Here is a 55,476-nt window from a genome sequence, read left to right on the forward strand (position 1 = left end):
GGCTGCCGGACCGCCCCATCGAGGAGCGCGCCGCGCACTACCTGGCCGCCGTACGACGGGAGTTCCCGGAACCCGGGCGCCGGCTGACGCTCGCCGGCTGGTCGTTCGGGGCGTGGACCGCGCTGTCGATGGCCGCGCTCGCCGAGGCCGAGGACCGGCCGGTGACCGCCCTGCATCTCCTCGACCCGCCGCCGCCCGGGGCCGGGCAGCGCCTCGCCGGCTATGACGAGGACCGGATACAGGCCGTGTTCGCCCGCGAGCTGAGCGGAAACGGCACGGGACGGCCGACGGAACCGGAGCACGGCGCAGGACGGCCGACGGACCCAGAACACGGCACGGGACGACCGACGGACCCGGACCCGGTCGACCGGCTCACGGAGTCCGGTCGCGTCTACGCCGAGCGGCTCGCGCGCTGCTGCCGCGCCAACCTGGCGGCCATGGCCGGGCACCGGCTGCCGAGGCTGCGCCGGACGCCCGCCGCCGTATGGCTGGCGGCCCGCCCCGTGACCGAGGCCGCGCTCGCGCCGGATCCGACCGCCCGCGGCGCCTGGGACGCCCACCTCCCGGCGCCGTACCGGCTGCGCCACGTCGACGCCGACCACTACGAGATCGTCGGCGAGCCACACGTCCGGGAGATCGCCGCCGCCCTCACCGAGACCGTGTCCCCGTCCGACGCCCGGCCGCAGCCCGCCGGACGGATCTGAGGAGACCCCCCGTGCAGCATCCGTACACCCGCCTGCCCGCCCGGTCGTTCTGGCGCACCGCGGTCGCCGAGCCCGACCCGGCGGACATCGACGGCCTGTGGACGCCGAAGTTCGCGATCGGCCAGGACGATCCCGTCGTCACCGCCGGATCCTGCTTCGCCGCGCACATCGGCCGGGCCCTCCTGGCCGAGGGCATGCACTGGTACGACGCCGAACTGCCGCCCCCGGGCCTGACGGCGGCCGAGCAGGCGGCGCGCGGATACCGCCGGTTCTCCTTCCGGACCGGCAACATTTACACGGCCGCCGCGCTGCGCCAGTGGGTCGCCTGGGCGCTGGAGGAGGAGACGCCGCCGCAGGAGGTGTGGGAGGAGGACGGAGCCTTCTACGACCCCTACCGGCCGGGCGTGGAACCGGCCGGCCACCGCTCGCCGGAGGACGTGCTGCGGGCCCGCGACGTCACCCTGGACGCGGTCCGCACCGCCCTCGCCGAAGCCGCGGTCCTCGTGTTCACCCTCGGCCTGACCGAGGCCTGGCACGACGCCCGTACCGGAACGGTCCTGCCGGTGTGCCCCGGTACCGTGCGCGGCAGCTACGACCCGGCCCGGCACGTCCTGCACAACCACACGGTGGACCGGGTGCACCGCGACCTCACGGCCGTGCTCGCCATGGCGCGCGGCGTCAACTCCCGGCTGCGCACGGTCCTCACCGTCTCCCCGGTGCCGCTGACGGCGACCGCCACCGGGCGCCACGCGCTGGTCGCCACCACCCACTCCAAGTCGGTGCTGCGCGCGGCGGCCGGCCAGCTCGCCGACGCGTCCGACGGCGTCGACTACTTCCCGTCGTACGAGATCGTCACGGGCTTCCCGTACCGGGCGGCGTTCTACGGCCCGAACCTGCGCACGGTCACCCCGGACGGAGTGGCCTTCGTGATGCGGCACTTCTTCCGGGCCGTCCGGCCCGGGGCCGACGCGGCACCGCCCGCGCCGGTGCCCGCGCCTTCCACCCCCGTCACCGGCGGAGAGGACCACTGGTGTGACGACGCCGTACTCGACTACTACGCCCCCCGTTCCGGCCCGGTTCCTTCTGCTCGGTGACTCCCACGCAGGCTGCGTCGGACGGGCCGCGCACCAGGCGCGGCTGCCCTTCGTGGGCGGCCCGGTCGGCTCGGGCCGGGACTTCCTCGGGCCGTTCGTCGACGACGCCGGCGGTGACCTGGAATTCCGGGACGCGCGAGCGCGGCGACTGGTCCGGGAGTCTCTGGACGCGCTCGGCGTGCCCGGGTTCGCGGGGCTCGGGGTGCCGCTCGTGTGCACGTTCGGGCTGAGCGCGCACACGGTGGCCACCCGGCAGAACTGGGACATCCACCGCGACCGGCACGGCACCGTGCCCGAACGGTTCCTGCGCAGCGGCCTGTTCGGCGACCTGGTCCGGGCGAATGTGCGCGGTGCGCTCGCCTTCTACGACCGTACGGCCGCCCTCGGACTGCGGGTGCTGGCCCTGATGCCGCCGCAGCGTGTCCCCGGCATGTCCGACCCGGGTGTCTTCTTCGCCGCCCAGGACGTCATCGGCGCCGAACTCACGGCACGTGGGGTGGAGCTGCTCGACCTGCGGGCCCGCGTCACCGACGGCGCGGGACACCAGCGGCCGGTCTTCTGCCAGGCCGGCGACACGATCCACGGCAACCTCGCCTTCGGCCGGCTGGTGGTCGCCGAACTCCTCGACCGCGGGCTCTGACCCCGCTCACCGCTCTGCCCTCGTCCGCCCGGCCCCGTCCCGTCCTGTCCCGTCCTGTCCCAAGGAGGTCCCCATGGAGGACTACGCACTGCGCGCCGTGGCGCAGCTCACCACCCGCCCCGCCGAGCCCTACGACACCCTCTCCGTCGCCCCGGTCACCCCGGTGCTGGGCGCCGAGGTCACCGGTCTCGACCTCTCCCGGGAGCTGACGCCGCAGCAGGAGAAGGAGCTCAAGCACGCCTTCCACACGCATCACGTGCTGGTCTTCCGTGACCAGGACCTGACCCCCGAACAGCACAAGCGGTTCGCGGGCGTCTTCGGCGAGCTGCACCCCGTCGCCCTCGCCGCCGAGGGATCCGATCCGTACATCCTTCAGATCAAGGCGGACCGGGACTCCAAGGCCGTCGCCGGCAACGGCTGGCACTCCGACGGCACGGCGGACCCGGAGCCCTCCCTCGGCTCGATGCTGTACATCACCACGACTCCCGAGGACGGCAGCGGCGGCGACACCCTGTTCGCCAACATGCACCTCGCCTACGAGCTGCTCTCCCCCGCCCTGCGCGGCTTCCTCGACGGTCTGACCGCCCTCCACGACGGCGCCAAGCCCTGGACCGACGCCGGACTGACCCCGCCGCCCGAGTACGACGTGCCGCGCACCGAGCAGCCGGTCGTCGTCCGCCATCCGGAGAACGGCCGCAAGCTGCTGTTCGTCAACGCCCCCTACACCTCGCACATCACCCAGCTGTCCCGCGCCGAGAGCGACGCCCTGCTGGGGATGCTGTACGCGCACATCGCCCGTACCCCGCTGCTGCACTGCCGGGTCCGCTGGCAGGAGCGCACGCTGGTGTTCTGGGACAACCGCAGCGTGCAGCACCACGCGGTGTGGGACTACTTCCCGCACACCAGGGAAGGCCGCCGCGTGGCGATCGACGGCACGTCTCTGCATGGCTGACCCGACCGAGGAAAGAGCGCACATGGCCACGGCCACCGCCGCACCGGCGGCCTTCCGCGCCGCGCTGCGGACCCAGGCCGCCGAGCCGCCCGCGGCCGGGGTGCCCGCCTGGCTGTGGCGGCTCGCCACCGCCGTCCACGGGGAACTGGCGCCGCCCGCCGCGGACGCCTGGGCGAACCGGCTGCACGCCCTGCTCGGTACGGCGAGGATCCCCGCCGGGCTGCGGCCCGTGCACGTCTGGCAGGCGGAGACCGTACTGCCGCTGCTGGCGGGCACGGCGGACACGGCCGTGCCCGCCGCCCTGCACCGCGCGGCGGCCCGGGGCGCACCGGCCGACCGGGACACCTGGCGGTCGGCGCTCGGCCCGCTCCTGCTGCGGCTGCACGACGCCGCCTACGACCGTGCCGGCGCCTACGCGGAGGGCCACGCGGGTGCCCGCGACCACGCCCTGGCCAACCGGTACTCCACCGCCGAGGCGGACGCGTACGGCCACGAGTACGCGCGGCTGAGCACCGAGGCGAACGCGCGCGCCTTCGCCGAGGCGCACGCGGCGGCGCTCGGCACGGCGCTCGCGACGGCGTACTCGGCCGACGATCCCGTCGCCTACGCGGCCACCTTCCCCGGGGCGCATCTGAAGGCCGCCCTGCGCGCCACGGCGGCGGCACCGGGCGAAGCCGCCCCGACCCAGCTCCTGGCCGACGGCCTCCTGAGGGCGCTCGCGGCTTGCCCCCCGTGAGGCGGCCGCCGGAGATCCACCCGTCGTGCCCTGTGAGAGGTCCGGCCGAGCGCGGACCGAGGCGAAAGCAGGCGTACGCGGTCGTGCCGTCCTTGCTGACGGCCCTGGCCCGGAAGGGGCCGACCGCACCGGAGACCTGGGAGCCGCCGGCCGCTTCGTCGACGAGCTTCTCGATCGCGGCCCGGTTGTGAAACCCTCGCCGGCCGCCGCGGGCGCCCTGGACGCGGCGTATCCGACGACACCCAGCACCGCCACCCGCAGCAGGGCGACGAACCCTCGCCGTCCGAAGGCCGCACGGCCCCGGTGATCGAGGACCGTTGCCAGGACGAGGGAAGCGTCCGCTTCCGCTTCCCCCTTCACCAGCCCGCCCACGTGACCTTCGTCCGCGCAAGGTCGATACTTCGCTCAGGAGAACTGCGCCGCTCCCGGTCACCGCCCCCGCCCACACCTGACGAACAGTCACACCAAAGTCGGCGTTGATCTACTCTGACCTGTGAAGAAGCAGGTCAGAGGCTAGCCTGGTAACGTCCTTGGAGGATCACATGAAGATGCTGATCAACGTTCCGGAAACCGTGGTGGCGGATGCGCTGCGGGGCATGGCGTCGGCTTTTCCCGACCTCGCCGTGGACGTGGAGAACCGGGTGATCGTACGACGGGACGCCCCCGTCGCCGGGCAGGTCGCGCTGGTCTCGGGCGGCGGTTCCGGGCATGAGCCGCTGCACGGCGGATTCGTGGGGCCCGGGATGCTGTCGGCCGCCTGTCCGGGCGAGGTGTTCACGTCCCCCGTCCCGGACCAGATGGCCCGGGCCGCCGCCGCCGTGGACAGCGGGGCCGGGGTGCTGTTCATCGTGAAGAACTACACCGGTGACGTGCTCAACTTCGACATGGCCGCCGAACTCGCCGAGGACGAGGGCATCCAGGTCGCGAAGGTGCTCGTCAACGACGACGTGGCCGTCACCGACAGTCTGTACACGGCGGGCCGGCGCGGCACCGGCGCCACCCTGTTCGTCGAGAAGATCGCCGGGGCGGCCGCCGCCGAGGGACAGCCGCTGGAGCGGGTGGAGGCCGTCGGGCGCCAGGTGAACGAGAACTCCCGCAGCTTCGGTGTCGCGCTGAGCGCCTGCACCACGCCGGCCAAGGGCTCCCCGACCTTCGATCTGCCGCCCGGCGAACTGGAGTTGGGCATCGGCATCCACGGCGAGCCGGGCCGGGAGCGGCGGGCCATGATGACCTCCGGCGAGATCGCCGACTTCGCGGTCAACGCCGTACTGGAGGACATGCCGCCGCACAACCCGGTCCTCGTCCTGGTCAACGGCATGGGCGCGACCCCGCTCCTCGAGCTGTACGGGTTCAACGCGGAGGTCCAGCGGGTGCTCGCGGAGCGCGGGGTGAGCGTGGCCCGCATCCTGGTCGGCAACTACGTGACCTCCCTGGACATGGCCGGTGCCTCGGTCACGCTCTGCCAGGTCGACGAGGAGCTGCTGCGGCTGTGGGACGCTCCGGTGAAGACACCGGCGCTGCGCTGGGGCATGTGAGCGAGAGACAGCACCGACCCGCGTCCGTACCGCAACGCAACGCAAGGAGATCCCGTGCTAGACGCCGACTTCTTCCGCCGCTGGATGGCGGTGACCGCCGCCTCCGTCGACCGTGAGGCGGAGCGGCTCACCGCCCTTGACTCCCCCATCGGGGACGCCGACCACGGCAGCAACCTCCAGCGCGGTTTCAAGGCCGTGGTGGCCGCGCTGGAGAAGGACGCGCCCGCGACGCCGGGTGCCGTGCTGACGCTCGCCGGGCGTCAGCTGATCTCCACGGTCGGCGGCGCGTCCGGGCCGCTGTACGGCACGCTGCTGCGCGGTACCGGCAAGGCGCTCGGCGACGCGGCCGAGGTCAGTGAGGCCCAGTTCGCCGAGGCGCTGCGGGCCGGGGTGGACAAGGTCATGGCGCTCGGCGGGGCCGCGCCCGGGGACAAGACGATGATCGACGCCCTGGTGCCGGCCGTCGACGCGCTCGGTGACGGTTTCGGGGCGGCCCGGACCGCCGCCGAGCAGGGCGCCGAGGCGACGATCCCGTTGCAGGCCCGCAAGGGCCGGGCGAGCTATCTCGGCGAGCGCAGCATCGGCCACCAGGACCCGGGCGCCACCTCGTCGGCGCTGCTCGTCGCGGGACTCGCGGAGGCGGCCGGTGAGTGAGAACAACCTGGTGGGAATCGTGCTGGTGTCGCACAGCGCGCAGGTCGCGGCGTCCGTCGCGGAGCTGGCCAAGGGGCTGGCGGGCGGCGCCACAACGGTGCCGGTCGCCCCGGCGGGCGGCACCGAGGGCGGCGGGCTCGGCACCAGCGCCGAGCTGATCGCCGCGGCTGCCGCGTCCGTGGACCGGGGCGCCGGGGTCGCCGTCCTCACCGACCTGGGCAGCGCGGTGCTCACCGTGAAGGCGCTGCTCGCCGAGGGCGACGAACTCCCTGCCGGCACCCGCCTGGTGGACGCCCCGTTCGTCGAGGGCGCGGTCGCCGCGGTCGTCACGGCCGGCACCGGGGCCGACCTGGACGCGGTGGCGGCGGCCGCCGCCGAGGCGTACACCTACCGCAAGGTCTGAGGACCCCCGGGGCCGGCCGTCTGGTTTCGTGCCGGCGTCGCCGGGCCTGGGGCCTGTCGCGGAAGCGGCGTCGCCGCCCGAAGGGCGGCCCTTTCACACCAGGCCCTAGCCAAGCCCCTCCGCCACCACCGCGAGGGCCGAGCGCATGGTCGCCGTGAGCTCGGCCTCCGCCGTGGCGGGGTCGGTGGTCTCGTCGGCGACCCGCCAGGCGTAGTGCTCGACGGCCGCGCGCAGGGCCGCGTTGAACATGGCCGCCTGGATGGTGGGCCGCAGGTCGTCGGCGGCCAGCCCGGAGCGCTCGGCGAGGGCGCGGGCGAACGCCGGTTCGGCCTCGTCGTAGGACTGCAGCCACTCCGCCCGCAGGCCCGGTTCGCCGCGGGTCAGCCGGACCAGGGCGCCCATGGTGGCGCGGTCCGGGCCCGCCACCAGCCGGCTGTCCGTCGGTACGGCATCCTCGAAGACCTCCACCAGCGGCCGGCCGGGGCGCCATGCGCGCAGGCAGTCGGCCACGGCCTCGATACCGGCCGCGAACAACGGCCGTACGCAGGCCTCCTTGCTCGGGAAGTAGCGCCACACCGTGCGCGCCGAGACCCCGACCGCCTGCCCGATCTGGTCGCCCGTGGTCGCGGCCACCCCCTGGGTGACGAACAGGTCCACCGCGGCGCGGGCGATCTCCAGCCTGGTCTCGGCCTTGCGCTCCTCGGTCAGCGGCGGGCGTCCCGTGCGTCCCCCTGCGGTCATCTGTCCCTCCGGTGCCGGTGGCTCTCGCACCGGGATTCTCCCCGAGGAACCGGGATGGTGGAAATTCCGGCCCCGACTTCATGTCACTCGAAGACATTAAGTCGTATGGTGTGACCGCACCGGGCGCAGGGCGCCTCGAACCACCTGATGGGAGCACCACATGGCCAGCGGACTCGACGGGCGCGGCGTCATCGTCACCGGCGCGGGATCGGGGATCGGGCGTGCCGCCGCCCTGGCCTTCGCCAGGGAGGGCGCCCGGGTCCTGGTCGCCGACCTGAACGCCGAGGCCGCGGGCGCGGCGGTGGCGGAGATCGAGAAGGCGGGCGGTACGGCCGTGGCCGTCACCGGGGACCTCAGTGAGCAGTCCGTGGTGGACCAGGTGGTCGCGACCGCGGTGGAGCGGTTCGGCGGGGTGGACGTCCTGGTGAACAACGCCGGGATCATGGACCGGATGTCGGCGCTCGCGGACGTCAGCGACACGGAGTGGGAGCGGGTGATACGGGTCAACCTCACCGCGCCGTTCCTGCTCACCCGGGCCGTGCTGCCGCACATGCTGGCGGCGGGCCGCGGCGCGATCGTCAACACCGCCTCCGAGGCCGGTCTGCGCGGCAGCGCGGCGGGCGCCGCCTACACGGCCTCGAAGCACGGGGTCGTCGGCCTGACCAAGAACCTGGCGGTGATGTACCGCAACCAGGGCATCCGGGCCAACGCCATCGCGCCCGGCGGCACCAGGACCGGAATCCAGATCGACCTGGAGGACGGCGCCCACGGGCCCGCCGCGCTCGGCCCTTACTTCGGCAACGTCGGCCAGGTCTCCGAACCCGAGGAGCAGGCGGCCGCGATCGTCTTCCTCGCCTCGGACGCGGCCAGCAACATCAACGGCGCGATCCTGCCGGTCGACAACGGCTGGGCGGCCGTCTGACCCCTACGGCCGGGGGCGGCCCGGCCACCGGTCAGCCGCCCTCGACGAACTCCTCCGCCAGCCGTTCCCCCTCCGCCTCCGCCTCCGCACGGTCCTCGATGGGGTCGACCCCGGAGTCCTTGAAGACGATGTAGGTGACGCCGGAGGGCACCCCGCCCACCAGCGGGTCGGGGTCCACGCCCAGGGCCTTCGCGGTGGCGTAGGAGGCCTCGCCGATGATGTCGCGCGGTCCGGTGTCGCCGACAACGGCGTACTGCACGCGGTCCTTGTAGATCACCGCGGCCACCGTGCCGCCCCGGACGCCGGACGCCCAGTGGTTCCAGCGGCCGCTGGGGGCGGGTACGACGACGTAGGGCAGCTTCTCGGCGTTGAGCTGGCGGCCGTTGGACTGCTGGTAGGCGGTGGCGGCCGAGAACGACGGGTCGGCGCCGCGGTTGCAGTGGGCGGTGGGCCGGCCGTCACAGTCGATGTCGAGGTCCGCCTTCCAGAAGACGGCCCGCGAGGTGCCGCACACGGGGACGGTGGCGGCGGTGTCGGCGTCGGAGCGGTAGCGGCCCTTGGAGACCTGGTCGCAGTCCCGCACCCGGGCCAGCAGGTCGGTGGCGGTGATCCGGTGCCGGGAACCGGGGGCCGCGAACGAGACGGCAGGCGCCGGCAGAGTGGCCGGGGCGAGCAGGGCGGCGCCGGCCGCGGCCAGCGTCAGCGACTGGACACGCACGATGAGGGACCCTTTTCGTGGGGGACATGGAGTCACCGGAACAATCTGGTGCGGGTCGGGCGGCCGAGCCAGCACGTGGGGGCCGTACAGGGCCGTTCGGAGCAACGAAACTGACGCTTCGTGAGAGGTCACCGAGGGCCGGGGCGCTGAGCCGGTGTCAGCCCAGGTCGCCCCGGCCGCCCGTGCCGGCGCGGGATCAGCGACGACAGCGTTCCGCGCCACAGGCGCGAACTTCCCTGTTCTCCGGGTAAGTTCGGCCGCAGTGCCCTCAGCATACGTAACTCTCCCCCGCCGTCTCCAATACGGCCCTCCTGATGCCCGCGTCGCGGGCAGACCATGGTGCCCGATTGGCCTGGACCATTGCCGTGTTGCCGTCCCGGGGAGGCGGAACCGTGCGCCGAGTCGCCGTCGTGGTCCGCGTCTGCTGCTGGTGACGTCCTGGGGCCGGGGGCGGCACCGACGGCGACAGCGGGCGGCCGCCCGGCGCCCCGACGGGGATGACCGCGGCCGCCGGAAGCGCCACCGGTGTGCACGTCATGTGGAACGCGCTGCCGGACGGCACCTGGGGCGGCCGGCCGGTGGAGCGGAGCGTGACGACGGGGACCTGAGCCGCATCCCCAGCCTGCGCCGGACGGAGGAAGAGGTCACCTGGCCGGTCGCCCTCCGGGTGCGGGACGCGCCGCGGCCCCTTTCGCTGAACCTGAGGCAGCACGGGCGTTTCCCCACCCTCGGCGGCGCAAGGGACGTTCCGCCAACCGTGCCGCCGGAGGGCAGACCATGCGCACTACACGACTTCTCCTCCGCTCCGGCCTGACCCTGGCGGCCGCCGCCGCGTTCCCGACCTGGCTCGCCGGACCGTCCGCCGCAATCACGGGCATCTCGGTGAGCACCACCGGCACCACGGTCTCGGTGGTCACGAGCGCCTGCACCCAGAACAACGGCAGCTGGGGCAACGCCTCACTGCTCAACAGCGGTCAGACCGCCTTCGCCCAGGGACGGCAGGTGGCGTTGGCGGGCACCACCGTGAGCCAGTCCGCCGCCTGGTCGGGAGTGTCGCCCGGCACCTACACGGTGGTCGTCGTCTGCTCCAACGGCGGCACGGCGGGCACCCAGTCGGTGATCGTGTCCGGAAGCCCCGCGGCGCCGACGACCTCCTCCACCAAAGCGGACGCGCCCACCCGCGGTGTGATGGGCGGCCTGGGCGGCGCCGCCCGCGACTACGGCCCGCTCACCCTGGGCATCGGCGCCGCGCTGGTCGGCTCGGGCGTCATCGCCACCGGCTGGTACCTGCGCAAGCGCTCGAAGCCGTACCGGCTCTGACTAGGGCAGGCGGGGAAGGTCGCCGAACTCCTCCAGGGCGTCGCTGAGCCACCGCGTCCAGAAGGTCTCCAGGTCGATGCCGGCCCGGAGCACCAGGTGCCGCAGCCGGTCCTCGGGGGCGTCCTTGCCCGGCGGGAAGTCGCGGCGCTCGATCTCCTCGTACTCGGCCAACTGGCGTCGGTGCAGCTCCAGATGGCGGCGCAGGTCGGCTTCGAGGCCTGCGGTGCCGACGACCGCGGCCGCCCGCAGCCGCAGCAGGAGCACGTCCCGCTGTGGCTTGGGGTCCTGGGAGGCGGCGGTCCAGCGGGCCAGTTCGGCGCGGCCCGCGGGCAGGACCTCGTAGCTCTTCCTCTGCCCGCGGGCCGGCTGCTCGGCGGGCAGGGTGCGGATGTAGCCCCCGGCCTCCAGTCTTGCGAGCTCGCGATAGATCTGCTGGTGCGTGGCCGACCAGAAGTACCCGATCGACCGGTCGAACCTGCGGGTCAGCTCAAGCCCCGACGACGGCCTTTCGAGCAGGGCGGTGAGAATCGCGTGCGGGAGTGACATGGGCTCATCCTAGGGACGGCCCCTACAGGGCGGCCGCCAGCTCGGTGCCCTGCTTGATGGCCCGCTTGGCGTCCAGCTCGGCGGCGACGTCGGCGCCCCCGATCAGGTGCGCGCTGCGGCCGGCGGCGACCAGTTCCTCGTACAGGCCGCGGCGCGGTTCCTGCCCGGTGCACAGCACCACGGTGTCGACCTCCAGCACGGTGCTCTCCCCGTCGACGGTGACGTGCAGTCCGGCGTCGTCGATCAGGTCGTACCGCGCGCCCGGGACCATGGTGACGCCCCGGTGCCTGAGTTCGGTGCGGTGGATCCAGCCGGTGGTCTTGCCGAGTCCGGCGCCGACCTTGCCGGTCTTGCGCTGGAACAGGTGGACGGTGCGCGGGGGCGCGGGGCGCTCGGGGGCGGCCAGGCCGCCGGGGCCCTGGTAGTCCATGTCGACGCCCCAGTGCCTGAAGTACGTCGCCGGGTCGTCGCTCGCCTTGTCGCCGCCGTCGGTGAGGTATTCGGCGACGTCGAAGCCGATGCCGCCGGCGCCGAGGATCGCGACCCGGTCGCCGACGGGGGCGTTGTCGCGCAGCACGTCGAGGTAGCCGAGGACGCGGGGGTGGTCGATGCCGGGGATGTCGGGGGTGCGGGGGGTGACGCCGGTGGCGACCACGACCTCGTCGTAACCGGTGACGTCCGCGGGCTCGACGGTCGTGTTCAGGCGTACGTGCACACCGTGGGCGTCGAGCTGGTGGCGGAAGTAGCGCAGGGTCTCGTCGAACTCCTGCTTGCCGGGGACCTTGCGGGCCACGTTCAGCTGGCCGCCGATCTCGTCCGCCGCGTCGAACAGGGTGACCTCGTGGCCGCGTTCGGCGGCGGCGACCGCGCAGGCGAGACCGGCCGGTCCCGCGCCGACCACCGCGACGCGCTTCTTCAGCCGGGTCGGGGCGAGGACCAGCTCGGTCTCGTGGCAGGCGCGGGGGTTGACCAGGCAGGAGGTGATCTTCCCGCTGAAGGTGTGGTCGAGGCAGGCCTGGTTGCAGCCGATGCAGGTGTTGATGGCCTCGGGCGTCCCGGCCTCGGCCTTGGCGACGAAGTCGGGGTCGGCGAGCATCGGGCGGGCCATGGAGACCATGTCCGCGTAGCCCTCGGCGAGCAACTCCTCGGCGAGTTCCGGGGTGTTGATGCGGTTGGTGGTCACCAGCGGCACGGACACCGCGCCCATCAGCTTCTTGGTGACCCAGGTGTAGGCGCCGCGCGGCACGGAGGTGGCGATGGTGGGGATGCGGGCCTCGTGCCAGCCGATGCCGGTGTTGATGATGGTCGCCCCGGCGGCCTCGACGGCCTTGGCCAGGGTGATCACCTCGTCGAGGGAGGAGCCGCCGGGGACCAGGTCCAGCATGGACAGCCGGTAGACGATGATGAAGTCGTCGCCGACGGCCTCGCGCACCCGGCGGACGATCTCCACGGGGAACCGCATCCGGTTCTCGTACGAGCCGCCCCAGCGGTCGGTGCGCCGGTTGGTCGGGGCGGCGATGAACTCGTTGATCAGGTAGCCCTCGGAGCCCATGATCTCGACGCCGTCGTAGCCGGCCCGCCGGGCGAGGCGGGCGGCGCGCGCGTAGTCGTCGACGGTGCGCTCGACGTCGGCCTCGGTCAGCTCCCGGGGCGGGAAGGGGCTGATCGGGGCCTGGAGGGGGCTCGGGGCGACCAGGTCGCGGTGGTAGGCGTACCGGCCGAAGTGCAGGATCTGCATCGCGATCCGGCCGCCTTCGCGGTGCACGGCCTCGGTGACGGTCCGGTGCTGCCCGGCCTCCTCCTCGGTGGTGAGCTTGGCGCCGCCCTCGTACGGGCGGCCCTCGTCGTTGGGCGCGATGCCGCCGGTGACGATGAGGCCGACTCCACCGCGGGCCCGGGCCGCGTAGAACTCCGCCATCCGCTCGAAGCCGCGCTCGGCCTCCTCCAGGCCCACGTGCATGGAGCCCATGAGCACGCGGTTGGGCAGCGTGGTGAAGCCCAGGTCGAGGGGTCGCAGCAAGTGCGGGTAACGGCTCATCGAGGCCTCCGTGCGCGGTGTCGTCACCGTAGTTGTAGAGGACCGCGCACGGATTATGCAACTAGTTGCACAAGGACTCCGGTGTGACGTGTCTCAGATCACCGGTCACCGGCCTTCGAGCAGGACGTGCAGCTCCCGCTCCTGGTCCCCCGAGGCGGAGGACAGGTTGCGCACCGTGAACAGGGAGTCGAGAGTCGAACGGAGCCGGTCGATGGCCCAGTAGCCGCCCTGAGCGTCGGCCTCGACCGAGGCCGAGAGCCGGGGCGGCGGGGTGCACTCGTGGGCGTCGGTGACCTCGAACGTGCCGAGCCACACCATCGGGCGGGTCTCGTGAAGCTGTTGCGGCACGTCCTCGGGGCCCCGGTCGGACTCGAAGCACTGGCACAGCGCGTCGAACACGATCCGGGCGTCCTCCTTGCTGCATCCGCTGATCTCCAGCGAGACGGGTTCCTCGTGCGGTCGCTCACGGACCATCGTGATCGCTCCTCTCATGGCGATGGCGCGGCAGCACGGGTTCCCCCGCAGGCCGCGCCATGCCAACAGATAAGCACCGATCTCCGGGCCCCGCACCACCCGCCGCGGCAGGCGGAGGAGGCTCAGCTCCGGGTGAACTTGTAGGTCTTGCCGTCCGTGAGGACGCAGAAGCCCGGCGACATCACGATGACGCGCAGGGTGCCGGTGCGCCGGTCGTAGTCGATGCCCTCGGCCTCGAAGCTGCCCGAGCAGGAGCTGCGCAGCGGCAGCTGGCGCAGGGCCGTGACATGCCCGGTGACGTCGCCGGTGCCGGGCTGGGCGGACAGGTCGATCTGCAGCAGCGGCTTGGTGTAGCCGAAGAGACTGCCGTCCGGGTCGTCCGAGGAGCACAGCAGCGTGGTGGCGCTGGAGAAGTCGCAGCCCTGCACGTCACGCACGGCGTGGTCCAGGTTGACGACGGACGCGAGCGGGAGGTTCGCGGACGGCGAGGTGTTCTTGTTGGCGCCCGGTGCCGGGAAGACCAGGAAGCGGGTCATCGTGCCGTACTCGCCGGAGAGCATGTACTGGCTGTCGGGCGTGACGGCGGACCAGGAGTTGTTCAGGGCCTCTCCGGGGACGAGCATGTGGACGTACTCCGACCAGGTGCCGTCGGGAGCCTGCACCCGGTACATCTTGGCGGTGCCGGAGTCCGCCTGGTAGGGCTCGACGTAGTAGCCGTCGTAGGACTCGTCGGGGTCGCCGACGTGGTTCCAGCCGCGGACGGAGACGCTGAGCGGAATGGTGCCGATACCGGTGTACCGGTTGGGGCTGTTGGCCGGGATCTCGACCGAGGTCAGCCCCTGGCTCTCGGTGAGTGCGTCGGCGTGGTCGGAGCCGGTCTCGGTCCAGGTGTCGGCGGCGGAGGCCGGGGCGGCGGTCGCGAGGACCAGGGTGGTGGCGAGGGCGACCAGGGCGGTCAGGCCTGCGCGACAACGTTGCCGGGTGGACGCGGGCATGGAAGCCTACTCCTCGGTATCTGGGGGGCGGTACGCGCGTGCGCCGGTCAGTCTTGCGTGGGCGCTATGGGCATGTACAGACCAAAGACGGGTCGGGAAGGTGAACTCGTGCCCCAGCCGCCCCCGTGGCCGCTTGGCCGTACGGATGCCGCCATGGTGAGAGATGGTGGAAAAGTCGGCGGCGGCTTCGGCGGGACAGGTGTGAGCGCGATAGAACAGGGGGAGTCGGCACGGGGGACGACGTGCCGTACGAGAGTTCGAAGGCGGTGCGTGGGATGAGTCCAGCCGAGGCTGCGGTGCCGGGGGGCCAGGAGCCCGTGCGCGGACCCGTGCGGCCGGGCGGGCTGCTGGACGTCCTGAGCGTGGCCTCGGTGGTGCTGGACGCCAAGGGGCGCATCGTGCTGTGGAGCCCGCAGGCCGAGGAGCTGTTCGGCTACTCGGCGCGCGAGGCGCTGGGCCAGTACGCGGCCCGGCTGATGGTGGACGAGCGCCACATCGAACTGGTCGGCAAGCTGTTCGCGGACGTGATGAGCACCGGGCGGAGCTGGGCCGGCGGCTTCCCGATCCGGCACAAGGACGGCACCACCCATGTGGTCGAGTTCCGCAACATGCGGCTCATGGACGACAACGGCGACGTGTTCGCGCTGGGTCTGGCCGCCGACCAGTCCACGGTGCGCCGGCTGGAGCAGGAGGTGGCGCTGTCCGAGCGGATCGTCAAGCAGTCGCCCATCGGGCTGGCCGTCCTCGACGCGGACCTGCGGTACGTGTCGGTCAACCCGGCCCTTGAGCAGATGAACGGTGTCCCGGCCAAGGACCACGTGGGGCGGACGATCCGCGAGGTGCTGCCCTGCGTGAACTACGACGCCCTGGAGTCGGCGTACCTGCGGGTGCTGCGGACCGGCGAACCGGTCATCGACGAGCCCGCGGTGGGGCGTACGCCGGCCGATCCGGACGAGGAGCACATCTGGGCGGTGTCGATCTACCGGCTGGAGGACGCCCTGGACAACGTGCTGGGCGTGGCCACCTCGGTGGTCGACATCACCGAGCCGTACCGGGCCGGGATCGAGGCCGAGAACGCGCGCCGCCGGCTGGCCGTGATCGCCGACGCCTCCACCCGTATCGGCACCACCCTGGACCTGGAGCGCACCGCCCGGGAGCTGGCCGACGTCGCCGTGCCCGAGCTCGCCGACGTGGCCGCCGTGGACCTGCTGGACACGGTGGTCGAGGGCCGGCGCAGCACGCTCGGCCCGGGTGAGCCGGCCATGCTCCGGACACTCGCCGTGCGCGCGGAGCGGGAGCCGGACGCGGTCCAGGCCGTCGACGAGCCGGGCACGGTCGCCCGGTACGCGCCGGACCGGCTGGTCACCCGGTGCGTACGGACCGCAGAGGCTGTCGTCGTCCCGCATGTCACGGACGAGGACCTGACGCGGATCGCCCCCTCCCACGAGGCCGCGGCGGAGCTGGGCCGGGCCGGGGTGCACTCGTATCTGGCCGTGCCGCTGATCGCGCGCGGCGAGGTGCTGGGCGCCCTCGACCTCAGACGCACCCGCAATCCGGCGCCCTTCGACGACGACGATCTGCTGCTGGCCCGGGAGCTCGCGGCGCGGGCGGCCGTGCAGATCGACAACGCCCGCTGGTACCAGAACGCCCGCACCACCGCCCTGACCCTCCAGCGCAGCCTGCTGCCCGCGCATCCCCGGGTCACCCCGGGCCTGGAGGTCGCCTCCCGCTACCAGCCCGCGGGCGCCACCGTGGAGGTGGGCGGCGACTGGTTCGACGTCATCCCACTGGACGACGGGAGAACGGCCCTGGTGGTGGGCGACGTGATGGGCAGCGGCATCAACGCGGCCGCGACGATGGGCCGGCTGCGCACCGCGACGACCACCCTGACCTCGCTCGGTCTCGATCCGGCGGTGCTCCTCGAACACCTGGACAAGACCACCTCGGGCCTCGACCACTCCATCGCGACCTGCGTGTACGCCGTGTACGACCCGCACCTGCGCCGGTGCCGGATCGCCAACGCCGGCCATCTGCCCCCGGCCCGGGTCCGCCCCGGCCGGCCGCCGGAGCTCCTCGACCTGCCGACCGGGGTCCCGCTGGGCGTCGGCGGAGTGCCCTTTTCCACCACGACCGTCGACTTCGAGCCCGGCGACGAGCTGGTGCTGTACACCGACGGTCTGGTCGAGACGCGCACGCACTCCCTGGACGAACGGCTGGACGAGCTGCTGGCCCTGCTCGACGATCCCGCCCGCCCGCTGGAGGAGGCCTGCGACCTGCTGCTGCGGGAGCTGCACCACCCCGACAACCACGACGACGTGGCGCTGCTCATCGCGCGGGCAGGGGAACTGCCGTAGCGGGACGGGCGCCGGCGCCCGGGCGGACTCACGGAACTCACGGGGACTGATCACCCGGGTCGCCTTCCTCGTCGGCACCCGCGGCGACGACGGCGGGCTGACCGCGTCCGGCGCGTTCTCCGGCGACTTCACGGGCATGGGCCGCGGCGGCATGCCCGGCCGCGGCGGCCCCTGACAGCGCCCCGGAGACCGCTCACCGTCCCCCGGCCCTTCGGGCAGCGGGGCCACCGCCCAGACACCGGGTCGCCCCAGCGGGTGACCCGACGGCTCCGGGACGAACCGGACGCCGCCGGCCACGCCGGTGCGGTGTTCACCGGGCAGGGGTGAAACGCTTCCAACGGCCCTCGGAGACGACTTCCAGGGTGCCGTCGGTCACCTTGATGGCCGTGTCGTCGTCGATCGCGTACGCCGGACCCGCGATCTCCGCCGCCCATCGCTCCGCGGCGGCCATGGTGTGCTCCGGCAGGTCCGGATGCCCCAGGTGCGGGAAGATCGAGAAGTCGACCGTCCCGAGCGTGCGGTCGTCCCCGGCGGGCGACTTCCAGTCGACGAACTGCCGCCCGACGCGGGGGGTCAGCACCATGCTCCCGGCACTGAATCCCACGTAGACCGTCTCGGGCAGTTCCGGCAGCAGGCCGGCCAGCCCGGACTCCCGCATCCAGTGGCCCAGGTACAGGGTGTCGCCGCCGTTCACCAGCAGGACGTCGGCCTCTCGGACCCACTGGACCCAGCGTTCGCGGTCGATGCTGGGCAGCGCGGTGAGTTCCAGCACTCCCACGGACTTCCACCCCAGGTCGGCCCCGCGGATGAAACGCCATGGCCCGGCCGGTCCGTAGGAGCTCCCGTACCCCGCGGTGGGGATGCAGAGGGCGTTGGACTCGGCGATCGGTTTGCCGAGGAGGTCGACCAGCGCACCGTGGATGGCCGGGTTGCTGACGCCGGCCGAAGTGAGCAGAAGCCGCATGTTGTCGGTGCCCCCAACTGGCCGTGGAATGAACCTGGTCGGTCGACACGGTACGTCAAGTCCACTCGGTGCTGGCCGGAGCACTCGTCGAGTGCGAGCGTGCCGGGCCCCGTGCAGTGAACGGCCCTGGCCCGCACAGAGGTTGCCCAACGCCCGCAACCAAGACGCCGGTACCGTCGACGGGTTCGGCGGGGCCGGCACGAGCACGGCGCTGCGGGAGTTCCTGAGCGCCGTCGGCGAGGCCGCCGGCGCCCCGGTTTGCGCGGCACCGACGTTCCGCCCGGCCCGCTCGCCCGGTGCGGCGATCGTCCTCGTGTCTTCGCTGCCCGCCATGGAGTGAGAGGACGAGAAGACGTGGACGTGTACGAAGCGGTGGCCAGTCGCAGGGCCGTGCGGGCGTTCAGCGACGAGCCGGTGAGCAGAGCGGTGCTCGATCGCGTGCTGGCGGCGGCGAGGCGGGCTCCGTCGAGTGGCAACCTGCAGCCGTGGCAGGTGTATGCCGTGACCGGCGAGCCCCTGGCCGAACTGAAGCGGCGTGCGACGGCGAGGGCTCTGGCGGGAGACCCGGGTGATGAACGGGAGTACCCGATGTACCCGGCCGAACTGGCCTCACCGTACCCGGACCGTTTCGCCGCCGCGGCCGCCCAGCGCTACGAAGCGCTCGGAATCGCGCGTGACGACCTCGACAGGCCGGTGAAGATCGCCGCCTTGAACTCGCAGGCGTTCGGGGCGCCGGTCGTGCTGTTCTGCTACCTCGACCGGACGATGGGACCAGGGCAGTGGGCGGACGCGGGGATGTACCTGCAGACGGTCATGCTCCTGCTGCGGGCGGAAGGGCTGCACAGCTGCCCGCAGGTGATGTGGACGACGTACCGCCGGACCGTCAGCCAGGCGGTCGGAGCCGGTGACGGACTCGTGCTGCTCTGCGGCGTCGCGGTGGGATTCGAGAAGGAAGACGTGCCGCCTGTGCGTACCGGGCGGGCGGACCTGACGGAAACGGTGAGCTTCGTCGGGGCGTGGGACCGCTGACCGGTGTTCCGCACAGCGGACGGATGGCCGGGGGAACCGTTCGGGCCTGATCACCGACAGAGAACACATGGGTCATCGGTTCACGGCGGATCGGTCGCGCGCCCTTTGAGTTCGGTCAGGTAGCCGGCGATCGCGTCACGGTTGCGGGTGAGGATGTCGATGCGTTCGGTCAGCCTGTCACGTTCGCGTTCGAGCGCCGCCACCGTCTCGGAGGTGACGCCTTCGAAGACGATCGGATCGCGCGGTGATTCCAGGCACGGCAGGATCCCACGGATCGCCTGCGTCGACAGGCCGGCGTCCAGCAGTTCACGGATCTGCTGGACGCGGCCCAGGGCCGTTTCACTGTAGTCGCGGTAGTTGTTGGGCCCACGGGTCGAGGTGATCAAGCCCTTTGCCTCGTAGAACCGCACCTGTCGCGGAGAGGCACCCGCTCGGGCGGCCAACTCGCCGATGCGCATGTCAGCACACTACCGCTTGACCTTGACACCGGCGTCAAGGTTCGACCATGTCGGCATGACCGAACTGAACGGAACCGTCAGCCCGGCGTTCGAACCCGTCCGGGACGCCGTGGAGGAGCAGCGGCGCCGAGGTGGGCCTGTCGCTGGCCGTCGACGTCGACGGCCGGCAGGTGGTGGACCTGTGGGGCGGCCATCGCGACGCGACCCGCATGCGGCCCTGGCAGCGCGACACGATCACCAATGTGTGGTCGATCACGAAAACGGTGGCTCGTCTTCGACGAGCAGTCGGGCGGCACGGACCTCGTCAGCGGACTGCATGTGCGGTGGGGCATCGGATACGCGCTGCCCGACCGGCGCACCCTGCCGTGGATCCCCGACGGCCGCATCGCGTTCTGGGGCGGCTGGGGCGGCTCGATGGCGATCATGGACCTCGACCGTCGCATGACGATCGGCTACGTCATGAACAACATGGGGGCTGACATTCTCGGCTCACAGCGGGCCGCGGTCTACACCACCGCCGTCTACCGGGCCCTCGCCACCGGCAACCCGACCTGACCGGCCCCTCTCGGCGTGGCGAGCGGCCAACCGCCGAGAAGGAAGAACCCCGCGGAGCCCTGGACGCCCCGACGACGCCGGTGGTCGACGAGACCGGTCCAAGGGCGCCGACGTGGCGTCACGGCCGAAGCGGTCCGCCGCATGGTGTCCGCTGCCACAAGCGCCCCAGTCGGCTCACCGCACCGGACGCGGCGTCAGGCGCGCACGCCGGTCACGACGTTCGCGTACAGCTCCTCCGAGACCGCGAGCAGGGTGGTCAGGCCGGCCCGGCGGAAGATGTCGACGGCGTGTCCGGCCTGGCGTTCGCTCGTCTCGACCAGGACACAGCCGCCGGGCGCGAGCCACTCGGGCGCTCCGGCGGCGACCCTGCGCAGCACGTCGAGGCCGTCGCCGCCGCCGTCGAGGGCGACCAGGGGCTCGTGGTCGCGCGCCTCGGCGGGCAGCAGCCCCACCTCCTCGCTGGGGACGTAGGGCACGTTGGCCGCGAGAATGCCGGTCCGGCCGCGCAGGGCGGCGGGCAGGGCGTCGAAGAGGTCGCCGGCGTGGGCGTGGCCGCCGTAGGGGGCGATGTTGCGGCGGGCACAGTCGACCGCGGCCGGGTCGATGTCGGCGGCGTGCAGTTCGACGTCGCCGAGGGCGGCGGCGAGGGCCGCGCCGACCGCGCCGGAGCCGCAGCACAGGTCCACGACGACGGACGCGTCGGGGACCTGTGCCAGGGCCTGTTCGACCAGGAACTCGGTACGGCGGCGGGGCACGAACACGCCGGGTCCCACGAGGACCCGCAGCCCGTGGAACTCCGCCCAGCCGAGGACGTGTTCGAGGGGGTGGCCGGCGGCGCGCCGGTCAACCATGGCGGCCAGTTCGTCCGGGGTGCGGGCGGTCGCGAGGATCAGCTCCGCCTCGTCCTCGGCGAAGACGCAGCCGGCGGCGCGCAGCGCGGAGACGACGGCGGACGTGGTGGTGGTGTCGGAGAGCGAGGTCATCACCGGGAGCCTATCCGGACGCGGCGCGCGGGTCGGACGGTTACCCGTCGGGCGGCCTGACGAGCCGCCGGCCGGACGGTCGGACGCCGGCCGTTTCGCCGGTCTCCTGCTCGGCTCCGGATCCCTGCGGTCCTCGCGATCCTCGGGGGCCAAACTTGTTGGATCATGCAACTCAATTGCGAGTTGTACTCTGCAACTAGAGCATCGGAGGAGGTAGTCCCGTGAGGTGCGAGGCGCAGCCGTCGAAGGTGGTGCCGTGACGGCGGCGGAGACGGCAGTCGAGACCATCCAGCGGGAGATGACGGTCTTCGCCCGGCGGGCCCGGGCGTCGGCCGGGCGCATGCATCCCGAGCTGTCGCTGGTGTCGTACACGCTGCTGGGGCATCTGGAGGAGAGCGGCGGCTGCCGGGCCACCGATCTGGCCGCGCACTACGCGCTGGACAAGTCGACGGTCAGCCGGCAGGTGGCGGCGCTGGAGCGGGCGGGGCTGATCGAGCGCCGCCTGGACCCGGAGGACCACCGGGTCCAGGTGCTGCATCTGACGGAGACCGGGCAGGAGGTCCTGGCCCAGGTCACGCGGAGGCGCCGGGCCGCCTTCCGGGAGCGGCTGGCGGACTGGCCGGAGGCGGACCTGGTCAGGTTCGCCGGATACCTGGAGCGCTACAACGCCCGGGCCTCGGCGGGCTTGGCCGACGACTGACCGAGCGGCACCGGCACCCTGGCCGCGACGAACGCCGTACGGCGGCGCAGGCGGAAGCCGAGCGACTCGTACAGCCGGATCGCGGCGGTGTTCTCGGCACCCGTGTGCAGGAAGGGGGTCTCGCCGCGTTCCCGGATGCCGTGCGCGACCGCGCGGATCAGCCGGGTCGCCAGGCCCTCGCCCCGGTGGGCCGGGTCGGTGCAGACCGCGCTGATCTCGGTCCAGCCCGGCGGGTGCAGCCGCTCCCCCGCCATCGCGATCAGTCTGCCGTCGCGGCGGATGCCCAGATAGGTACCGAGTTCGATGGTGCGGGGCAGGAACGGGCCGGGGCGGGTGCGCGCGACCAGGTCGAGCATCTCCGGTACGTCGGCCGGTCCGAGGCGGACCGCGGCCGGTTCCGGGACGGCGTCCATGCCGTCGTCCACCAGCTGCACGCCCGCGATGCTCATCGTGAGTTCCCAGCCGTCCGGGAGCTCACCGCGGTACCCGGGCAGCGGGACCTCCGCGCCGGGGCCGGCCAGCGCGGCGAGGTCCGCCCAGTCGTCGGCCTCCGGCGCCTCGGGCAGCGCCAGCCACGGGGAGACGTCGACGGGGTAGCGCAGGATCCGGCCGCGCCGCTCGGCGAAGCGGGCGTGCGGGCCGGTCAGCGAGGCGCGGGCGGGGTTGTCCAGGACGTGCGGGACACCCTCGCGGAGGTCCAGGACGTGCGGGACACCCTCGCGGAGGTCCAGGACGTGCGGGACACCCTCGCGGGGGTCCAGGACGCTCATCCGGCGACCTCGATCACGATCTTGCCGAGGGCGTGCCCGTCCTCGACGGCACGCAGCGCCTCGTCGGCCCTGTCCAGCGGGAAGGTCCGAGAGACCCGCGGGTCGAGCTCACCGGCGACGACGAGCTCGGCCACCTCGTCCAGGACCGCGGCGGTCCGGGCGCGTTCCACCCGGGCGCCGCCCAGCGCGGCGACGGTCTGCGGCGGGGCGCCCGCGGTGATCAGCCTGGTGCGGTCGGCGAGCAGGCCGGCCGCCTCGGTGAGCACCTCGCCGCCGACCAGGTCGTAGACGCCGTCCACGCCCTCGGGCGCGGCCGCCCGCACCCGGTCGGCCAGCCCCGGACCGGAGGGCACGTGCACGGCGCCCAGCGACTCGACGAGGTCCTTCTTGGCCGCGCTCGCCACGCCGACCACCCGCAGCCCCCAGGCCCGGGCGATCTGCAGGGCCGCCACGCCGACCCCGCCGCCCGCGCCGGTGACCAGCAGGGTCGCGCCCTCGGGCAGGTCCAGCTGGCGTACGCCGTCGAAGGCGGTCGCCGCGGCGACCGGCAGGGTGGCGGCGTCGGTGAAGGACAGCGCGGCGGGCTTGTGCGCCGTCGCGGACGCCGCCAGCAGGGCGTACTCGGCGAACGCGCCGTGGGGCGTGTTGCCGAAGACCTCGTCGCCGACCGAGAACCCGGTCACGCCCGCGCCGATCTCCTCGACCACACCGGCGGCCTCGCTGCCGAGGACGGCCGGGAAGCGCGCCTCACTCTGACCGGGACGGCGGAAGCCGCCCCGCAGCTTCCAGTCGACGGGGTTGACCCCCGCCGCGCGGACCGCGATCAGCAGTTCACCGGGGCCGGGAACGGGCCGGTCGATGTCGGCGAAGGCCTCGGTCTCGGGCCCTCCGTGTCTGGTGTAGACGTACGCCTGGGGCATCGTGTTTCCTCGCTCTCTGATGCTGTCACCGGTGTCCCGGCAGCGGCACTCAGCGCCAAGGACGGGCACGCGGCGGCTATTCCCGCACGCGCGGATCGTTCATACGGCCGCAATATCCGGTGCTGCGAGCGCATCCGCGCCGAGGGCCGAACCACCACCTGCGCCTGGACGCGGTCCGGTCCGTCCGCGGAATCCGGCCGACGGTGCGTCCTCCCGGACGGCCCGGACGGCCCGGGAGACCGTCCGCCGTCGTGCCCGGACGCGGCCTGCCGGACGCGGCGCTCACCCCTGTCTGCCGGCACGTGCTCACCCCGTGTACGTCGCAGGCCCCTCCGCCGCGCCTGGCGCCCGGCCGGGGCGCGCGGCGGAACCTGTGCTTCAGCCGCTGCCGCGTCCCGGGACCCGGCAGCGAGCGAGGTGCTCCGTTCGGGGTACCAGTCCCGTGTGGACGCTCGCATGTGAGCGGGGGCACGCTGGGAGCTGCGGACCGGCTGTCCGGCCCTCCGGCTCTTGTGGCGGCGAGGAGGTCGACATGCGTACCCGGGTGCGTTGGTGGCGCTGGCGGCACAACCCGCTGCGGCGCAGGTCCGACGTGGTGGAGGCGTGGATCGCGTTGGCCGTCGCGGTCCTGCTGTGCGTGGGCGCGCCCCTGGTGGGGGCGGTGACGGGGCTGTGGGCCCATGGGCAGGCGCGGTCGGTGGCGGCGGCGCAGCGGTCCGAACGGCACATGGTGCGGGCCGTGGTCGTCGGCGGCACCCCGGAGCAGCTGCCCTCGGTGCAGGGCGGCGACCGGGCGCACGCCTTCCGGACGAATGTGCGCTGGACCGTACCCGGCGAGGGGACGAAGACCGCCCTGGCCCGGGTACCGGCCGGGACCCGGACCGGTGACGTGGTGGACGTGTGGTTCGACCGGCAGGGTCACGGGGTCGCGCCGCCGCCCGACGAGACCGCCGTCTGGCAGCACACGGTCACCATGGGCCTGTGCGGGGCGAGCTGCGCGGCGGGCGTGGTGCTGCTCGGCCATGGCGTCGTGCGCCGGGTGGCGCTGCGCCACCGGCTCGCCGAGTGGGAGCGGGAGTGGGCGCGCACCGGCCCGGACTGGACCCGCGGGCGCGCCTGAGACCTCCTGGCCGGCCGTCGGCGGACGGCGCGGCCACGCGCGCGTACGGCGCGTCCGTGAACCCTGGCAGGAGGGGGCCGTCCGCCTCGACCGGCACGCGCCCGCCCGCCGTCGTCGTCCGTACCGGGCAGGCGGTGGGTGTCGACGAGGCCGGGGACGAACCGTCCGCCGCGGAGACGCCCGTACGGGCCTCGGGCTCGTCACCCGCCGTTCCGGCCGCGGTGACCCGATCACCGGCCGGGGCCACCCCGCCGCCCGGGAACGTCGGCACTCCGTCCACGACGCGCGGCCCGGCACCCCTGACCAGCGGATCGACGGCTGTCGGCAGGGGCTCGTCGCGGGCTCGGTCGATGCAGAGGTCTGGCGATTCGTCGGACCACCCACGTACGGTGTGATCATCCGCACCTTCCCTTCACCAAGGCGGCTGTAGATGGCCCTGTTCGACCTTCCCCTCGACGAGCTTCGGGAGCACCGCAGTACGTCGGTGGCGCCCGACGACTTCGACGCCTTCTGGTCCAAGACCCTCCAGGAGGCCCGCGAGCACGATCTCGACGCCCGCTTCGAGCCGGTCGACACCAGGCTGTCCACGGTGGACGTGTACGACGTGACATTCGCCGGGTTCGGCGGCCACCCGGTCAAGGGCTGGCTGCGGCTGCCGGCCGGCGCCACCGAACCGCTGCCGCTCGTCGTGGAGTTCGTGGGGTACGGCGGCGGGCGCGGACTGGCGCACGAGAACCTGCTCTGGGCGTCGACGGGACGGGCGCACTTCACCATGGACACCCGCGGACAGGGCAGCGTGTGGGGCGGCGGAGGCGGCACCGCCGACCCGGTGGGCGGCGCGCCGGCGTACCCCGGATTCATGACGCGGGGCATCGACGCGCCGGAGAACTACTACTACCGGCGGGTGTTCACGGACGCGGTGCGGGCCGTGGAGGCGGCCCGTTCGCACCCGTTGGCCGACGCGACGCGGACCGTGGCGCTCGGCGCCAGCCAGGGCGGCGGGATCACCGTCGCGGTCGGCGGTCTGGTCCCGGACCTGGCCGCGGTCGCTCCGGACGTGCCGTTCCTGTGCGACTTCCCGCGCGCCACCACCCTGACGGACCGTCACCCGTACCGGGAGATCGGCCTGTTCCTCAAGACCCACCGCGGCCGGTCCGCCGACGTGCAGCGGACTCTCTCCTACTTCGACGGTGTGCACTTCGCGGCGCGCGGCCGGGCCCCGGCGCTGTTCTCGGCGGGCCTGGAGGACCAGACCTGCCCGCCGTCCACGGTCTTCGCCGCCTTCAACTCCTGGGCGCACCAGGACAAGACGATCGAGGTGTACGACTACAACGACCACGAGGGCGGCGGCCCGTACCACGAGGCGGCGAAGGTGCGCTGGCTGCGTTCGTACGTCTGAGGAGGCGGCCGGGACGGACACGCTCGGGGCCGCCGAGCGGTTCGCGTCCCTTCGCCGTTATCGGATCAAGGCGTCTGACAGCGAACCCGGCGGTTCGGGCTTCCCTGTCAGCGGACCTGGTCGCTCTTCGGCGCGATGTCTTTGATCCTGGTCGGAGTTCCGTCCGGGGCGAACGAGTGGTGGAAGGTGAAGGCGTGCGGCGCGGAGCCGTGGTCGTGGAGGTCTTCCAGCCTGGAAACCCCGTCCTGCCAGGTGGGTATCACGCCGTCGGAGAGCCACCAGCACACGTGGTTCGGGCGCCCTGTCCTCTCGAACCAGTCGTAACGCCTGTTCAGCGCCGCACGGTGCAAGCCGGTGTGGACGGCGTCGAAGGCGGGGCGCAGACCGGTCCAGAGGGAGAGGGTCGCGGCCAGGGCGGTGGTCTCCACCGTACGGCCCTTGCCGTACCAGGCCGGTACGGCGAACTCTCCCCATGCACCCCAGTCCGCCTCGAAGAGCATGCCGCGGTCGCCGCCCGCCGTTTCGGCACGCGCGAGGTATCCGGGGTGCTGACTGATCTTCCGGTAGACGGCCTCACCGATGTCGTAGAACTCACGCGTGCGCGGTGCGGGATCGGCGAGAGGTGACTTCAGGACGCCGAACGTGTACAGCGCGAGATGGGGCATGCGTCGCTCCCTGGTCGGGGCTGCCTGGTGTGGACCCGGTCCGGTGGCTCACGCACGGGGGCGAGGATTCCCGAGGCGGCTCAGCCGGAAGGAACTCCTGCGCGACCGTGGGCGACCGCCGAAGACCACGTGAAGGTAGCCGCCCCCGCGGGCCCTGTCGAAGTTGCGCTTTCCCGGCCCCTGTGGCCTCTTGCACCGGTCATTGCGGGGGCCGGCGGGGCAGGCTGCGGGGAACGTGACCGAGAGCGTCGACGCCCGCATCCGCAGGTCCGTCCGCCCGCGGACGGTGGCCGACGTCCCGGTCGACGGCCGGCGGGCGGTGGTCCGCGTACGGGTGCGGCGCCCGGTCCGTCCCGCACGCGGCTGCCGCCCCACCTTCCGCGAGCGGGTACCCGGAGTCCTGGAGCGACCCGGCGCCGCACGGGCCGCCGGTCGTCACCACCCATGGCGGGCAGAGGGACTAGGGCTCCGGCAGCGGCCTGCGGATGTCCCAGGAGCCGGCCCAGTCCAGCAGTTCGGGTGTGTGCAGCGCCGGTAACCACAGGTCGGCCCGGATCTCGCTGTCGCCCTGCGGGCGGGGGCCGACACCCAGTACCCGCAGTCCGGCACCGCGGGCCGCTTGCACACCGGTCAGGGAGTCCTCGACGGCCAGCGCCCGGTGCGGGCGGACACCGCACAGCCGGGCCGCCACGGCGTAGACGTCCGGGTGCGGTTTGGGACGCACACCGTCCCCGACGTCAGGCACGACGATGTGCTGGAAGTGAGCACGCAGTCCGGCCCGTTCCAGGCTGCCTTCCACCACCACCCTCGGGCAGTTGCTGGCCACCGCCAGCGGCAGCCGGACGGAGAGCAGACGGACCAGTTGGGCCGCGCCGGGCATCGTCACCGGGTCGTCGGTGACGAGCGCCAGGAAGTGGTCGAGAAGCGCGGCCGTCAGGCCCTCCGCGAGTTCGGGCTTGCGCACCGACCGTGCCATGAGCCGGCCGCAGTCCTCGTAGTGCAGGCCCGTGGCCTGCTCCGCGAACCCGCGCGGCGGCTGGAGCCCGTACTCCCGGAAGGCCCGAATGCGGGCTTCCTGCCAGTGGCGTTCGCTGTCCATCAAGGTGCCGTCGCAGTCGAAGACGACGGCTTCGGGCGACCAGTCGAAGAGTTCGTGGGCGGTGAGGGTCACAGGGGCCTCCTGTACGTCCGTGTGCATGACAAGCGGCATTTCCGACTATCCAGAGGAAACGGAAAGATGGTCATGACCACGTTATTTCCACCCCGGCAAATCGGGCAATAACCCTATAAGGTGACCGACCGCGCCGGACCGGGCGCATGGCCGCACGGGGACACAACAGGCGGTCGCCGACCAGAGTCACCAACACCACCGGAACAGCACGCCAGTTGACACACGCCCGGCACCTTTCGAACACCTGGGACGAACCACGTCCGCACCACTCGCGGGCGTTCCTCTTCGAAAGAAAGACGCAATTACCGAACGAGCGCGACCGCTCTTTCTCGCGGCGCTCTTTTACTCCGGGCGTACGCCGGCGCATTGAATTATCGGCCCTTGTTCTCGACCCCGTCATCCGCCCGAATCAGCGAAATCGGACTCTGCGAAACCCTGGGCGGCTCAGGGCGGCTCACGGCGCTGAGGTGCGTCTCCATGGCCGTCATGCCCCCTGAGGAAGATGCCGGAGCGGGACGGCTGGATCCGCGGATGGGTACGGCGCGGCAGAGGTGGGGCGGCGCGCGGAAGCGGTGCCCATCGGCGAGCGGCTCCACGATTCCGATTTCGCCACCGCCTTTGACAGTCTTGGGAATCGTCTCGGCGACGTGGGGCTTTGGGCATTGGCGCCGAATGCCGCCGAAGAAGCGGCGCGGCTGTGGCGAGACTCGGCCGAGGCGGAACCGGATGCGCATACCGGTGGCCAAGAAGCATCGGCAAGGCCCCGAAGGTGCGCAGTGGCCCTCGGCTCCGTGCTACGCGACCATCCCGGTGCCGGAGCGAAGAGGTCGCACTCCGGCCTTCCCTCCAGTCCGACCAGTCGGTACGTTCGGAGCGCTCGGGCCGCAGCGTCGCGGTCCGGGTTTTCCGGCGTACGACGGAGGGCGCATGTCCGAGCACGAACCACAGCCGCAGGTCCACGGCCACTGCGAACCGCGCTTCGCGGCCGTGCGGGAGGCGTTCGAGGAGAACTTCCGGGACCGGGGGGAACTGGGCGCGGCCGTCGCGGTGACGGTCGGCGGCGAGACCGTGGTGGACCTGTGGGGCGGCTGGGCGGATCCGGCGCGCAGCCGGCCGTGGGAGCGCGACACACTGGTCAACGTCTGGTCCACCACCAAGGGCCCGGTGGCCCTGTGCGCGCACATCCTGGCCGACCGGGGGCTGCTCGACCTCGACGCACCGGTGGCGGATCACTGGCCCGAGTTCGCGGCGGCGGGCAAGGAGCGGGTCCTGGTCCGCCATCTGCTCTCGCACCGGGCCGGGCTGTCCGGGCTGCGCGAGCCGCACTCGCTCCAGGACCTGTACGACTGGGAACTGACGACCGCGCGACTGGCGGCGACCGAGCCCTGGTGGGAACCGGGGACCAGGTCCGGGTATCACGCGCTGACCTACGGCTTCCTGGTCGGCGAGGTGGTGCGACGGGTGTCGGGGCTGCTGCCGGGGGCGTTCCTGGAGCGGGAGGTCACCGGGCCGCTGGGGATCGACTTCACCATCGGGCTGCCGGAGAAGGAAGCGGGCCGGGCGGCCGAGCTGACGCATCCGCGGGTCGTGTCGGACAGCGAACAGGCCGCGATCTTCAGCCAGATGGCGCCCGCCGCGGTCGCCGCCCTGGCCAACCCGGGCGTGGGCGCGAGCGCGGCGAACACGCCCGAGTGGCGGGCGGCCGAGATCCCGGCGGCCAACGGGCACGGCACGGCCCGGGCGGTCGCCGCGCTGTACGGCGTGTTCGCGGGCCGGGGCGAGTACGGCGGCCTGCGGGTGCTGTCGCCCGAGGCGGCCGAGCGGGTGCGGGAGGGCCAGGGCAGCTGCCGTGACCTGGTGCTGGGGGCGGGTTTCGAGCACGAGACGGAGATCGGGCTGGGACTGTGGCTGAGCGGGCCGAACGGCTCGTACGGGCCGAACGCGCGCGCCGTCGGGCACGATGGGTTCGGCGGCTCCTGCGGGCTGGCCGATCCGGAAGCGGGAGTCTCCCTCGGTTACGTCATGAACCGCATGGGACCGCGGATCGCGGACGACCCTCGCAAGACGGCCCTGGTCGAAGCCGTGTACGCGAGTCTGTGAGGCCCGCACGGTTTCGGCGGAACCCGCCTGCCGCCCTTCCGGCCGGCCCTGGTGCACCGCCACGTGTCCGCCTCCCCCGGCGGACACGCCCTGCGCACCGCCGTGACCTCGTTCTCGGCGGTGGCCCTGACCGAGGTCGCGGAACCGGGCCTCCCCTCGCCGACGCGGCCGCGGTCCGGGTGCCCCGCCGGGTGCACGGCCGGTACGCGCGCCCGCTGGAGATCGCCGGCCTGGTGGCGGACGTCCAGCGGGACGCGCCGGTCTACGAGTTCACGATGCCCGCGTCGGACTGACCCCGTCGGGCCACCACCAGCCGGGCGCGCGGACTGCCGTCGTCGCGGCGGCCGAACTCGGGCAGCGGGCGGAGGTCCACCGAGAACCCCGCCCGCTCCAGCTCGCCCAGCACGGAGCCGAGTCGCAGGGCCCGGTAGTACATGACGAACGGCGGCCGCCACAGGGCGTTGCGCACCCGCATCACGGCGTCGAAGCCCAGCAGCAGCCAGAATCCGGGGCTGGTGGGCCGCGGCGGCGCGAGCACCGGGAAGGCGAAGGTGCCGCCCGGCCGCAGCACCGCGTACACCTGGCCGAAGAGGCCGGGCAGTTCCCGGGGCAGGAAGTGTCCGAACGCCCCGAAGCTGACGACCAGGTCGAAGGCGGACCCGAACGGCAGGGCCCGGGCGTCGCCGCGCACATACGCGACGTCCGGGCCCCCGGACGGGGCCTGGCGGCGGGCGACCTCCAGCATGCCGGCGCTGAAGTCGACCCCGGTGACCCTGTGCCGGCACACCTGGGCCAGCACCTCGGTGCCGGCGCCGGTCCCGCAGCACAGGTCGAGCCCGTCCGCGAAGGGGCCGAGCGGGGTGAGCGCCTTCGCTACCGCCTCGAGGATCGAGTCCGGGGTCCGGAAGGGGGTGTGGTCGAACTTCGGGGCCAGCAGGTCGTAGCCGCGTTCGACCGAGGACAGCGCCTGGACGGCGAGTTCACGCAGGCTCGGGCCTTCGGGGCTGAACATCCGGCCAGCTTACGGGAGCTCGTGCCGCCGGACACGGCCGAGAGCGCGGCCCCTGGCGGGGGGCCGTGCCCCCGGTCGTGTCGCACGTGGCCGCCGGGTGTCAGCGCACGGCGCCGGACGTCACGCCACGGTGAGGGTGAGGGCGCCCGTGTAGGTGGAGCCGGCGGTGATCGCGGTCTCGGTGCCGTCGACCGTCAGCTTCACGGTCCTGCCGCGCGGTGCCCGCACGGCCGCGTCGGTCGCGAGGGTGAGGCTGGTCAGGTGCGAGGTCCCGGTGACCGTCCAGGTCGAGCCGCTGCTCAGCTCGACCACCACGCCGTTGTTGACGGCGGCCTGCACGGTGTTGGTGACGATGCCCAGCTCGTAGAAGGCGGACGAGTCGATCGAGGAGACCCGGTGCTTGGCCCTGGTCGCCGAGATGACGCCCTCGACGCCGGCGTCCTCGAAGGTGAGGACCATGTTCTTGCCGCTCCGCATGCCGTTGTAGAAGTCGCCCTTCAGCCGGATGGAGCTGAAGGTGGCGGCGCCGTCGGTGGGGTGGGCGGCGGTGACGTCGAAGGAGGAGTCCTTCGTGGGGTCGGTGGTCGGCTCGGTGTAGACGCCGACATTCATCATCTTGCCGTTGACGTTGACCGGACCCGGGTCGTCCAGCTCGATCATCTGCAGGATGACGCCGTCCCGCGGGTTGAGCCTGGCGCCCTTGGACCCGTCGACCGAGATGGCGGTCTGCTGGCCCTTGTTGAGGAAGGTGGCCCGCTCCGAGTTGATCACAGTGCCGCCGTCCAGGGTGAGGCGACCGGCACCGAAGAACATGTAGCCGAAGCGGCCGGAGCCGACCACCGTGCTGCGCTCCGGGATGCCCCGCAACTCCGCGTTGGACAGGCCGAGTTCCAGCTCGGTGTTGAGCGCGGCGACCGCCTCGCGGGTGCTGTCGCCGTAGTGCACGACGGCGGCGGGACCGGCGATGATCGTCGCGTAGGAGCCGACGTCGAAGCGGCATCCGAGCACGCGGACGGTGGCGTCGCCGATGGCGTAGGTGCCGTAGCCGTAGTCGCCGGTGTTGCCGACATGGCTGTTGATCGCGGTCAGCTTCAGCCCGCTGCCGCCCTCCACCGACAGCGCGCCCCAGGTCTCCGAGAACACCGTCGAGTTGAGGTAGGTGGCGACGCTGTTCTCGCCGATCAGGTTGGTGGCGCGGACGTTGCCGTCCAGGCCCAGCATCCAGGGCACCGACTCCATGTAGGGGGTCTCGACGGTGGCCTGGTAGCCGGCGGGCAGGACGCCGTTGCGGGCGCGCAGGAAGGAGTCCTTGACCAGGACGTTGGCACCGCCGTCGGCGATGACGGTGGTGCGGACCACGCCCTTGTTGCTGATCCGGGCGCCGTCCACGACCAGCCTGGTCGCCGAGCCGTCGCCGACCACGGCCGCGCCGTACCCGGCGAAGTCCGAACGGCCGTTGCCGTCGAGGGTGATGGTGGGGTTCTGGAGGGTGTAGCTGCCGCTCTCGACGTACACGCCGTTGAAGCACTCGCCGGTGGAGGAGATCGACACGTTGCGGGCGGCGAGGTAGGTGACCTTGCCGCCGCGTACGGCGGACAGCACGGACTTCGCCGGGTCGACGCCGTCGGAGCCGACGTACAGGGCCTGGCGGAAGGGGAAGGTCAGCGTCTGGTAGGTGACGTCGTTGGACTCGGCGACCGTGAGGACGACGTCACCGCGGTAGGTGCCGGCCTGGACGAGGGTCGCGGTGCCGCCGGTCGCGGTGAGCAACTGGCCGGTTTCCACGCCGTCGACGGTGAGGCTGATGTCGTACCCGTCCGGGGCGACGATCTTGCCGCCGTCGCCGATGGTCAACTGGCTCAGCCGGGTGGTCTCGGCGAGTTCACGAGTCTCCCCGGCGGCGACGGAGATCGTCCCGCCCGACGTCTTCGGCGCGGCGGTGGCGGTGTCGGCGGCGACCGGAACGAGCACGGCCGCCGCGGTGGCGGATCCGGCGATCAGGAACGAGCGTCGGGATGTCAGCGTCATTGAAGGCCTTTCCACGGGTGGGGTGCGCCGTCACACAGGGTCACGAGTCGTTCGTCGGAACCAAGGCGACCAAGGCACCTGGGGTGTGCGGATGGCAGTGAATCAGCCCCGGGAAAACCGGGACAGGCAGCGCACACACGCATCCCGGAACCCGATGCCTTCGATCGGGCGGCCCGCTTCATGGCGCTCACACAGAGTGGTCACAGGCCTCTGTGCGGCACGCACGACGGCGAGGCGGACGGCCCGCTCGCCGTCCACCTCGCCGTCCACCACACCGTGTCCCCGCGGGTGACCTACGCCGGTGCGATCATCCCCGCCGACAGGTCGATGTCCGCCCCGCACAGTCCGGGCATCGCCAGCATGGCGACGAGTGCCCGCGCGACCTCGTCCTCCTCGACCAGCCGGCCGAGCGCGGCCCGGGAGGCGAACTCGCGTTCCGCCTCCTCGACGGTGCAGCCGGTGAGTTCGGCGGTGAGCCGGAAGTTGCGGTCCATGCGGGGTCCCCGGACCGGGCCCGGGGAGAGGGAGTTGACCGCGACCCCGTGCGGGCCGGCCTCGCCCGCCAGGGTCCGGGTGAGGCCGATCACCGCCATCTTGGAGGCGGTGTACGGCGTGCGGTTGAGCAGCGGGCGTTTGCCGCTGACCGAGGCGACGTTGACGATGTCGCCCCGTCCGGCGGCGAGCATGGGCGGCAGGAAGGCCCGGCACATGAGATAGACGCCGCGTACGTTGGCGGCGAACACGTCCTCCCACTCGTCGGGTTCGATGTCGACGAGGGGGCGCACCGGCCCCGCGACGCCGGCGTTGTTGACGAGCAACGACACGTCCTCGTCGGCGAGCCCGGCGGCCAGTGCGTGCACGGCGGCGGGCTCGGAGACGTCGCAGACCGCCGGGCGGGCGGCTTCGCCGACCTCGGCCGCCGCCCGCGCGAGGGCCTGCTCGTTCCGCCCGACGAGGATCACCCGGGCGCCGGCCTCGGCGAGCGCCAGCCCGAAGGCCCGGCCGAGCGGCCCTCCTCCGCCGGTGACCAGGGCCGTACGGCCGTCCAGGTTCACGCCTCGTTCCACGGCAGCGCGTCACCTGCGGCCTTCGCGGCCCGTACGTCACCCGACCGGGCGTGGCCCTCGAACAGCTCGACGCGGGAGGCGCGCCCGCACAGCCGCCCGAGCAGGGCCTGCGAGGCGGTGTCGGTGACCTCCTGGTAGGTCACCGTCTTGAGGTACTTCCCGACCCACAGGCCACCGGTGTAGCGGGCGGCACCACGTGTGGGCAGCACATGGTTGGTGCCGATGACCTTGTCGCCGAACGACACGCAGGTGCCCGCGCCGAGGAACAGGGCGCCGTACTGGGTCATCCGTTCCAGCGCGAGGCGCGGCTCGGCGGTGAGCACCTCGACGTGTTCGAAGGCGAACGTGTCGGCGAGTTCGTACAGTTCGTCGACCGAGCCGACGACGTGCACCTGGCCGTGGTTGCGCCAGGCGGGCTCGGCGTAGTCGCGGGTGGGCATGGCGGGGAGGATGCGCTCGACCTCGGCGACGGTCTTCTCGGCGATCTCGCGGGAGGTGGTGATGAGGACCGCCGGGGAGTCCGGGCCGTGCTCGGCCTGGGAGAGCAGGTCGACCGCGCAGACGAACGGGTCGGCCTGGCCGTCGGCGAGGACCAGGATCTCGGTCGGTCCGGCGAACAGGTCGATGCCGATCTCGCCGAACAGCTGGCGCTTGGCCTCGGCGACATAGGCGTTGCCGGGGCCCGCGATCAGGTTGACCGGCTCCATGGTGCCGGTGCCCACCGCCATCGCGGCCACTGCCTGGACGCCGCCGAGCAGCCAGATCTCGTCGGCGCCGGCGAGGTGCATGGCGGCGACGGTGGCGGCGGGGATCTCGCCGCGGATGGGAGGGGTGCAGGCGACCACGCGGGGCACGCCCGCGACCTTGGCGGTGACGATGGTCATGTGGGCGGAGGCGGTGAGGGGGTAGCGGCCGCCCGGGATGTAGGCGCCGGCCGCCTGCACCGGGAGGTGCTTCTGGCCGAGCCGTACGCCCGGCAGCGTCTCCACCTCGAACTCGCCCATCGAGTCCAGCTGGTGGCGGGCGAAGGTGCGGACCTGCTCCTGGACGAACGTGATGTCGTCGATGACCTGCCGGGGCACCGAGGCGACGATCTCCTCGACCTCCTCGTCGCTCAGCCGGAAGGAGTCGGGGCTCCACTTGTCGAACTTCTCGGAGTACTCGCGGACGGCCGCGTCACCCCGCTCACGGATGTCCGCGATGACTTCGGCGACCGTCCGGCGCACCTGGTCGAGGGAGGCGGCCACCTCGGACCTGGGTACGGCGTGCTTCAGGATCTCTGCCACGACTGCGGCCTTTCTGAGGAGGATGGGGGTCAGACCGGGGGCGCTTCGAAGAGCACGTCGGGATCGTTGAACTGCTCCTTGGCGACCGACTCGCTCATCGGGTCGGCGGTGCCCCACTGGTCCTGGGTGATCGGGTCGTCCACGTCGTGCCGGCCGGGGTGCCACAGGTCCTCTTCGAGGACGGCGAGTTCGGTGGTGTACTCGACCGTGTTGCCATGCGGGTCGTGGAAGTAGGAGAAGGTGTTGTCGCCCGCCAGGTGGCGCCCCGGGCCCCAGGTGAGCCGGGTTCCGGCGCGCAGGGCGCGGCCGGTGCCGCGCATGTACTCCTCCACCCCACGCATCTCGAACGAGGCGTGGTGCAGCGACACATGGGGCCCGCGCGCGATGGCGAAGGAGTGATGCAGCGGACTGCACCGCAGGAAGTACATGAGGTCACCCATGTGTGTGGAGTACAGGGTGTCGGTGAGCCGGAAGCCCAGGTGGCGGACGTAGAAGTCGCGCAGTCCCTGCGGGTCCTGGGAGTTGACCACACAGTGCGAGAGCCGCACGGGGACGGCCTCGCGTTCCTCGATCTTGCGGTGGGTGCGGGTGGCCACGTCGGCCGAGACCTCCACCACCCGCCCGTCGGGGTCGAAGAAGCGCAGCCCGTACCCGCCGCCGGGGGTGTCCAGCGCCCGCGGCTCGTGGATGATCTGCACCCCCGCCCGCCCCAGCCGCGCCGCCAGTTCGTCCACCGCCGCCGGTGACACCGCGCCGAAGGCGACCAGGTCCATCCGCTTGCGCTCGTCCTCACGGATGCGCACGATGTACTGCTCGGGGCTGCCCTCGGCGGCGAAGAACGCGATGCCGCTGTCGTTCGCGACCTCGGTCAGGCCCCAGGTGGTGCCGTAGAAGGCACGCTGGGTGGCGAAGTCAGGTACGGCCAGGTCGACGTGGCGCAGATGGGTGATGGGCTGGAAGCTCATGCGTGGCTCCTGACGGTGTTGCGCTGGTGGCCGAGGCCGGTGATCTCCGCGTCGATCACGTCTCCGGGCTGCAGGAAGACCCCCCAGTGCGCGCCGTTGCCGGCCGGGGAGCCGGTCAGCAGCAGGTCGCCGGGGCGCAGGGTGGTGGTCGTGGAGGCGTAGGCGATCAGCCGGGGAATGTCGAAGATCATGTCCTTGGTGGACTCGTCCTGCCGGACCACCCCGTTGTGCCGCAGCGTGATCCGCAGGTCCCCCGGATCGCCGACGAACCGGGCCGGGACCAGGAACGGCCCGGTCGGCAGGAAGGTGTCGGCGTTCTTGGCGGTGAACCAGTCCGTGCCGATGGCCTTCAGGTCCGGCCGGTACAGCCGGTCCCGGGTGGTGAGGTCGTTGCTGATCGTGTACCCGGCGACGTACGACATCGCCTCCGCGGCGGGGATGTTCTTCCCCGGCCTGCCGATGACCAGGGCGAGTTCGAGCTCCCAGTCGTGCTGCTCGCCGAGCGCGGGCAGCACGATGTCGTCGTACGGCCCGCACAGCGCGCGCGGTGAGCCGAGGAAGATGTACGGGACGCCGTCGCGGATCCGCTCGTCCATCATCTTCTCGGCGTCGGCGCGGGCCTCGGCAGGGGTGGCGCCGTGCACGCTCTGCTTCTCGGCGGCGACCAGATCGACCACGTGCTTGCGGTAGTTGGCGCCGCTCTGCAGGATCTGGCCGGGTTCGATCGGCGTCAGGACCCGCAGGTCCGCCAGGTCGTGCCAGGCGCCGTCGCCGGCCGCGGCCAGTTCGTGCAGCCGGGGCAGCCAGGTGTCCCAGTTCTCGACCAGCGCGCGTACCGAGGCCACCTGACCGGAGAGGTCACGGACCCGGGCGCCGGCGACCAGGCCGGGGAAGGCGGCCGCGCCGCCCTGGAAGGTGCCGAGCGCGAAGGGTCCGGCGTGGAAGGGGGAAGGTTCGGGCACGGGCGGCTCTCCTCGTACGGATGGGGGCTCGCCCTCGACGCTAGGCAGCGCGCTCGGCCGGCGGAAATGGCCGTTCACGATGCCTGCCATCGCCCGCGCACCGCGATTGGCCCGCGTCGGTGTGCGGCCGCGCCGGCCGGGGCCGCCATCGCCGTCGGGGATGGATGACGTCCCCCTTGTCGATGCCTCGATCCGTTGACCCTGCACCTACCGCCGACCAGGCTCGATGCCACCCCGAACCGAGGAGCGCACCGTGGTAGTCGAGCATGCCGAGCTGACCGTCGAGGAAGGCCGGGAAGCGGAATTCGAGGTGGTCTTCGGCAAGGCCCGCGAGGTGCTCGCCGAGGCGGACGGGTTCCGCTGGGCCGAGCTGCTGCGCTGCGCGGAGCGGCCGCGGACCTTCCTGCTGCTCGTCGGCTGGGAGTCGGTCCGGGCGCACACGGTCGGCTTCCGCGAGTCGGAGCGGTTCGCGCGCTGGCGGGCCCTGGTCGGCCCGTTCTTCGCCGCCCCGCCGGCCGTGGAGCACTACCACGAGCTGGGCCCCCGCTTCACCGGCTGACGGCCGCCGGCCCCCACATCTGTCTTTCTACTTCTCGCAAGGATCGCCCATGCCCGTGAACAAGGTGCTCGTCGTCGGCGGCGGCATCACCGGAAGCGTGCTGTGTCTCGCCCTCGCCCAGCGCGGGGTCGAGGTGGAGCTCGTCGAGGTCTCGCCCCAGTGGTTCGGGGTGGGCCATGGCATCACCGTCCAGGGCAACGCGCTCAAGGCGCTGCGCTCGGTCGGGGTACTGGAGCGGGTGCTGTCCCGGGCGGTGCCGTTCGACCTGATGCGGCTGCGCCGGGCGGACGGCGGTCTGATCACCGAGCTGGAGACCCCGCACACCGGCGGCGCGGACCTGCCGTCCACGGCCGGCGCACTCCGCTCCGACCTGCAGAACGCGCTGTGCGACGCGGTGTACGCGCACGGCGTCGCCGTCCGTCTCGGCCTGAGCGTGCGGGGGCTGGAGCAGTCGGCCGGCCATGTGGACGTGACCTTCACCGACGGCTCCACCGGCCGCTACGACCTGGTGGTCGGCGCGGACGGCATCAACTCGGCGATGCGCGCGCTCATCGGCATCACCACCAGGCCCCGCCCGGTGGGCATGTCGATCTTCCGGGTGGTGGCCCGGCGCCCCGCCGAGATGGACTGCGCCGAGGTGTACTACGGCGGTCCCCGCTACAAGGCCGGCTACAGCCCGATCTCCGACGACCAGTGCTACGCCTACCTCCTCGACGAGAACCTGGACGCCTCCCTGATCGGCCCGCGCGCCTCGCTGGACCTGCTGCGCGAGCGCGGCGCCGGATACGGCGGGACCTGGGGGAACATACTCGCCTCACTGCCGGGCGACACGGCCGTGGACTACCGCTGGATCGAGGCGGTCCTGGTCGACGAGGACTGGCACCGGGGCCGGGCCATGGTGATCGGCGACGCGGCGCACGCCTGCCCGCCGCTGATCGCGCAGGGTGCCGCGATGTGCGTGGAGGACGCGGTGCTGCTGGCCGAACTGGTCACCGCCGACGAACCGGTGGACAGCGCACTGGACCGGTTCATGGCCCGTCGGCTGCCGCGCGTCCGCATGGTGCTGGACAGCTCCCTCCAGCTCGCCGAGTGGGAGATGCACCCCGGCACCCCCGGCGCCGACCCGGCCCGGATCATGTCGCAGACCCTCGCTTTCCTGACGGCGGCCGCATGAGCACGCCCGTCGTCGACTTCCACGGCCATCTCGCCGTCCCCGGGGCCGACGCCCTGGTGGCGGGCACCGCGGGCCTCGCGGCCGAGTTGGCCGCCGAGCAGCGCGCCCACTCCCCCGGGTCGCTGGCCGCCAACCGGGCCCAGCTGCGGCGTCTGGCCCGGAAGCTGACGGACGTGGACACGCGGCTCGCCGACCTCGAGGCGATGGGCGTCGACCGCCAGGTGGTCGGCCCGATGCCCATGCACCACTACTGGGCCGGCCCCGGCCTCGCCGTGCGGCTGGCCCGTACCGTCAACGAGGCGGTGGCCGCGCACTGCGCCGCCGCGCCGGACCGGCTGTACGGCCTCGGCACGGTGCCGCTCCAGCACCCGGACCTGGCGGTCGCCCTGCTGGATCAGGCGGTCACCGAGCTGGGCCTGTACGGCGTCAGCGTCTCCACCACCGTCGAGGGCCGTGAGCTGGCCGACCCCGCGCACGACGACGTCTGGCTGAAGGCGGAGGAGCTGGGCGCCGTCGTCTTCGTCCACCCGTGGGGCTGCTCGCTCGGCGAACGGCTCGCCTCCCGCTATCTCGGCAACACGGTCGGCCAGCCCACCGAGACCACGGTCGCGCTCTCGCACCTGATCTTCACCGGGGTCCTGGACCGTTTCCCGCGCCTGAAGCTGGTGGCCGCGCACGGCGGCGGCTATCTGCCGACGTACGCCGGCCGCTCCGACCACGCCTGGCAGGTACGGCCGGACGCGCGCGGCTGCGCGGAGGCGCCCAGTTCCTATCTGCGGCGGATGTGGTTCGACGCTCTCGTCTACACCCCGCGTGCGCTGCGCCATCTGGTCGAGGAGGTGGGCGCGGACCGGGTGGTGCTCGGCACCGACCACCCCTTCGACATGGGCGTGACCGACCCGGTGGCCCGGCTGGACGCGGCCGGCCTCGACCCGGCCGCACGGGACGCGATCGCCGGCGGCAACGCCCTCGGTCTGCTGCTGAAAGGACACAGCCGATGACCCTGGGGCCCGTCGAGGAAGAGCTGGCCAAGGCCCGCGCCGCGTACCGCGACCGGGGCCGCTGGGGCGAGGAGGACGTGCTGGGCACGCTCAATTTCGCCGACGACGCGATCCGCGCGCACGCCGCGAGTCTGGTCCGGCGCGGCCGCGCCGTCTCGCTGGCCCAGGGGTTCGGCGGGTCCGGCCCCCGAGCCGCCACCCGGTGGCACGGACTGGGCCGCGGACACGACACCGAGCAGACCTGGCACGGTGGTTCGCGCCCCGGCGGCGACGACGGTGCCCGCGTGACCGGCATCGAGCACCTGCGCAGCGCCTGCACCGGCCGCGGGGTCCTGCTCGACGTCGGCCGGGCGGTCGGCGACCCGCGCGGTGAACTCCCCGACGGCTTCCCGATCCTGGAGGAGCACCTGCGCGACACCGTCGAGGCGCAGGGTGCCACCTCCAGTGTGCGCCGGGGTGACATCGTCCTCGTCCGCACCGGACAGCTCGGCCGGGTACGACGGCTCGGCGCGTGGGACGGTTACGAGACCGGTCACGCGCCCGGCCTGTCCTTCACCACCCTCGGCTGGCTGCACCGCACCGAGGTCGCGGCCGTCGCCACCGACACCTGGGACCTGGAGGTGCGGCCGAGCGAGTTCGCCGAGCCCGCGGTGTCGCCGCTGCACCAGGTCGCCGTCCCCCACCTCGGCCTGCCGCTGGGCGAGCTGTGGGACCTGGAAGCCCTCGCGGAGGACTGCGCGGCCGATGGTGTCTATGAGTTCCTGCTGGTCGCGGCGCCCTTGCCGGTGCCCGGCGCGACCGGTTTCCCTGTCAGCCCCATCGCAGTCAAGTGAGCCGCCCCATGCCCGCAGTCAACCGGGGGACGACCCCCGAATCCCCGGACCAGAACCGGTTCTCCGGCACCCTCCACCTCCCGGATGAGGAGGACTTCGAGGAGGCCGTGTACGGCAGGGTCTTCAACGCCCGCCGCCCGGCCGACCGCACGCCCGCCGCCGTCCTGAATGCGGTCACCGAACAGGATGTCGTCGAGGGCGTACGGCTCGCCCTGGAGCGCGGCTGGCAGGTCGCCGTCCGCTCCGGCGGGCACAGCTGGGCCGCCTGGTCGGTGCGCCGGGACGCGCTGCTGATCGACCTCGGCGGCTTCCGTGAGATGGCGTACGACCCGGGTACGGGGATCGTGACGGCCACCCCCAGCGTCAAGGGCGGCGACGAACTCAACCCGTACCTGGGCGAGTTCGGACGCTTCTTCAACGGCGGGCACTGTCCCTCGGTGGGCATCGGCGGTTTTCTGCTCCAGGGCGGGCAGGGCTGGAACGCGCGCGGCTGGGGCTGGGCGGCCGAGAACATCGTGGCGATCGACGTCGTCACGGCCGACGGTGAGTTGGTCCGCGCCGACGAGACCCACAACAGCGACCTCTTCTGGGCGGCGCGCGGGGCGGGCCCCGGCTTCTTCGGCGTCGTCACCCGTTTCCACCTGCGCACCCGTCCCCTCCCCCGGCATCTCGCGCACACCGTGCACGCCTACCCGCTCGACCTCTTCGACGAGGTCATGACCTGGCTGCACGGCATCCACCACACGGTCTGCGACCTGATCGAGATCGTCGCTCTCACCCAGACCCCGCCCGACCTCGACGGACCGGTGCTGCTGGTCACCGGCGTCTCGATGACGGACACCCCCGAGGAGGCGGCCGAGGCGCTCGCGCCGCTGCACGCCAACCCCTACGCCGACCGTGCCCTGTTCCGCGTCGAGGCCCGGCCCACCACCATCGCCGAACAGTTGACGGGCCAGCGCACCGCCAACCCCGAAGGCCACCGGTACTTCGTGGACAACGCGTGGCTGACCGGCAGCGCCGCAGAGGTCGTCCCGGCGATCCGCAAGGCGTTCACCGAGCACCCGACCCGGCGGACCTTCACCATCTGGTTCTCCATGGCACCGCTGCGCCGGCTCCCCGACATGGCGTTCTCGTTGCAGTCGGAGATCTACTGCGCCGCTTATGTCGTGTCCGACGACGCCGGACGGGACGCGGAGCTGCGCGGCTGGCTGGACGAGGCGATGGCGGCGATGCAGCCGGTGACCGCGGGCCAGTACCTCGGCGACTCCGACTTCACCGTACGGCAGCTGAGGTTCATGGGCGACGAGCAGTGGCGGCGGCTGAACGAGATCCGGGCCGCCCGTGACCCCAAGGGCGTGTTCGCCGGCCATCTGAGCGCCGGGACCGTCACCAACACCAACCACTGGGAGCGGTGAGCGGCGATGCGTTTCGCGACGTACGAGCACGGGGGCGAGGAGCGCGCCGGGGTGGTGCGGGACGGGCTGATCCACCCGCTGCCCGACGGGGTGAGCGTGCTGGCGCTGGTCGAGGCGGGCGTGCTGCACGCGGCGGGTGCCGAGGCCCTGGACGCCCCCGGCGAGCTGACGGTGGAAGAGGTGCGGTTGCTGCCGCCGTTGAAGCCCCCCTCCATCCGGGACTTCGTCGGGTTCGAGGCGCACATCGAGGGCGTGTCTAAGTCGCTGGACGGCCTGGAACACGTCCCGGAGGAGTGGTACCGGGCCCCCAACTTCTACTTCACCAACCCGCACGCGGCCTATGGTGCCCACGACGACGTGCCGGTGCCGGCGGGCTGCTCGGTGCTGGACTTCGAGCTGGAGGTCGGCGCGGTCATCGGCCGCGGCGGCCGGGACCTCACCCCCGACCAGGCGCGGGACCACGTCATCGGCTACCTGGTCTTCAACGACTGGTCGGCCCGTGATCTGCAGAGGCCGGAGAAGAACCTCGGCCTCGGCTTCTCCAAGGGCAAGGACTTCGCCAACACACTCGGCCCCTGGCTGGTCACGGCGGACGAGGTCGAGGACCGGCGGGATGCGGACGGGTTCCTGGACCTGGAGATGACGGTCACCCTGAACGGCGAGCTGATCGGCCGCGACACCCTCGCCAACGTCTCCTGGACCTTCGAGGAGATGATCGCCTACGCCAGCCGGGACGCCTGGGTGCGCCCCGGCGACATCCTGGGCTCGGGCACCTGCGGCTGGGGTGCGCTGGCGGAGTTCTGGGGCCGGCTCGGGGAGCGCACCCCGCCCCCGCTGCGGCCCGGCGACGAGGTGACGCTGACCGTCGAGCGCCTGGGCACGGTGTCCAACCGGATCGTGCCCGGACGGGCGGACGCGTACCTGCCGCGGGCCCGCAAGCGGGGCCGCACGCCGCGCCCATAGCCTCCCGGGCTGTGGGGGGCCTGTGCTGCGCAGACCCCCCACCTGCGGGTATCCGGTGCCGGGATGCCTGGCATCACATCTTCCTGACAGTGGCCCGGACCCCCTTCCTCGACGGCCGCCCGCTGGTTAACCTCGCGTTTCACCGAAGCTTCAAGGACGTGGCCGGCCGGAAGGGGACACACGTGGGTCTCGGAGCGATCGATCTCAATCTTCTGGTGGCACTGGAAGCGCTCCTGGAGGAGAAGAACGTCACCCACGCGGGGGTGCGGCTGTCGACGAGCCAGTCCGCGATGAGCGGCTCGCTGGCCCGGCTGCGCCGGCACTTCAACGACGAGCTGCTGATCCGGGTGGGCCGCGAGTACGAGCTGACGCCGCTCGCGGAGCGGCTGCTGCCGGTCGTCCAGGGCTCGCTGCAGAAGGCCGAGGAGGCGCTGTCGCTGACCCGGTACTTCGACCCGGAGCGCAGCCGCCAGCGGTTCTCCGTGGTCATGTCGGACTACGTGATGACGGTGCTCGTGGAGCCGCTGCTGCGGGCCATCGCGGCCGAGGCGCCGGGCGTGCGGATCGATTTCCATCCGATCGTGGACGGGCAGCTGGAGACGGAGACGCATCTGCGCTGTCACGACCTGATGATCGTGCCGCTCGGCTACCAGCTCCCCGGCGTGAGCGAGGCCGTGATGCACGACCGGTTCGTGTGCATCGTCGACCCGGGCAACCCGCGCCTGGTGGACGGCCGGCTCACCCTGCGCGACCTTGCGGAGATGCCGCACGCGGCCTGCGCCATCGGCAAGAGCCACACCCCCGCCGAGCGCCAGCTGGAGACCCTCGGGATCATCCCGAAGGTGCAGGTCAGCACGCCAGGTTTCAGTGTGCTGCCGTTCCTGGTGAGCGGTACGGACCTGGTGGCCATGGTCCCGGAGCGGCTGGCCCGCCGCTACGAGGGGTTCGCGCGCTGTGCGGTCGTACCGGCGCCGTTCCCCGACGTACCGCTGGTGGAGGCCATGTACTGGCATCACAACCGGCATGCCGACCCGGCGCACCGGTGGCTGCGGGACACGGTCCGCAGGGTCGGGGCGGCGCTCGGCGAGAAGGCGCCGCCGGAGATCGCCGAGGCGGATGCCAGCCATCCGGACAGCGCGTTTCCGGAGCTGTCCGCGGCTTCCTAGCGTGGACGGGAGGACCTCTCCCGTACCCCCTTGGAGGAAGCCGTGAGCCGCACACGCCTGGCGGGCCGTACCGTCGTCGTCACCGGAGCCGCGCAGGGCCAGGGAGCCGCGGAGGCGGCCGCGGCCGCCCGGGAGGGGGCCACGGTGGTCGCGACCGACGTGCTGGACGAGGCCGGGGAGAAGCTCGCCGCGTCCCTGCGCGCCGACGGCCTGGACGTCCGGTACGTCCGCCTGGACGTGACCTCGCCCGCCGACTGGGCGTTGCTGGCCGCCTCCCTGGACGTCGTGCACGGCCTGGTGAACAACGCGGGCATCCCGATGCGCGCCCGGCTCGGTCAGGTGGAACTCGACGACTGGAACCGGGCGTTCGCCGTGAACACCACCGGCGCCCTGCTCGGCATCCAGGCTCTCGCCCCGCTGATGCCGGCCGGCTCCTCGATCGTGAACGTCGGTTCGGTCGCCGGGCTCACCGCGCATCACGCGGTGGCGTACACGGCCAGCAAGTGGGCGCTGCGGGGCCTGTCCAGGGTGGCGGCCCTGGAGCTGGCTCCGCGCGGTATCCGGACGAACATCGTCCACCCCGGCTACATCGAGACGCCGCTGATGGCCACGGCCAACCCGGTGTTCGTCGCCGCCCATCTCGCCATGACCCCCCAGGGCCGCCCGGGCACGGTCGACGAGGTGGCGCCGCTGGTCGTGTATCTCCTCTCCGACGAGGCCTCGTACGTCAACGGCGCGGAGATCACCGTCGACGGCGGCTACGCGGCGCACGGCCCGGTCAAGGCGATCACCAACGCCCTCGACCAGGACTGAGCGTCAGGCCTTGAGCTGCTCCAGCGTGGACTTGGTGTCGGTCTTCAGCCAGCCGGTCACGTCGTCGAGGCTGGGCGGGTCGGTGTCGCTGTCGTAGGAGGAGAAGTACGCGCTGTAGTACATGGTGAACGTCATCCACCCGTCCCGCACCGCGAGGGTGGCGTACCGCGAGCCGCTGGTGGTGGAGCCGTTGCTGGTGTCCTGGGTGACCAGGTAGGCCTCGTCGCCGATGCCCCGCACGGGTGTCACGTCGTAATCGGTGTGGCTGTCGCCGTAGTTCTTCCAGGTGGCCGTGAACTCCGGTGCCGGGTCGGTTCTCCTGTGCAGGTCGAGCTGGAGGGAGAGGTAGGCGTCGCCGTAGCCGGAGCCGGTCTTCTTGAGGCTGAGGCTGCAGTAACTCTCGTCCAGCACGGGGTCCTTCATCGCGTTCTTCGTCGGGGCCGAGTCGTCCACGGGGTACTCGTCCTTGAACGACGAGTAGTCCGAGCCGGCGCAGAGGTTCGCGGGCGCCCGGTAGCCGCGCAGGTCGGCGCCGGTCCCGAAGCCCCCGGTCAGGAAGAGCCCGGCCGCCCAGCCCGCGGAGGCGACCACCGCGCCCACGACGGCCCACAGCACGGCTCTCCCGGCCGTGCGCGGACCCGTGGCCGGTGGCGCGGCCGGCGGCGGGTAGCCGTGACCGGGCGGCACCGCATAGGGGTTGGCCTGCTCGGGTGGGGCGGGCTGGGGGTAGGGGTGCTGCGGGAGTGGCGACTGCGGGTTCGGATACGGGTAGGCGGTCGGCTGCGGCGGGACCGCGGGCGGCGGCGCCTGCGCGGACGAGGGCTGCGCCTGCGCGGACGAGGGCTGCGCGGGCGTGGGCGGCTGCTGGGCGGCGAGGGTGTCCTGCGGGTCGGGCCCGGGTTGCCGCGGAGCGGAAGGGGGCTGCTGCGGTGGGGTGGACATGTCGTGAAGATAAGGCATAACCAGACATCAAGTCCCCACCCCTGCACGACCGTTGTGGTTCGCGAACGAGCACCGGGGGTTCACCTGCCCCAGCATCGGCTTTGGGTGGCGGCTGCCGGGGGCACCTCGAGCGGTGCGTATTGCCGCTCGCCATCGAGTCGCCGAACGCCTCGTCGGGGGCCCTGGAGTTCATGGGCAGACTCGCACCGGCCGGCCTGAGGGCACGTTTCCCACCGCTCCGGAAGTCGCCGGCGAAGCCGTCCGCGGCCGGTGCGCGCGTGAAGGCCGGTGCGCACGCCCCGGCCTTCACGCCGTGCCGCGGATCAGGCGGATGCCGTCTGCACCGGCGCCTGGGCCACTGCTCGTGCGGTGTTCCTGCGGACCAGCAGCAGGGTGACCAGGGCGCCGAGCAGCGAGGCGCAGCCGCAGATCACCACGCCGAGGGCCATGCCGTGCGCGAGGGCGTCCTGCGCGGCCGCCCGGGCGCTGTCGCTGCCCGCGTTGACCACCGCGAGCGGTCCGGCCGCGGCCTCCATGCCGGCGTCGGCGCCGCTCAGCCTGCCGACCAGCGCGGAGGAGGCCGCGCTCATCGCGATGGTGCTGATCACGGCCGGCCCGAGCCCCTGCCCGAACTCGCGGACCAGGCTGGTGGCGCCGCTCGCCATGCCGGTCATCTCGATCGGCACCGCGTTCACGGCGGCCGAGGTGAGTGAGGAGACCACGCAGATGAAGCCGATGCCGAGCAGCAGCACCGGGCCGATGAAGGCCGCCAGCGACGTGGTGGTGATGGGCAGCGCGGCGATCCAGAACTGGCCGGCGGCCATCGGCAGCAGACCGCCCATCAGCAGCCAGCGCGGCTCGACGCGGGTGAGCATCCTGCTGAGCACCGGCGCGAGGAGCAGCGGGATCAGCTGGAGGATCACGAACGGCATGCCGGCGCGCAGGGCGCTGAGGTGCATCACCGCGCCGAGCCGGATGGAGACGCAGTAGGCGGTGCCGATGAAGCCGAACATGCCGGTCAGCGCGACCACCGCGGCCGCCGCGAACGACGGGATCCTCAGCAGTTCCAGGTTGAACATCGGGGAGGCGGCACGCCGCTCCGCCGTCACGAAGCCGACCAGGGCCACGGCGGCGAGGATCAGCGCGAAGAGGATCGAGGGGCTGCTCCAGCCGCGGTCACCGCCCTCGATGATGCCCCACAGCAGGGCGGTGAGACCGACGGCGATGCTGATCTGCCCCGGCCAGTCCAGGGCGCGGCCCTCGGGCGCCTTGGAGTCGGTGACCAGCGCCCAGCAGGAGATGCCGACCACGACACCGAGGACGACCGGCGGTACGAACGCCCAGCGGAAGTCGGCGACGGTGGCGAGGATCCCGGAGGAGAGCGGGCCCACGGCGGAGGCGAGGGAAATGCTCAGCGCCCAGGTCGAGACCGCCTTGGCGCGGTCCTTCTCCCCGGGTGTCGCGGCCGCGATCACGGCGAGGGAGCTGGGGAAGAGCGCGGCGGCGCCGACGCCGGCGAGGGCCTGGCCGATCCAGAGCATGGTGATGTTCTGGGAGGTGGCGTTGAGGAGTTCGCCGATCGCCAGCACGAATCCACCGAGGACCAGCAGTCGCTTACGGCCGAACAGGTCGCCCACCACACCGAAATTCAGTTCCAGAATAGCGGTGGGCAGAATGAATGCCGAGGTGACCCAGGCGACCTGCGATCCGGAGGCACCGAATGCGCTCTGGATTTCTCCGTTGATGGGCGAGGGGACGGTAATGCACAGCTGCGCGGCGGCAACTGCCAGACAACAGGCTATGAGCGTGCCCACGTCCAGTCTTTTCACAGCGTTGGTCATTCCCTGCTCCATCTCACGGGTTAACGGTGGTGCCGCGGTCTTCGGCTTCGGCGAGTTCGCCGTGCTCGCCGGGTTCGCCGCGCTCTATGAGTTCGATGAGGTTTCCCTCGGGGTCCTTGACCCAGGCCATTCGCACCCCCGGTTCGGGGGACGGTCCGGGGGCGAGGACCTCGCCGGCCCCGAGCGCCGTCAACGCGGCGTACACGGGGTCGAGTTCAGGGGTGGTGACCGCGAAGTGCCCGTACCCCTCGGTGAGGACGGCGGTCATCGGGTCCGGTGCCCGCAGGCCGGGCGCGGACCCGGGCCTGGCGAGCAGTTCGAGCCGCCAGCCGTGCGGGTGTTCCAGGACGACACCGGTCAGGCCGGGGCCGTCGAGATGGAAATCGAAGACGGTCCTCAGGCCGAAGGCCGCGCGGTACCAGGCGAGTTGGGCGGCCAGGTCGCGTACGTTGAGGCCCACGTGGTCGAGTCGTGCGTGCATCCGCGCTCAGCCCGCCATCGCGCTGTCGCCGCCGTCGACCATGAGGTTGGCGCCGTTGACGAAGGCCGCCTCGTCGGAGCAGAGGAAGGCCGCCGCGCGGGCGATGTCCTCGGGCTGTCCGATCCGACCGACCGGTATCCGCGCCTCCAGCCGGGCCTTCGGGCCGTCGGGGTCGTCGAGGAAGGGCGCGGTGGCCGCGGTGCGGGTCATGCCGGGGGCGAGGGTGTTGACGCGGATGCGGTGCGGGGCGCCGGCCGCGCACAGGTGCTTGCTCATGGCGAGGACCCCGCCCTTGGCTGCGCCGTGCGGCACCATGGGCATGAACGGCGCGCCGCGCACGGCGGCCACGGAGGCGACGTTGAGGACGGCCCCGCCGCCGCGTGCGACCAGGTGCGGCCAGGCCGCCCGGGTGCAGAAGTAGGGGATGTCCAACTCGTTCCTGATGGTGAAGTACCAGTCTTCGGCGGGCATCGTCTCGAAGGGGCCGTTCCGCAGCGCGGAGGCGTTGTTGTAGAGGATGTCGATCCCGCCGAATTCCGCGATCCCGGCCTCGATCCACTCCCGCGCCCCCGCCTCGGTGGAAAGGTCGACCGGCGCCAGGGAACGCATGACACCACCGGCCTTCTCGACGAGTACCACGGTTTCCGAGGCGCTCTTCTCGTCGATGTCGCAGCCGAATACGGTGGCGCCCTCGGCCGCGAAAACCTGTGCCGCGGCCCGGCCGATTCCAGCCCCCGTGCCACTGATGAAAGCGATTTTTCCGGCCAGTCGGCCCATGATTGCCATGTCCCTTGTCCCAAGCCGCCGAAGTGCGGTGGTGGCAGCGTAGGTAGGGCCTATGGCCAGAACAAGAAATTCGTCAGCGAAGCGCCATCACGGGTTCGTATGGCTGGTATGCGCCTCAGCCGCGGACGCCGCCGGTCCGGGGACGCAGCCGTACCGGGAGGGTGCGCACGCTGTTGCCGACGAAGCTGGCCTGCCGGACGAGGCCGTTCTCGGGGACGGCGAGGTCCAGGGCGGGGAAGCGGTCGAAGAGGCGTTCCAGGGCCACCGTGGCCTCCAGGCGGGCCAGCGGGGCGCCCAGGCAGTAGTGGGCACCGTGGCCGAGGGAGAGGTGGCGGACGGCGTCGGGGCGGGCCGGCCGGGTGACGTCGAAGCGGTCGGCGTCCGGGCCGTGCGCGGCCGGGTCGCGTCCGGCGGCGGAGTACCCGGCCAGGACCGGGGTGCCGGCAGGGATCACCGTGCCCCCGACGGTCAGGTCCCGCACCGGGTAGCGGAAGGGGAAGTAGCTGACCGGCGCGTCCCAGCGCAGCGTCTCCTCGACCACGTCCGCCCAGCTCGCGTCCCCTTTCCGGACGATTTCGAGCTGGTCGCGGTGGCCGCACAGCGCGCGCACCGCGTTGGTGACGAGGTTGAGGGTGGTCTCGTGGCCGGCGATGGTCATCAGGACCAGGGTGCCGATCAGCTCCTCCTGCCCCAGCCGGTCGCCGTCCTCGTCGCGGGCGGCGATCAGGGCGCTGGTGAGATCGTCGCCGGGGTGCTCGGCACGGGCGGCGGCGACGGCGGCGAGGACGGCGACCAGCTCCCGGTTGGCGGCGACGGCCGCGGCGGGTCCGATGTCGGTGGCCACGACCTGGTTGGTCAGGTGGTGCAGCCGGTCACGGAACTCCGGGTCCACGCCGAGGAGTTCACCGATCACGCCCATGGGCAGCGGCAGCGCGAAGTGCCGGCGCAGCTCGGCGACGCCGTCCGCTTCGGCGGCGGCCCGCTCCAGGTCGTCGAGCAGGGTGCCGGTCAACTCCTCGATCCAGGGGCGCAGTTCCTCGACGCGGCGCGGGGTGAAGGCCCGGCTGACCAGTGCGCGCAGCCTGCGGTGGTCGTCGCCGTCGGCGGTGGTCATGCCCCGCACGGTGGCGAAGGTCAGCAGCGGCCAGCCCGCCGGGATACGGCCCTCCCGCAACCGGGTGAAGTGCCGGGCGTCCTTGGCGACTTCGGGATGCTGGAGGAACTCCCTGAGCGCCTCGTGTCCGAGCACCGCCATGCCCTCGACGCCACCGGGCAGGACCACCGGAGCCACGGCACCGCGCGCCAGCAGCCTGGCGTTGTCGGCGTGCGGGCAACCGCCGGCGGGGTCCGGACGGTGTGGCACGGAGGGGCTCTCCACCAGGGGCTCCTGACAGTGGCACGACACGGACACCGCCGATCGTAGGCCCCCGCGGGCCCGTGCGGGGCGGTTCCGGCCGGTCCCGCAAGGCACCGGGACGCGGGAACCGGATCCCCGGCCGGGCATGCGGCGGGAATAGCGGTGACCGGTGTCATGTTGACGATCGCGGAACCCTGGGTATAGTGCGATCAGCACGTGTGAGCGCCCCGCTACGGGCGCCGAGTGCCGGTTCCACTCCTCCAGCCGTATCGCCCGTCGCTTCCCGACCGGCTCACCGGCTTCTCAGCACCACCTCGTGATCCGGGCCTTCATCACCGTTCCCGAGGTGCCGTTCCCCGCCGCACGGAGGCTGCGCACACGCCCTCCCGCTCGCGGCCACTCCCCCTTCACTCATGTCTTCCGTCCGCGAAAGGACCACCTCTCATGACCACCACACTCGAACCCCCTGTCCAGCAGCAGGACCGGGCCGCCACCCGGCCCGTCACCGGTGTCCTCGACATCGACGCGGGCGGGAAGGGGCAGCTGCGGGCCCGGGACTGCCTGCCCTCCCCCGCCGACCCGCAGGTCTCCCCGGCCCTGATCCGCCGTCACGGCCTGCGCCGGGGCGACCTCGTCGAGGGCGTCCTCGGCGACCGGCGCACGCTGGCCGGGATCACGCTCGTCAACGGCCGTACGCCCGAGGAGCTGCACGGCCGCCGCCACTTCCGTGATCTGACCCCGCTGCACCCGCACGAGCGGATCCGCCTGGAACACCCGGCCGCCGGGTTCGCCGGACGGGTCGCCGACCTGTTCGCGCCGGTCGGCAAGGGGCAGCGCGGACTGATCGTGGCCCCGCCGAAGACCGGCAAGACCGTGCTGCTCCAGCAGATCGCCGCCGCCGTCGCCGGCAACCACCCGGAGTGCCATCTGATGGTGCTGCTGCTCGACGAGCGCCCGGAGGAAGTCACCGACATGCGGCGCTCGGTCCGCGGTGAGGTCTACGCCTCCACCTTCGACCGGCCCGCCAAGGAGCACATCGCCCTCGCCGAACTCGTGGTCGAGCGCGCCAGGCGGCTCGTCGAGGACGGCCGGGACGTCGTCATCCTCCTGGACTCCCTGACCCGGCTGTGCCGGGCCCACAACAACGCGGCCGCCTCCAACGGCCGTACCCTCAGCGGCGGTGTCGACGCCGGCGCGCTGATCGGCCCGAAGCGGTTCTTCGGTGCCGCCCGCAAGGCCGAGGAGGGCGGCTCGCTCACCATCCTGGCCACCGTCCTGGTGGACACCGGCTCCCGGGCCGACGGCTACTTCTTCGAAGAGCTGAAGAGCACCGGCAACATGGAGCTGCGCCTGGACCGCGAGCTGGCCTCCCGGCGGGTCTTCCCCGCTGTGGACATCGCCCCCTCCGGCACCCGCCGCGAGGAACTCCTGCTCACCCCGGCCGAGTTGACCGCCGTGCGCGGGCTGCGCCGGGCCCTGCAGAGCCGCGAGGGCGCCCCGGGCGGCGGCCTGGAGACGCTCCTGGAGCGGATGCGGGAGACCCCGGACAACGCGGCCTTCCTGCGGCGCGTGCAGCCGACCCTGCCGGCGGGCTGACACCCGGGCGTGCGGCATCCGGGTTGCTCCCTGCACCCGACCGGCCCCGGCAGCGCGCCGGACACCGCCTCCATTCCTACGTTGATCGTATGACGATCGGATTCCCTGGCCGATTCCCCCGGCGAGCGGCGGTGACGACCTGCTCCGTCTGCCTGGCGGGCCTGCTGGCGCTGCCGCCCGGCACGGCCGTCGCCGGCACCACGGCGCCGGCGCCGGCCCCGCCCCCGAGGGCGGTGGTGCCCGGCCCGTCGCTGCTCTACCACTCCGGCCCACAGGTGCGGCCGCACCCCGGGGCCCCGGAACTCCCCGACCTGTCCGCGCTGTCCTGGCTGGTCGCCGACGCGGACACCGGCCAGGTGCTGGCGGCCGACCACGCACACCGCAGGCTCCCTCCGGCCAGCACGCTGAAGACCCTGTTCGCGCTCACCGTGCTGCCGGTCCTGCCCGCGGACCTCCAGCACCGGGTCACCCCCGAGGAACTGGCGGACGTGGCCGAGGGCAGCAGCCTGGTCGGCGTCGAGGAGGGACACACCTACCGGGTGGCCGACCTGTGGCGCGGGGTCTTCCTCAGCTCCGGCAACGACGCCGTGCACGTCCTCGCCGCGCTCGACGGGGGCTGGGACCGCACCGTCACCCGGATGCAGGCCAACGCCCGCTCCCTGGGCGCCCTCGACACCCACGTCGAGTCCCCCGACGGCTACGACGCACCGGGGCAGGTCTCCTCCGCGTTCGACCTGGCGGTGTTCGGCCGGGAGGGACTGCGCAACCCCGACTTCGCGCGGTACTGCTCCACCGCCGAGGCCCGCTTCCCCGACGGCGCCGGCTGGTCGTTCGGCATCGAGAACACCAACCGGCTGCTGACCGGCGAGGACGGCGTGGGGCGCTACCCCGGCCTGATCGGGATCAAGAACGGCTACACCAGCAACGCCGGCAACACCCTCATCGCCGCCGCCCGGCGCGGCGGGCGCACCCTCGTCGTCACGGTGATGAACCCGCAGGACGGCGGCGTGTACGACGAGGCCCGTCAGCTGCTCGACTGGGGCTTCGCGGCGGCCGGACGGGTCGACCCGGTGGGCTCGCTGGACGGTCTGCGGGCCAGGCCGCCGCGGCCCAGTGCGGGCCCCAGCACCGTACCGATGGCGGCGGCCACGGCACCCGAGGACGACTCGGGCTGGTCGGAGACCGCCGTCGTCGCGGGTCTCGCGGTGCTCGGCGCGGGCGCCGTCACCCTGGCGAAGCGGCTCAAGGGCGAACGCCCCGGACGGGACTGACCGACCGGCAGGCCCAGCAGCAGGCCCAGGGTGATCCAGGTGTAGAGGTTGCTGCCGAGGAACCCGTCGACGCCGGAGGCGTCGTCGAACCACAGCCACACCACGCTGGTGCACATCACCGCGTAGAGGGCGCCCGCGATCCGCGGGTGGCCGGCGCGGGCCAGCAGCACGAACGACGGCAGCACCCACACCAGGTGGTGCACCCAGGTGATCGGGCTGACCAGACAGGCCGTCAGACCGGTGAGCGCGAAGGCGGTCGTCCAGTCGCCGGCCGCCATGGCCCGGCGGGTCCGCCACACCCACACGGCCAGCGTGAGCAGCACCGCGATCGCCCACAGCGGCTTGTCCGGATGGCCGAGCCGGGCCAGCACGCCCTGCAGCGACTGGTTCGAGACGTAGTCGAGCCGGCCGACCCTGCTGGTGTCCCAGAGCGCGTGCGTCCAGTAGAAGCGGGAGGCCTTCGGGTCGGCCCAGGCCGCCAGAGCGGTCGCGGCGAGCGCCACGGCCGTGGCGACACCGGCCGCCCGCCACTTGCGGCCGATCAGCAGCATCCCGATGAACAGCGCCGGCGTGAGCTTGATCGCGGCGGCGAGCCCGATGCCGGCCCCGGCCAGGCGGCCCCGCCCGCTGCGCAGCAGACAGCAGTCCCCGAGGACCAGGGCGAGCAGTATCAGGTTCACCTGGCCGAAGCTGAAGGTGTCCCGCAACGGCTCGAACAGCGCCAGCCCGCACAGTGCCAGCGCCCACCGGTACCAGCCCCGGCGCCGCCAGCCCGGCCCGGCCAGGACGCGCAGCACGAACGCCAGCGCGGCCAGGTTCAGCAGCAGCGAGGCGGCGATGGCCACCGGCAGGCCCACCATCGCCATGGGCAGCATGCCGACGGCGGCGAACGGCGGATACGTGAAGCCGTACGTCGTCCCGGGCACCCGGTAGTCGTAGATCCGCCCGCCGTGATGCACCCAGGTGTGCACGGTGCCGTAGTACACGCGCAGGTCGAACCAGTCGCGCAGCAGCGGCACGGTGGCCGTGAACACGGTCACGGCGGCGACGAGAGCCAGGACGAGCAGCAGTCTCCCCCGGTCGGTCCGCGGCCGCCCCAGGCCCCTCATGCCGTACGTCCCACGGCCGGGGCCTGCGCGGCCTGGTGGGCCTGCCACAGCACGACCACGCCGAGCACCCCGCCGGAGACGGCGAGGACCAGCTGGCCGGCGTCGGCGGGGCCGCCGCTGGGCAGCACGGCGAGGGCGAGCACGCCGGTGACGGCCGCCACCCGGTGCCGTACCGAGGTGCTGGGCGCCGCGGCCGCTATCAGGAACAGTCCCCAGATGGCGTACCAGGGGCGGATCGCCGGCCCGAAGGCGGCGACCGCGGCCAGGCTCAGGCCGAGGGCGTAGACCGGGCGGGGCCGCAGCCGGACCCATATCAGCAGCACGGTCACGGCGGTGAGCGCGAGGCCGAGCAGATGCCAGGCGGGGACGGCGAGCGGTGCCAGGTCGCTGCCGAGGTGTTCGAGGAGCGCGCCCGTGGCCCGGCCGAGCAGGCTGCTGAGCGCCCAGTTGTGCGGCGAGACCGGCGTGTCGAGCGCCCTTATCCACCCGTACCCCGTCCCGGCGACGGCGGTGGCCGCCACCGTCGTCGCTCCCGAGGCGATCGCCGTCGTCAGCGTGGCCCGCACGGGACTGCGGCCATTGCGCGCCTGCACGACGACGACCGCGAGCAGCCCGAGCGCGGCGGGCGCCTTCACCAGCGCCGCGAGGGTGACGAGTACGGCGCCGAGGACCGGCCAGCGGCCGAGCGCCGCGACCAGGCCGAGGCCGAGCAGTCCGAGCATGATGGCGTCGTTGTGGGCGCCGGCGACCAGGTGCAGCAGCACCAGCGGGTTGAGGGCACCGAGCCAGAGCGCGGCGGCCGGGTCGGCGCCGCTGTGCCGGGCGAGGCGGGGCAGCGCGGCCGCCATCAGGCCGACGCCGAGCAGGGCGACCAGCCGCATCCCGAGGAGTCCCGCCGGGAGTTCACCGCGGGTCAGCCCGGACAGCAGCGAGGCCACGCCCATGAACGCCGGGCCGTACGGGGCGGCGGTGTTCTGCCACACCGGCGCGACCTCGTCGGCCAGCGGGCCGCCGAGCTGGGCGGGCCCCGAGGTGTAGACGTCCATGTGCGCGTCGACCATCGCGCCCTGCGCGAGGTAGCTGTACACGTCCCGGCTGAACAGCGGGGGCGCCAGCAGCAGCGGGGCCGCCCAGACAGCGAGGACCAGCAGCAGCCGGCGCGGGGTGGGCGGCTCGGCGCCGCGCACCA

Annotated in this window: 53 protein-coding genes and 2 pseudogenes (2 of these 55 running past the window's edge); 29 read left to right on the forward strand and 26 right to left on the reverse strand. The window is 72.7% G+C overall.

Annotated features, from left to right (window positions below; translation table 11 throughout):
* The 8 genes from LQ326_RS25125 to LQ326_RS25160 form a co-directional block, all read left to right on the forward strand.
* Nucleotides 1–704: the final stretch of a non-ribosomal peptide synthetase gene (locus tag LQ326_RS25125; protein ID WP_234539923.1), read on the forward strand. The gene continues 8,671 nt to the left of window position 1, outside the view; 704 of the gene's 9,375 nt are visible here — the last part of the coding sequence; the start codon falls outside the window, past its left edge; the stop codon is at nt 702–704.
* 11 nt (nt 705–715) lie between these two features.
* Nucleotides 716–1,798 (forward strand): GSCFA domain-containing protein, encoded by a 1,083-nt coding sequence (locus tag LQ326_RS25130; RefSeq protein WP_234539924.1) that lies wholly within the window; start codon nt 716–718, stop codon nt 1,796–1,798.
* Nucleotides 1,737–2,438, forward strand: a complete 702-nt coding sequence (locus tag LQ326_RS25135; protein WP_234539926.1) for a hypothetical protein — start codon at nt 1,737–1,739, stop codon at nt 2,436–2,438. The genes LQ326_RS25130 and LQ326_RS25135 overlap by 62 nt, the downstream gene beginning before the upstream one ends.
* A gap of 73 nt (nt 2,439–2,511) precedes the next feature.
* The gene (locus tag LQ326_RS25140) at nt 2,512–3,390 is read left to right on the forward strand and encodes a TauD/TfdA dioxygenase family protein (RefSeq protein ID WP_234539928.1); all 879 of its coding nucleotides are present in this window, start codon (nt 2,512–2,514) and stop codon (nt 3,388–3,390) included.
* Between the two features lie 22 nt (nt 3,391–3,412).
* A complete protein-coding gene (locus LQ326_RS25145) occupies nt 3,413–4,126 on the forward strand; it encodes a hypothetical protein (protein WP_234539929.1) in 714 nt (237 codons plus the stop codon).
* Nucleotides 4,127–4,668: 542 nt separating this feature from the next.
* Nucleotides 4,669–5,661 (forward strand): dihydroxyacetone kinase subunit DhaK, encoded by a 993-nt coding sequence (dhaK, locus tag LQ326_RS25150; RefSeq protein ID WP_234539931.1) that lies wholly within the window; start codon nt 4,669–4,671, stop codon nt 5,659–5,661.
* Nucleotides 5,662–5,715: 54 nt separating this feature from the next.
* The gene (gene dhaL / locus LQ326_RS25155; RefSeq protein ID WP_234539933.1) at nt 5,716–6,315 is read left to right on the forward strand and encodes a dihydroxyacetone kinase subunit DhaL; all 600 of its coding nucleotides are present in this window, start codon (nt 5,716–5,718) and stop codon (nt 6,313–6,315) included.
* Nucleotides 6,308–6,718 carry a PTS-dependent dihydroxyacetone kinase phosphotransferase subunit DhaM gene (locus tag LQ326_RS25160; protein ID WP_234539934.1) on the forward strand — a complete coding sequence of 137 codons (411 nt, stop codon included), beginning with the start codon at nt 6,308–6,310 and terminating at the stop codon, nt 6,716–6,718. The genes dhaL and LQ326_RS25160 overlap by 8 nt, the downstream gene beginning before the upstream one ends.
* Before the next feature lie 105 nt (nt 6,719–6,823).
* Here LQ326_RS25160 and LQ326_RS25165 read toward each other — a convergent pair whose 3' ends face one another.
* Nucleotides 6,824–7,459 (reverse strand): TetR/AcrR family transcriptional regulator, encoded by a 636-nt coding sequence (locus LQ326_RS25165; RefSeq protein WP_234539936.1) that lies wholly within the window; start codon nt 7,457–7,459, stop codon nt 6,824–6,826.
* A gap of 160 nt (nt 7,460–7,619) precedes the next feature.
* Here LQ326_RS25165 and LQ326_RS25170 point away from each other — a divergent pair, with 160 nt between their 5' ends.
* Nucleotides 7,620–8,381 carry an SDR family NAD(P)-dependent oxidoreductase gene (locus LQ326_RS25170; protein WP_234539937.1) on the forward strand — a complete coding sequence of 254 codons (762 nt, stop codon included), beginning with the start codon at nt 7,620–7,622 and terminating at the stop codon, nt 8,379–8,381.
* A 31-nt stretch (nt 8,382–8,412) separates the two neighbouring features.
* On the opposite strand, the gene LQ326_RS25175 is transcribed toward LQ326_RS25170, so the two are convergent.
* Nucleotides 8,413–9,099, reverse strand: coding sequence for a glycoside hydrolase family 75 protein (locus LQ326_RS25175; RefSeq protein WP_234539939.1), 687 nt, complete (start codon nt 9,097–9,099; stop codon nt 8,413–8,415).
* A 777-nt stretch (nt 9,100–9,876) separates the two neighbouring features.
* Between LQ326_RS25175 and LQ326_RS25185 the strand changes: the two genes are divergently transcribed.
* The gene (locus tag LQ326_RS25185) at nt 9,877–10,419 is read left to right on the forward strand and encodes a hypothetical protein (protein WP_234539941.1); all 543 of its coding nucleotides are present in this window, start codon (nt 9,877–9,879) and stop codon (nt 10,417–10,419) included.
* Here LQ326_RS25185 and LQ326_RS25190 read toward each other — a convergent pair whose 3' ends face one another.
* The 4 genes from LQ326_RS25190 to LQ326_RS25205 form a co-directional block, all read right to left on the reverse strand.
* Complete coding sequence (locus LQ326_RS25190; RefSeq protein WP_234539943.1) at nt 10,420–10,965, reverse strand: PadR family transcriptional regulator; 546 nt, start codon at nt 10,963–10,965, stop codon at nt 10,420–10,422.
* Between the two features lie 22 nt (nt 10,966–10,987).
* Nucleotides 10,988–13,003 carry an NADPH-dependent 2,4-dienoyl-CoA reductase gene (locus LQ326_RS25195; RefSeq protein ID WP_234539945.1) on the reverse strand — a complete coding sequence of 672 codons (2,016 nt, stop codon included), beginning with the start codon at nt 13,001–13,003 and terminating at the stop codon, nt 10,988–10,990.
* Nucleotides 13,004–13,108: 105 nt separating this feature from the next.
* On the reverse strand, nt 13,109–13,477 hold the full coding sequence (locus LQ326_RS25200; protein WP_234539947.1) for a hypothetical protein: 369 nt from the start codon (nt 13,475–13,477) through the stop codon (nt 13,109–13,111).
* Between the two features lie 122 nt (nt 13,478–13,599).
* Nucleotides 13,600–14,472 carry a hypothetical protein gene (locus LQ326_RS25205; protein ID WP_234539949.1) on the reverse strand — a complete coding sequence of 291 codons (873 nt, stop codon included), beginning with the start codon at nt 14,470–14,472 and terminating at the stop codon, nt 13,600–13,602.
* Between the two features lie 275 nt (nt 14,473–14,747).
* Here LQ326_RS25205 and LQ326_RS25210 point away from each other — a divergent pair, with 275 nt between their 5' ends.
* Nucleotides 14,748–16,826 (forward strand): SpoIIE family protein phosphatase, encoded by a 2,079-nt coding sequence (locus LQ326_RS25210; protein ID WP_234539950.1) that lies wholly within the window; start codon nt 14,748–14,750, stop codon nt 16,824–16,826.
* 310 nt (nt 16,827–17,136) lie between these two features.
* Here the strand turns inward: LQ326_RS25210 and LQ326_RS25215 are convergent, their stop codons facing one another.
* On the reverse strand, nt 17,137–17,790 hold the full coding sequence (locus LQ326_RS25215; protein WP_234539952.1) for a Type 1 glutamine amidotransferase-like domain-containing protein: 654 nt from the start codon (nt 17,788–17,790) through the stop codon (nt 17,137–17,139).
* Between the two features lie 142 nt (nt 17,791–17,932).
* On the opposite strand from LQ326_RS25215, the gene LQ326_RS25220 reads away from it, so the two are divergent.
* Complete coding sequence (locus LQ326_RS25220; protein WP_234539954.1) at nt 17,933–18,130, forward strand: TGBp1 family protein; 198 nt, start codon at nt 17,933–17,935, stop codon at nt 18,128–18,130.
* A 14-nt stretch (nt 18,131–18,144) separates the two neighbouring features.
* A complete protein-coding gene (locus tag LQ326_RS25225; RefSeq protein ID WP_234539956.1) occupies nt 18,145–18,819 on the forward strand; it encodes a nitroreductase in 675 nt (224 codons plus the stop codon).
* A gap of 80 nt (nt 18,820–18,899) precedes the next feature.
* On the opposite strand, the gene LQ326_RS25230 is transcribed toward LQ326_RS25225, so the two are convergent.
* Nucleotides 18,900–19,277, reverse strand: a complete 378-nt coding sequence (locus LQ326_RS25230) for a MerR family transcriptional regulator (RefSeq protein WP_234539957.1) — start codon at nt 19,275–19,277, stop codon at nt 18,900–18,902.
* Nucleotides 19,278–19,517: 240 nt separating this feature from the next.
* On the opposite strand from LQ326_RS25230, the gene LQ326_RS25240 reads away from it, so the two are divergent.
* Nucleotides 19,518–19,832, forward strand: coding sequence for a serine hydrolase (locus tag LQ326_RS25240; protein ID WP_234539959.1), 315 nt, complete (start codon nt 19,518–19,520; stop codon nt 19,830–19,832).
* A gap of 194 nt (nt 19,833–20,026) precedes the next feature.
* Here the strand turns inward: LQ326_RS25240 and LQ326_RS25245 are convergent, their stop codons facing one another.
* A complete protein-coding gene (locus tag LQ326_RS25245) occupies nt 20,027–20,815 on the reverse strand; it encodes a putative protein N(5)-glutamine methyltransferase (RefSeq protein WP_234539961.1) in 789 nt (262 codons plus the stop codon).
* Nucleotides 20,816–21,113: 298 nt separating this feature from the next.
* Between LQ326_RS25245 and LQ326_RS25250 the strand changes: the two genes are divergently transcribed.
* Complete coding sequence (locus tag LQ326_RS25250) at nt 21,114–21,515, forward strand: MarR family winged helix-turn-helix transcriptional regulator (RefSeq protein WP_268207527.1); 402 nt, start codon at nt 21,114–21,116, stop codon at nt 21,513–21,515.
* Here the strand turns inward: LQ326_RS25250 and LQ326_RS25255 are convergent.
* Together LQ326_RS25255 and LQ326_RS25260 are read right to left on the reverse strand one after the other, a co-directional pair.
* Nucleotides 21,476–22,285 carry a GNAT family N-acetyltransferase gene (locus tag LQ326_RS25255; RefSeq protein ID WP_234539965.1) on the reverse strand — a complete coding sequence of 270 codons (810 nt, stop codon included), beginning with the start codon at nt 22,283–22,285 and terminating at the stop codon, nt 21,476–21,478. The two genes, LQ326_RS25250 and LQ326_RS25255, sit on opposite strands and share 40 nt — an antisense overlap.
* Entirely contained in the window at nt 22,282–23,205 is a 924-nt protein-coding gene (locus LQ326_RS25260; RefSeq protein ID WP_234539968.1) for an NADP-dependent oxidoreductase, read from the reverse strand. The genes LQ326_RS25255 and LQ326_RS25260 overlap by 4 nt, the downstream gene beginning before the upstream one ends.
* A gap of 532 nt (nt 23,206–23,737) precedes the next feature.
* Here LQ326_RS25260 and LQ326_RS25265 point away from each other — a divergent pair.
* The gene (locus tag LQ326_RS25265) at nt 23,738–24,325 is read left to right on the forward strand and encodes an Rv1733c family protein (protein ID WP_234539970.1); all 588 of its coding nucleotides are present in this window, start codon (nt 23,738–23,740) and stop codon (nt 24,323–24,325) included.
* Between the two features lie 430 nt (nt 24,326–24,755).
* Nucleotides 24,756–25,724 carry an acetylxylan esterase gene (locus LQ326_RS25270; RefSeq protein WP_234539972.1) on the forward strand — a complete coding sequence of 323 codons (969 nt, stop codon included), beginning with the start codon at nt 24,756–24,758 and terminating at the stop codon, nt 25,722–25,724.
* Nucleotides 25,725–25,831: 107 nt separating this feature from the next.
* Here LQ326_RS25270 and LQ326_RS25275 read toward each other — a convergent pair whose 3' ends face one another.
* Together LQ326_RS25275 and LQ326_RS25280 are read right to left on the reverse strand one after the other, a co-directional pair.
* Nucleotides 25,832–26,389: a DUF3291 domain-containing protein gene (locus LQ326_RS25275; RefSeq protein ID WP_234539973.1), complete on the reverse strand. Its 558-nt coding sequence runs from the start codon at nt 26,387–26,389 to the stop codon at nt 25,832–25,834.
* 460 nt (nt 26,390–26,849) lie between these two features.
* Nucleotides 26,850–27,560 carry an HAD family hydrolase gene (locus LQ326_RS25280; protein WP_234539975.1) on the reverse strand — a complete coding sequence of 237 codons (711 nt, stop codon included), beginning with the start codon at nt 27,558–27,560 and terminating at the stop codon, nt 26,850–26,852.
* 927 nt (nt 27,561–28,487) lie between these two features.
* Here LQ326_RS25280 and LQ326_RS25285 point away from each other — a divergent pair.
* Together LQ326_RS25285 and LQ326_RS25290 are read left to right on the forward strand one after the other, a co-directional pair.
* Nucleotides 28,488–29,660 carry a serine hydrolase domain-containing protein gene (locus tag LQ326_RS25285; protein ID WP_234539977.1) on the forward strand — a complete coding sequence of 391 codons (1,173 nt, stop codon included), beginning with the start codon at nt 28,488–28,490 and terminating at the stop codon, nt 29,658–29,660.
* Nucleotides 29,661–29,687: 27 nt separating this feature from the next.
* Nucleotides 29,688–29,953 (forward strand): annotated as a pseudogene (locus LQ326_RS25290) (GntR family transcriptional regulator); the annotation flags it as partial.
* Here the strand turns inward: LQ326_RS25290 and LQ326_RS25295 are convergent.
* From LQ326_RS25295 to LQ326_RS25320, 6 genes are all read right to left on the reverse strand, one after another.
* The gene (locus tag LQ326_RS25295) at nt 29,923–30,672 is read right to left on the reverse strand and encodes a class I SAM-dependent methyltransferase (protein ID WP_234539978.1); all 750 of its coding nucleotides are present in this window, start codon (nt 30,670–30,672) and stop codon (nt 29,923–29,925) included. The pseudogene LQ326_RS25290 and the gene LQ326_RS25295 sit on opposite strands and share 31 nt — an antisense overlap.
* Before the next feature lie 120 nt (nt 30,673–30,792).
* Complete coding sequence (locus LQ326_RS25300; protein WP_234539980.1) at nt 30,793–32,700, reverse strand: hypothetical protein; 1,908 nt, start codon at nt 32,698–32,700, stop codon at nt 30,793–30,795.
* Nucleotides 32,701–32,993: 293 nt separating this feature from the next.
* Nucleotides 32,994–33,767, reverse strand: a complete 774-nt coding sequence (locus LQ326_RS25305; RefSeq protein ID WP_234539982.1) for an SDR family NAD(P)-dependent oxidoreductase — start codon at nt 33,765–33,767, stop codon at nt 32,994–32,996.
* Entirely contained in the window at nt 33,752–35,053 is a 1,302-nt protein-coding gene (hisD, locus tag LQ326_RS25310) for a histidinol dehydrogenase (protein ID WP_234539985.1), read from the reverse strand. Before hisD ends, LQ326_RS25305 begins: the two co-directional genes overlap by 16 nt.
* Nucleotides 35,054–35,082: 29 nt before the next feature.
* A complete protein-coding gene (locus LQ326_RS25315; protein WP_234539987.1) occupies nt 35,083–36,018 on the reverse strand; it encodes a VOC family protein in 936 nt (311 codons plus the stop codon).
* Nucleotides 36,015–36,980, reverse strand: coding sequence for a fumarylacetoacetate hydrolase family protein (locus tag LQ326_RS25320; RefSeq protein ID WP_234539989.1), 966 nt, complete (start codon nt 36,978–36,980; stop codon nt 36,015–36,017). Before LQ326_RS25320 ends, LQ326_RS25315 begins: the two co-directional genes overlap by 4 nt.
* Nucleotides 36,981–37,233: 253 nt before the next feature.
* Between LQ326_RS25320 and LQ326_RS25325 the strand changes: the two genes are divergently transcribed.
* From LQ326_RS25325 to LQ326_RS25360, 8 genes are all read left to right on the forward strand, one after another.
* Nucleotides 37,234–37,539: an antibiotic biosynthesis monooxygenase family protein gene (locus tag LQ326_RS25325; protein ID WP_234539991.1), complete on the forward strand. Its 306-nt coding sequence runs from the start codon at nt 37,234–37,236 to the stop codon at nt 37,537–37,539.
* Between the two features lie 49 nt (nt 37,540–37,588).
* Nucleotides 37,589–38,713, forward strand: coding sequence for an FAD-dependent monooxygenase (locus LQ326_RS25330; RefSeq protein ID WP_234539992.1), 1,125 nt, complete (start codon nt 37,589–37,591; stop codon nt 38,711–38,713).
* Nucleotides 38,710–39,714, forward strand: coding sequence for an amidohydrolase family protein (locus LQ326_RS25335; RefSeq protein ID WP_234539994.1), 1,005 nt, complete (start codon nt 38,710–38,712; stop codon nt 39,712–39,714). The genes LQ326_RS25330 and LQ326_RS25335 overlap by 4 nt, the downstream gene beginning before the upstream one ends.
* Entirely contained in the window at nt 39,711–40,547 is an 837-nt protein-coding gene (locus tag LQ326_RS25340) for a cyclase family protein (protein ID WP_234539995.1), read from the forward strand. The genes LQ326_RS25335 and LQ326_RS25340 overlap by 4 nt, the downstream gene beginning before the upstream one ends.
* A gap of 8 nt (nt 40,548–40,555) precedes the next feature.
* Nucleotides 40,556–41,962, forward strand: a complete 1,407-nt coding sequence (locus LQ326_RS25345) for an FAD-binding oxidoreductase (RefSeq protein ID WP_234539997.1) — start codon at nt 40,556–40,558, stop codon at nt 41,960–41,962.
* 6 nt (nt 41,963–41,968) lie between these two features.
* Entirely contained in the window at nt 41,969–42,925 is a 957-nt protein-coding gene (locus LQ326_RS25350; RefSeq protein ID WP_234539998.1) for a fumarylacetoacetate hydrolase family protein, read from the forward strand.
* Between the two features lie 182 nt (nt 42,926–43,107).
* On the forward strand, nt 43,108–44,091 hold the full coding sequence (locus LQ326_RS25355) for a LysR family transcriptional regulator (protein ID WP_234540000.1): 984 nt from the start codon (nt 43,108–43,110) through the stop codon (nt 44,089–44,091).
* Between the two features lie 42 nt (nt 44,092–44,133).
* Complete coding sequence (locus LQ326_RS25360) at nt 44,134–44,904, forward strand: SDR family NAD(P)-dependent oxidoreductase (RefSeq protein WP_234540001.1); 771 nt, start codon at nt 44,134–44,136, stop codon at nt 44,902–44,904.
* 3 nt (nt 44,905–44,907) lie between these two features.
* Here the strand turns inward: LQ326_RS25360 and LQ326_RS25365 are convergent, their stop codons facing one another.
* The 5 genes from LQ326_RS25365 to LQ326_RS25385 form a co-directional block, all read right to left on the reverse strand.
* Complete coding sequence (locus LQ326_RS25365) at nt 44,908–45,846, reverse strand: hypothetical protein (RefSeq protein WP_234540002.1); 939 nt, start codon at nt 45,844–45,846, stop codon at nt 44,908–44,910.
* Nucleotides 45,847–46,169: 323 nt separating this feature from the next.
* On the reverse strand, nt 46,170–47,687 hold the full coding sequence (locus LQ326_RS25370) for an MFS transporter (protein WP_234540003.1): 1,518 nt from the start codon (nt 47,685–47,687) through the stop codon (nt 46,170–46,172).
* A 13-nt stretch (nt 47,688–47,700) separates the two neighbouring features.
* Nucleotides 47,701–48,168 (reverse strand): VOC family protein, encoded by a 468-nt coding sequence (locus tag LQ326_RS25375; protein ID WP_234540004.1) that lies wholly within the window; start codon nt 48,166–48,168, stop codon nt 47,701–47,703.
* Nucleotides 48,169–48,174: 6 nt separating this feature from the next.
* Nucleotides 48,175–48,954, reverse strand: coding sequence for an SDR family NAD(P)-dependent oxidoreductase (locus tag LQ326_RS25380; RefSeq protein WP_234540006.1), 780 nt, complete (start codon nt 48,952–48,954; stop codon nt 48,175–48,177).
* A 115-nt stretch (nt 48,955–49,069) separates the two neighbouring features.
* Nucleotides 49,070–50,458, reverse strand: coding sequence for a cytochrome P450 family protein (locus LQ326_RS25385; RefSeq protein WP_372496946.1), 1,389 nt, complete (start codon nt 50,456–50,458; stop codon nt 49,070–49,072).
* A gap of 297 nt (nt 50,459–50,755) precedes the next feature.
* Between LQ326_RS25385 and rho the strand changes: the two genes are divergently transcribed.
* Complete coding sequence (rho, locus tag LQ326_RS25390) at nt 50,756–51,907, forward strand: transcription termination factor Rho (protein ID WP_234540008.1); 1,152 nt, start codon at nt 50,756–50,758, stop codon at nt 51,905–51,907.
* 89 nt (nt 51,908–51,996) lie between these two features.
* Nucleotides 51,997–52,842 (forward strand): annotated as a pseudogene (locus tag LQ326_RS25395) (D-alanyl-D-alanine carboxypeptidase family protein); the annotation flags it as partial.
* A gap of 89 nt (nt 52,843–52,931) precedes the next feature.
* Here LQ326_RS25395 and LQ326_RS25400 read toward each other — a convergent pair.
* On the reverse strand, nt 52,932–54,287 hold the full coding sequence (locus LQ326_RS25400) for a glycosyltransferase 87 family protein (protein ID WP_372496948.1): 1,356 nt from the start codon (nt 54,285–54,287) through the stop codon (nt 52,932–52,934).
* Nucleotides 54,284–55,476, reverse strand: the 3' portion of a protein-coding gene (mptB, locus tag LQ326_RS25405; protein WP_234540011.1) for a polyprenol phosphomannose-dependent alpha 1,6 mannosyltransferase MptB. Its footprint extends 202 nt past the window's final position; only the last 1,193 of its 1,395 coding nucleotides appear in the window; its start codon lies beyond the right edge, outside the window; the stop codon is at nt 54,284–54,286. Before mptB ends, LQ326_RS25400 begins: the two co-directional genes overlap by 4 nt.

It is taken from the genome of Streptomyces shenzhenensis (assembly GCF_021462265.1).
Lineage (GTDB): Bacteria > Actinomycetota > Actinomycetes > Streptomycetales > Streptomycetaceae > Streptomyces > Streptomyces shenzhenensis.

What these genes read in the sequence shown, in the direction of transcription:
- LQ326_RS25145 (WP_234539929.1), top strand. Translation starts at nt 3,413, where the DNA reads ATGGCCACGGCCACCGCCGCACCGGCGGCCTTCCGCGCCGCGCTGCGG.
- LQ326_RS25200 (WP_234539947.1), bottom strand. Translation starts at nt 13,477, where the DNA reads ATGGTCCGTGAGCGACCGCACGAGGAACCCGTCTCGCTGGAGATCAGC.
- LQ326_RS25375 (WP_234540004.1), bottom strand. Translation starts at nt 48,168, where the DNA reads ATGCACGCACGACTCGACCACGTGGGCCTCAACGTACGCGACCTGGCC.
- LQ326_RS25210 (WP_234539950.1), top strand. Translation starts at nt 14,748, where the DNA reads ATGAGTCCAGCCGAGGCTGCGGTGCCGGGGGGCCAGGAGCCCGTGCGC.
- LQ326_RS25195 (WP_234539945.1), bottom strand. Translation starts at nt 13,003, where the DNA reads ATGAGCCGTTACCCGCACTTGCTGCGACCCCTCGACCTGGGCTTCACC.
- LQ326_RS25365 (WP_234540002.1), bottom strand. Translation starts at nt 45,846, where the DNA reads ATGTCCACCCCACCGCAGCAGCCCCCTTCCGCTCCGCGGCAACCCGGG.
- LQ326_RS25340 (WP_234539995.1), top strand. Translation starts at nt 39,711, where the DNA reads ATGACCCTGGGGCCCGTCGAGGAAGAGCTGGCCAAGGCCCGCGCCGCG.
- LQ326_RS25385 (WP_372496946.1), bottom strand. Translation starts at nt 50,458, where the DNA reads ATGCCCGGCCGGGGATCCGGTTCCCGCGTCCCGGTGCCTTGCGGGACC.
- LQ326_RS25205 (WP_234539949.1), bottom strand. Translation starts at nt 14,472, where the DNA reads ATGCCCGCGTCCACCCGGCAACGTTGTCGCGCAGGCCTGACCGCCCTG.
- LQ326_RS25300 (WP_234539980.1), bottom strand. Translation starts at nt 32,700, where the DNA reads ATGACGCTGACATCCCGACGCTCGTTCCTGATCGCCGGATCCGCCACC.
- LQ326_RS25380 (WP_234540006.1), bottom strand. Translation starts at nt 48,954, where the DNA reads ATGGCAATCATGGGCCGACTGGCCGGAAAAATCGCTTTCATCAGTGGC.
- LQ326_RS25230 (WP_234539957.1), bottom strand. Translation starts at nt 19,277, where the DNA reads ATGCGCATCGGCGAGTTGGCCGCCCGAGCGGGTGCCTCTCCGCGACAG.
- LQ326_RS25335 (WP_234539994.1), top strand. Translation starts at nt 38,710, where the DNA reads ATGAGCACGCCCGTCGTCGACTTCCACGGCCATCTCGCCGTCCCCGGG.
- LQ326_RS25255 (WP_234539965.1), bottom strand. Translation starts at nt 22,285, where the DNA reads ATGAGCGTCCTGGACCCCCGCGAGGGTGTCCCGCACGTCCTGGACCTC.
- LQ326_RS25265 (WP_234539970.1), top strand. Translation starts at nt 23,738, where the DNA reads ATGCGTACCCGGGTGCGTTGGTGGCGCTGGCGGCACAACCCGCTGCGG.
- LQ326_RS25270 (WP_234539972.1), top strand. Translation starts at nt 24,756, where the DNA reads ATGGCCCTGTTCGACCTTCCCCTCGACGAGCTTCGGGAGCACCGCAGT.
- LQ326_RS25260 (WP_234539968.1), bottom strand. Translation starts at nt 23,205, where the DNA reads ATGCCCCAGGCGTACGTCTACACCAGACACGGAGGGCCCGAGACCGAG.
- LQ326_RS25170 (WP_234539937.1), top strand. Translation starts at nt 7,620, where the DNA reads ATGGCCAGCGGACTCGACGGGCGCGGCGTCATCGTCACCGGCGCGGGA.
- LQ326_RS25250 (WP_268207527.1), top strand. Translation starts at nt 21,114, where the DNA reads ATGACGGTCTTCGCCCGGCGGGCCCGGGCGTCGGCCGGGCGCATGCAT.
- LQ326_RS25185 (WP_234539941.1), top strand. Translation starts at nt 9,877, where the DNA reads ATGCGCACTACACGACTTCTCCTCCGCTCCGGCCTGACCCTGGCGGCC.
- LQ326_RS25330 (WP_234539992.1), top strand. Translation starts at nt 37,589, where the DNA reads ATGCCCGTGAACAAGGTGCTCGTCGTCGGCGGCGGCATCACCGGAAGC.
- LQ326_RS25370 (WP_234540003.1), bottom strand. Translation starts at nt 47,687, where the DNA reads ATGACCAACGCTGTGAAAAGACTGGACGTGGGCACGCTCATAGCCTGT.
- LQ326_RS25275 (WP_234539973.1), bottom strand. Translation starts at nt 26,389, where the DNA reads ATGCCCCATCTCGCGCTGTACACGTTCGGCGTCCTGAAGTCACCTCTC.
- LQ326_RS25215 (WP_234539952.1), bottom strand. Translation starts at nt 17,790, where the DNA reads ATGCGGCTTCTGCTCACTTCGGCCGGCGTCAGCAACCCGGCCATCCAC.
- LQ326_RS25240 (WP_234539959.1), top strand. Translation starts at nt 19,518, where the DNA reads ATGTGTGGTCGATCACGAAAACGGTGGCTCGTCTTCGACGAGCAGTCG.
- LQ326_RS25140 (WP_234539928.1), top strand. Translation starts at nt 2,512, where the DNA reads ATGGAGGACTACGCACTGCGCGCCGTGGCGCAGCTCACCACCCGCCCC.
- LQ326_RS25350 (WP_234539998.1), top strand. Translation starts at nt 41,969, where the DNA reads ATGCGTTTCGCGACGTACGAGCACGGGGGCGAGGAGCGCGCCGGGGTG.
- LQ326_RS25245 (WP_234539961.1), bottom strand. Translation starts at nt 20,815, where the DNA reads ATGACCTCGCTCTCCGACACCACCACCACGTCCGCCGTCGTCTCCGCG.
- LQ326_RS25165 (WP_234539936.1), bottom strand. Translation starts at nt 7,459, where the DNA reads ATGACCGCAGGGGGACGCACGGGACGCCCGCCGCTGACCGAGGAGCGC.
- LQ326_RS25295 (WP_234539978.1), bottom strand. Translation starts at nt 30,672, where the DNA reads ATGTTCAGCCCCGAAGGCCCGAGCCTGCGTGAACTCGCCGTCCAGGCG.
- dhaK (WP_234539931.1), top strand. Translation starts at nt 4,669, where the DNA reads ATGAAGATGCTGATCAACGTTCCGGAAACCGTGGTGGCGGATGCGCTG.
- LQ326_RS25285 (WP_234539977.1), top strand. Translation starts at nt 28,488, where the DNA reads ATGTCCGAGCACGAACCACAGCCGCAGGTCCACGGCCACTGCGAACCG.
- LQ326_RS25400 (WP_372496948.1), bottom strand. Translation starts at nt 54,287, where the DNA reads ATGAGGGGCCTGGGGCGGCCGCGGACCGACCGGGGGAGACTGCTGCTC.
- LQ326_RS25345 (WP_234539997.1), top strand. Translation starts at nt 40,556, where the DNA reads ATGCCCGCAGTCAACCGGGGGACGACCCCCGAATCCCCGGACCAGAAC.
- rho (WP_234540008.1), top strand. Translation starts at nt 50,756, where the DNA reads ATGACCACCACACTCGAACCCCCTGTCCAGCAGCAGGACCGGGCCGCC.
- LQ326_RS25190 (WP_234539943.1), bottom strand. Translation starts at nt 10,965, where the DNA reads ATGTCACTCCCGCACGCGATTCTCACCGCCCTGCTCGAAAGGCCGTCG.
- LQ326_RS25315 (WP_234539987.1), bottom strand. Translation starts at nt 36,018, where the DNA reads ATGAGCTTCCAGCCCATCACCCATCTGCGCCACGTCGACCTGGCCGTA.